Origin of the sequence: Paenibacillus sp. p3-SID867 (assembly GCF_025142895.1) — a bacterium.
In the GTDB taxonomy this organism is placed as follows: Bacteria; Bacillota; Bacilli; order Paenibacillales; family Paenibacillaceae; genus Paenibacillus_AQ.
The window spans coordinates 288,357-346,027 of the sequence record NZ_JAMBDM010000007.1 but is presented as its reverse complement, the minus strand read 5'-3'; the positions used below and the strand labels follow the sequence as shown (position 1 = coordinate 346,027).

Annotated in this window: 44 protein-coding genes, 1 pseudogene and 1 other annotated feature; of the genes and pseudogenes, 36 read left to right on the top strand and 9 right to left on the bottom strand. The window is 47.9% G+C overall.

Annotated features, from left to right (window positions below):
* Window positions 1–191: 191 nt before the first annotated feature.
* The gene (locus M4D81_RS16695; protein ID WP_260067373.1) at window positions 192–857 is read left to right on the top strand and encodes a DUF2642 domain-containing protein; all 666 of its coding nucleotides are present in this window, start codon (window positions 192–194) and stop codon (window positions 855–857) included.
* Window positions 858–1,004: 147 nt separating this feature from the next.
* Here M4D81_RS16695 and M4D81_RS16690 read toward each other — a convergent pair whose 3' ends face one another.
* From M4D81_RS16690 to M4D81_RS16675, 4 genes are all read right to left on the bottom strand, one after another.
* A complete protein-coding gene (locus M4D81_RS16690) occupies window positions 1,005–2,276 on the bottom strand; it encodes a saccharopine dehydrogenase NADP-binding domain-containing protein (RefSeq protein WP_260067372.1) in 1,272 nt (423 codons plus the stop codon).
* 234 nt (window positions 2,277–2,510) lie between these two features.
* Entirely contained in the window at window positions 2,511–3,845 is a 1,335-nt protein-coding gene (locus M4D81_RS16685) for an ArsB/NhaD family transporter (RefSeq protein WP_260067371.1), read from the bottom strand.
* Between the two features lie 41 nt (window positions 3,846–3,886).
* Window positions 3,887–4,042, bottom strand: a complete 156-nt coding sequence (locus tag M4D81_RS16680; RefSeq protein WP_260067370.1) for a hypothetical protein — start codon at window positions 4,040–4,042, stop codon at window positions 3,887–3,889.
* A 391-nt stretch (window positions 4,043–4,433) separates the two neighbouring features.
* A complete protein-coding gene (locus M4D81_RS16675) occupies window positions 4,434–6,224 on the bottom strand; it encodes a hypothetical protein (protein WP_260067369.1) in 1,791 nt (596 codons plus the stop codon).
* Between the two features lie 367 nt (window positions 6,225–6,591).
* On the opposite strand from M4D81_RS16675, the gene M4D81_RS16670 reads away from it, so the two are divergent.
* The 13 genes from M4D81_RS16670 (at window position 6,592) to aac(2')-IIb (ending at window position 26,282) form a co-directional block, all read left to right on the top strand.
* Window positions 6,592–7,005, top strand: a complete 414-nt coding sequence (locus M4D81_RS16670) for a YugN-like family protein (RefSeq protein WP_260067368.1) — start codon at window positions 6,592–6,594, stop codon at window positions 7,003–7,005.
* Between the two features lie 272 nt (window positions 7,006–7,277).
* Window positions 7,278–10,730, top strand: coding sequence for a glycoside hydrolase family 2 TIM barrel-domain containing protein (locus tag M4D81_RS16665; protein WP_260067367.1), 3,453 nt, complete (start codon window positions 7,278–7,280; stop codon window positions 10,728–10,730).
* Between the two features lie 151 nt (window positions 10,731–10,881).
* Window positions 10,882–11,661, top strand: coding sequence for an alpha/beta hydrolase (locus tag M4D81_RS16660; RefSeq protein ID WP_071224059.1), 780 nt, complete (start codon window positions 10,882–10,884; stop codon window positions 11,659–11,661).
* A 93-nt stretch (window positions 11,662–11,754) separates the two neighbouring features.
* On the top strand, window positions 11,755–14,139 hold the full coding sequence (locus tag M4D81_RS16655) for a polyprenyl synthetase family protein (RefSeq protein WP_260067366.1): 2,385 nt from the start codon (window positions 11,755–11,757) through the stop codon (window positions 14,137–14,139).
* 541 nt (window positions 14,140–14,680) lie between these two features.
* Entirely contained in the window at window positions 14,681–16,018 is a 1,338-nt protein-coding gene (locus tag M4D81_RS16650) for an AraC family transcriptional regulator (protein ID WP_260067365.1), read from the top strand.
* Window positions 16,019–16,132: 114 nt separating this feature from the next.
* On the top strand, window positions 16,133–16,543 hold the full coding sequence (locus M4D81_RS16645) for a VOC family protein (RefSeq protein ID WP_071224053.1): 411 nt from the start codon (window positions 16,133–16,135) through the stop codon (window positions 16,541–16,543).
* A 435-nt stretch (window positions 16,544–16,978) separates the two neighbouring features.
* The gene (locus M4D81_RS16640) at window positions 16,979–18,214 is read left to right on the top strand and encodes an RICIN domain-containing protein (RefSeq protein ID WP_397376700.1); all 1,236 of its coding nucleotides are present in this window, start codon (window positions 16,979–16,981) and stop codon (window positions 18,212–18,214) included.
* 130 nt (window positions 18,215–18,344) lie between these two features.
* Complete coding sequence (locus M4D81_RS16635; RefSeq protein WP_260067364.1) at window positions 18,345–19,943, top strand: amidohydrolase; 1,599 nt, start codon at window positions 18,345–18,347, stop codon at window positions 19,941–19,943.
* Window positions 19,944–20,271: 328 nt separating this feature from the next.
* Window positions 20,272–20,922, top strand: a complete 651-nt coding sequence (locus tag M4D81_RS16630) for a phosphatase PAP2 family protein (protein ID WP_260067363.1) — start codon at window positions 20,272–20,274, stop codon at window positions 20,920–20,922.
* Between the two features lie 126 nt (window positions 20,923–21,048).
* The gene (locus M4D81_RS16625; RefSeq protein ID WP_260067362.1) at window positions 21,049–22,116 is read left to right on the top strand and encodes a hypothetical protein; all 1,068 of its coding nucleotides are present in this window, start codon (window positions 21,049–21,051) and stop codon (window positions 22,114–22,116) included.
* Between the two features lie 112 nt (window positions 22,117–22,228).
* Window positions 22,229–22,493: a binding site (T-box leader), on the top strand.
* Window positions 22,494–22,691: 198 nt separating this feature from the next.
* On the top strand, window positions 22,692–23,777 hold the full coding sequence (gene asd / locus M4D81_RS16620; RefSeq protein ID WP_260067361.1) for an aspartate-semialdehyde dehydrogenase: 1,086 nt from the start codon (window positions 22,692–22,694) through the stop codon (window positions 23,775–23,777).
* Window positions 23,778–24,005: 228 nt separating this feature from the next.
* Window positions 24,006–25,382 carry a Na+/H+ antiporter NhaC gene (nhaC, locus tag M4D81_RS16615; RefSeq protein ID WP_397376699.1) on the top strand — a complete coding sequence of 459 codons (1,377 nt, stop codon included), beginning with the start codon at window positions 24,006–24,008 and terminating at the stop codon, window positions 25,380–25,382.
* 177 nt (window positions 25,383–25,559) lie between these two features.
* Complete coding sequence (gene aac(2')-IIb, locus M4D81_RS16610; protein ID WP_260067360.1) at window positions 25,560–26,282, top strand: kasugamycin N-acetyltransferase AAC(2')-IIb; 723 nt, start codon at window positions 25,560–25,562, stop codon at window positions 26,280–26,282.
* 100 nt (window positions 26,283–26,382) lie between these two features.
* On the opposite strand, the gene M4D81_RS16605 is transcribed toward aac(2')-IIb, so the two are convergent.
* From M4D81_RS16605 to M4D81_RS16595, 3 genes are all read right to left on the bottom strand, one after another.
* Window positions 26,383–26,592: a hypothetical protein gene (locus M4D81_RS16605; RefSeq protein ID WP_071224377.1), complete on the bottom strand. Its 210-nt coding sequence runs from the start codon at window positions 26,590–26,592 to the stop codon at window positions 26,383–26,385.
* 82 nt (window positions 26,593–26,674) lie between these two features.
* The gene (locus M4D81_RS16600) at window positions 26,675–27,544 is read right to left on the bottom strand and encodes a serine/threonine protein kinase (RefSeq protein ID WP_260067359.1); all 870 of its coding nucleotides are present in this window, start codon (window positions 27,542–27,544) and stop codon (window positions 26,675–26,677) included.
* A 110-nt stretch (window positions 27,545–27,654) separates the two neighbouring features.
* Window positions 27,655–28,527 carry an AraC family transcriptional regulator gene (locus M4D81_RS16595; RefSeq protein ID WP_071224041.1) on the bottom strand — a complete coding sequence of 291 codons (873 nt, stop codon included), beginning with the start codon at window positions 28,525–28,527 and terminating at the stop codon, window positions 27,655–27,657.
* Between the two features lie 140 nt (window positions 28,528–28,667).
* Between M4D81_RS16595 and M4D81_RS16590 the strand changes: the two genes are divergently transcribed.
* Window positions 28,668–30,233, top strand: coding sequence for a HEAT repeat domain-containing protein (locus M4D81_RS16590; RefSeq protein WP_260067358.1), 1,566 nt, complete (start codon window positions 28,668–28,670; stop codon window positions 30,231–30,233).
* A gap of 202 nt (window positions 30,234–30,435) precedes the next feature.
* The gene (locus M4D81_RS16585) at window positions 30,436–32,520 is read left to right on the top strand and encodes a DUF5054 domain-containing protein (RefSeq protein WP_260067357.1); all 2,085 of its coding nucleotides are present in this window, start codon (window positions 30,436–30,438) and stop codon (window positions 32,518–32,520) included.
* An 81-nt stretch (window positions 32,521–32,601) separates the two neighbouring features.
* Here M4D81_RS16585 and M4D81_RS16580 read toward each other — a convergent pair whose 3' ends face one another.
* Together M4D81_RS16580 and M4D81_RS16575 are read right to left on the bottom strand one after the other, a co-directional pair.
* A complete protein-coding gene (locus tag M4D81_RS16580; protein WP_260067356.1) occupies window positions 32,602–34,065 on the bottom strand; it encodes a 4-hydroxyphenylacetate 3-hydroxylase family protein in 1,464 nt (487 codons plus the stop codon).
* 197 nt (window positions 34,066–34,262) lie between these two features.
* Complete coding sequence (locus M4D81_RS16575) at window positions 34,263–35,045, bottom strand: M15 family metallopeptidase (RefSeq protein WP_260067355.1); 783 nt, start codon at window positions 35,043–35,045, stop codon at window positions 34,263–34,265.
* Between the two features lie 175 nt (window positions 35,046–35,220).
* Here M4D81_RS16575 and M4D81_RS16570 point away from each other — a divergent pair, with 175 nt between their 5' ends.
* The 20 genes and pseudogenes from M4D81_RS16570 (at window position 35,221) to M4D81_RS16475 (ending at window position 57,669) form a co-directional block, all read left to right on the top strand.
* Window positions 35,221–35,781: an SMI1/KNR4 family protein gene (locus M4D81_RS16570; RefSeq protein WP_260067354.1), complete on the top strand. Its 561-nt coding sequence runs from the start codon at window positions 35,221–35,223 to the stop codon at window positions 35,779–35,781.
* 34 nt (window positions 35,782–35,815) lie between these two features.
* Entirely contained in the window at window positions 35,816–36,790 is a 975-nt protein-coding gene (locus M4D81_RS16565; RefSeq protein ID WP_260067353.1) for a phosphotransferase enzyme family protein, read from the top strand.
* Window positions 36,791–36,917: 127 nt separating this feature from the next.
* Entirely contained in the window at window positions 36,918–37,514 is a 597-nt protein-coding gene (locus tag M4D81_RS16560) for a hypothetical protein (RefSeq protein WP_260067352.1), read from the top strand.
* A gap of 18 nt (window positions 37,515–37,532) precedes the next feature.
* Window positions 37,533–37,658: pseudogene (locus M4D81_RS16555) on the top strand (SAM-dependent methyltransferase); the annotation flags it as partial.
* Between the two features lie 172 nt (window positions 37,659–37,830).
* Window positions 37,831–39,051: an amidohydrolase gene (locus M4D81_RS16550; RefSeq protein WP_260067351.1), complete on the top strand. Its 1,221-nt coding sequence runs from the start codon at window positions 37,831–37,833 to the stop codon at window positions 39,049–39,051.
* Window positions 39,052–39,060: 9 nt separating this feature from the next.
* Window positions 39,061–40,533 (top strand): sensor histidine kinase, encoded by a 1,473-nt coding sequence (locus M4D81_RS16545; RefSeq protein ID WP_260067350.1) that lies wholly within the window; start codon window positions 39,061–39,063, stop codon window positions 40,531–40,533.
* A gap of 3 nt (window positions 40,534–40,536) precedes the next feature.
* On the top strand, window positions 40,537–41,232 hold the full coding sequence (locus M4D81_RS16540) for a response regulator transcription factor (RefSeq protein WP_260067349.1): 696 nt from the start codon (window positions 40,537–40,539) through the stop codon (window positions 41,230–41,232).
* A gap of 132 nt (window positions 41,233–41,364) precedes the next feature.
* The gene (locus M4D81_RS16535) at window positions 41,365–42,846 is read left to right on the top strand and encodes an S-layer homology domain-containing protein (protein WP_260067348.1); all 1,482 of its coding nucleotides are present in this window, start codon (window positions 41,365–41,367) and stop codon (window positions 42,844–42,846) included.
* Window positions 42,847–43,137: 291 nt separating this feature from the next.
* Window positions 43,138–44,853, top strand: coding sequence for an alpha,alpha-phosphotrehalase (gene treC, locus M4D81_RS16530; protein WP_260067347.1), 1,716 nt, complete (start codon window positions 43,138–43,140; stop codon window positions 44,851–44,853).
* A gap of 26 nt (window positions 44,854–44,879) precedes the next feature.
* Entirely contained in the window at window positions 44,880–46,910 is a 2,031-nt protein-coding gene (gene treP / locus M4D81_RS16525; RefSeq protein ID WP_260067346.1) for a PTS system trehalose-specific EIIBC component, read from the top strand.
* A gap of 62 nt (window positions 46,911–46,972) precedes the next feature.
* Window positions 46,973–47,710, top strand: a complete 738-nt coding sequence (gene treR, locus M4D81_RS16520; protein ID WP_260067345.1) for a trehalose operon repressor — start codon at window positions 46,973–46,975, stop codon at window positions 47,708–47,710.
* 184 nt (window positions 47,711–47,894) lie between these two features.
* A complete protein-coding gene (locus M4D81_RS16515) occupies window positions 47,895–48,677 on the top strand; it encodes an SDR family NAD(P)-dependent oxidoreductase (RefSeq protein WP_260067344.1) in 783 nt (260 codons plus the stop codon).
* Window positions 48,678–49,169: 492 nt separating this feature from the next.
* Window positions 49,170–50,252, top strand: coding sequence for a Gfo/Idh/MocA family protein (locus M4D81_RS16510; RefSeq protein WP_260067343.1), 1,083 nt, complete (start codon window positions 49,170–49,172; stop codon window positions 50,250–50,252).
* A gap of 176 nt (window positions 50,253–50,428) precedes the next feature.
* Window positions 50,429–50,944: a DUF3189 family protein gene (locus M4D81_RS16505; protein ID WP_260067418.1), complete on the top strand. Its 516-nt coding sequence runs from the start codon at window positions 50,429–50,431 to the stop codon at window positions 50,942–50,944.
* A 379-nt stretch (window positions 50,945–51,323) separates the two neighbouring features.
* Entirely contained in the window at window positions 51,324–51,785 is a 462-nt protein-coding gene (locus M4D81_RS16500) for a sigma-70 family RNA polymerase sigma factor (RefSeq protein WP_260067417.1), read from the top strand.
* A 21-nt stretch (window positions 51,786–51,806) separates the two neighbouring features.
* Window positions 51,807–53,246: a DUF4179 domain-containing protein gene (locus M4D81_RS16495; RefSeq protein ID WP_260067342.1), complete on the top strand. Its 1,440-nt coding sequence runs from the start codon at window positions 51,807–51,809 to the stop codon at window positions 53,244–53,246.
* Between the two features lie 189 nt (window positions 53,247–53,435).
* On the top strand, window positions 53,436–55,031 hold the full coding sequence (locus M4D81_RS16490) for a spore germination protein (RefSeq protein ID WP_260067341.1): 1,596 nt from the start codon (window positions 53,436–53,438) through the stop codon (window positions 55,029–55,031).
* 35 nt (window positions 55,032–55,066) lie between these two features.
* Window positions 55,067–56,275, top strand: a complete 1,209-nt coding sequence (locus tag M4D81_RS16485; RefSeq protein ID WP_260067416.1) for a Ger(x)C family spore germination protein — start codon at window positions 55,067–55,069, stop codon at window positions 56,273–56,275.
* Window positions 56,276–56,287: 12 nt separating this feature from the next.
* Window positions 56,288–56,527, top strand: coding sequence for a hypothetical protein (locus M4D81_RS16480; RefSeq protein ID WP_071224003.1), 240 nt, complete (start codon window positions 56,288–56,290; stop codon window positions 56,525–56,527).
* 17 nt (window positions 56,528–56,544) lie between these two features.
* Window positions 56,545–57,669: a GerAB/ArcD/ProY family transporter gene (locus tag M4D81_RS16475; protein ID WP_260067340.1), complete on the top strand. Its 1,125-nt coding sequence runs from the start codon at window positions 56,545–56,547 to the stop codon at window positions 57,667–57,669.
* Window positions 57,670–57,671: the final 2 nt, after the last annotated feature.

Genomic DNA, 57,671 nt, shown 5'->3' with positions numbered 1-57,671 from the left:
TCCAATGCTTCCTTCAGGGGAGTGTTTATCCAGTACGACGCTTGCGGTTGTAAGCCTGCACGTTGTAGTTCGATATCAACAATATATGCAAGCGCAGGCGTTAGGTGATGGTGATTCTTGATGATTAAGTGAAGTTATTTGATTTGCAAGCCATCATGACGCAGCTAAGTTTTTTTGCGAGGAGGGAAGAGATGGAACCATTACGCTCAATGATAGGCAAACGTGTTGAGTTGGAGCTTTCGGGCTGCAAGACGATGCTTCATGGAGAATTCATTGATATGGGAAGCGACGTTCTGGTGTTATATTCCAATTCAAAATATATATATACGCCAATCCATCATTTGCAGCATTTACGTTTATATGAAGAATGGGAAAACCCTTCGATGGATAGCGGTCCTGATTCTAAGATCGATCTCACCAATATTTCATATCGCAAAATGCTGATGAATTCCAGGGGCGTTTTTACTGAAATTTACTTGGGAGGCTCACACTCATTGCATGGTTATGTGACGGGCATTATGAACGATTTCTTCGTGTATCACTCACCGATGCATCAGGCGGTTTATATTCCGGTTAACCACGTTAAATATCTGATACCGTATCCGCCGAACTTGACCCCTTACAGTCTCAGTCAAGAACATTTTCCAGTACAGCCTTCCGGTGTTGCGCTGTCCCGCACCTTGGACCAACAATTAAAAAAGCTTGAGGGGCAGCTCGTCATATTCGATCTCGGCGAACATCCCCACAAAAAAGGATTGCTGAAATCCGTCAATGATAAAATCATTCAATTGGTTCTCGCAGGCGGAGACGACATTTATCTGCATATGGATCACGTTAAATCCATCCATCTGCCGTAAAGCTGAAAATCTAAATTTTTAGAAAGTTGCAGACTTCCCACTGACAGTTCATCTGGCGGTGGGGTTGCTGTTTAGCAAGCTCTCAGAAATGTCATATGAGACTGTACTCCTATAAATGAAGTCGTTATTTAATCAATAAAGCTCTCCTTAAGAGGGGGAAGCGTATCTTCTAATGCGATCGAGCAGTTGTCCATCCGTGCACGGGTTCTCGCCGCTCACAAAATCTTTCATATAGTAGGACAGATAGTCACCGTATCGGCTTTCGGTCTGAAGGAGTAATTCATCCACGAAATAAACTCCATTTGCAATTTCGTCTTTAAGGAGTGTGCATAGTGCGCCGTATAGGCCGCAGGCAACCTGAAAATAGGTGGCGTTGATATGATATTGAGGGAAAATGTCGTCGCTGCTCAAAACATTATACATATACCGCTCTTTGTCCGGATATACAAGCAGGACCCCCACTAAATCTTCTCCTCCGATCTCACCATTCACTGGATCAAGCACTTGCTGATCCCATTCCCATATTTCGTCGATATCCTCAAGCTGGGAACGTATTAAACGAATGGTATGGTCGCTTACGCGGTAGATAAAACCTGTCTCCATATCGAAGAGTTTGCCGAGGGTCAATACTTCCTCATGAGGCATTAATGATCCATAGAATTGTTTATTTCCCAATGTGACCTTGAATTCAAGCTCGTATACCGGAAGATGCATCGTGAACGGAAACCGATGCTTCATGAACATTGGATAGTTGAGAATGGCTTCATCGAGAAAACACTCTGGCGACCAAGTGGAGTAAATCGTGCGCTCTTTAACAAGAGCAGGGTCTTTGTATAGTGAAGTGTCATGTTCAACGATATAACAGGCTAGCGGTTTCTCGCCAGGTGTTTCGTTCATTAACTTGATGGCCATCCACTGGACGACGCCCGGATTCATGCCGGTGCCGATGATGGCGGCAGACTGTGTGGCTTGATTTCGGCCTTCCTGGAAAATTCGGTATCTTTCCAAGAGCGTATATCCTGCAAGACTCTCATTCTCATCCACCTTCGGATTCTCAAGCGCGGTATTCATATAGTGTACGCCGGTGTCTTGGCAGCATGTAAGCATATCGACCGTATCCGCCCAAGATACATCGATCACATGCGTGGTGCCGGTCGAGCGCAAATGCTGACGAAACTGTTCCAAATGGTTCAAGTCGAATTGGTGCAGTGTAGCATGCTTGAGCAAATTCGGCATGAATGTTCGATAATGTACCGCTTCTTCCTGCTTCAGGTCTATCAGATGAATCTTGCTGTGCTTCATAAAGATATGAATGGGGTCATGGATATCGCCAAGACTTTTCTCTAAAAGTGAGAGGATTGCTTTAGCTACTCCGCCCGAACTGCCAAGTATGCTGATAACGATGGGGGGCTGTTTCATATTCTACCAACTCCTTTCTAGTAACACATTATTCATAGGGTTGTGGAAAGGTCTGTACGAACACACACGGAATGCAGATATTCGTTCGAATCATGATATGTACATAGTCAGCGGAACGAATTGGACAGAAAAGAGAGAGCAATGAATGATGTGCGTATCATTCTTCTTTCATAAAGAACGATGAACGGCGCGCCACATCATTTTCAATGCTCTCCTCGAGTTGTCGCAACAGCATCAGTATAGCCATTGAACCCAAAAGGCCAAAACCACCAGCGTAAATAAAAGGGTGGGAGGGATGGTCAATATCGTGACCTTGATATAATCCTTCCATTTGATTTTGACATGGTGCTGTTTCAGAATATGAATCCATATTAAGGAAGCGAGAGTACCCATCGGGAGAAGCAGCGCTCCAATATCACTGCCGATTACACTAGCCAGGTAAGCAATCTTGAGAGTTAGCGGATCAAGGTTCATATTGGTTAACGTGATAGTGCCTACCATCAGAGCGGGGTGATTGTTAAATAGGATCGATAATAAAGAGAGAAGGCCACCCATCAACAAGCTGGCGTTTAATAGGTCTGTTGCAACGATTGGCTCGAAGAATTGGATTAACAGTTCCGTCAAACCGATGTTATGAAGTCCATAGATGAGCACATACATTGCAAAGGCAAAAACAAGAATATGCCATGGAGTTTTTTTTAATAAATCTGTTGGGGGGATTTTCAGAACAGCCCATCTCCAGGACAATAGAATGGTTGAGCCTAGGATAGCTACAATTTCGATAGGTATTCCTAAATAGGAGGCGACGAATAAAGCGATTCGAACAGTAAAAACAAACAGGAGAACATTACGCATCAACGTATTGCGTTTGTGAACATCTGCTGGAGAATTCAGAGGACTGCTTAGAGGATGTTTACCTTCGGCTAAGTGCTTTTTCACATGAAGCCTACGCGGCAGCTGACGTTTAAAGCAGAGGAATAGCAGAAATACCAGCAACAGAAGTCCAAGGGTCGCCGGAACGAACATCATCATGGTATGCATGTATAGGTCCATGTCCACAATTTCTAGAGCAATTAAATTTACGATATTGCTGACGCCTATAGGTGCACTCGATGCAGTGGCTATGAGTGCGCCTGAGAGTAGATAAGGGATTTTTTCATGGTTTTTGAGTCCGAGTTGCTTGAGCAAAATTAGGAGGATCGGCGTCGTAATGAGTATGCTTCCGTCGTTGTTAAAGAATAGCGTCATTAGAAAACATAATAAATTGACATACCAGAACAACCGAATTCCCGACCCTCTTGCTCTGGCCGCCAAGCCCTCGGCAGCCCAATTGAAAAATCCGAAACTCTCAAGTATAACGGCCATGACAATGGTGGCAATGATCGTAATGGCAGCACTGCTTATGGTTGACCCAAGGTCCGTCAACGATACGCTCCCGCTTAATACAACGATTGCGGCACCAATGGAAGCCGGTATGGCTTCATTTAATCCATTCGGACGCCATATGATTAGAACCATGGCGATTATAAAGGCTGCAATTGTTAGTGTGATCACTGCTGGACTGAGCATGGAGTGTCTCACTCCCTTCTATCATTGATCGACTGCAATGGTTACTTATCCTTATTGTCGGGGATCACGACACTAATAAAAGCAACTTGCTCTCTTGCTGCCTCATCCTTAATAGATTCAACCGGAATCTGTTTAGGAGGCGTTAGAAGAGAGTAAAGGCCCCATCCTGCCAACAAAATAACAATGAGCACGATCACGAATATCACTCCTCGCCGTCACTTATTTATTTTGTAAAGATACCTACCATTCATAATTAGTAGATAGATATACTCTATTTATATGTATCGAGGACTGGCATTGCTCTAATGGATTTGCCTTGATCATACGATATTCCGCGATTGTAGGATCGTATATGCGACCAGTTTGCCTGAACGGCATTGTGACATTCTTTATTTCTTAAATGAAGAAGAGAACTAGATTCGATAATAGGTAGTTCCTGGTATCATTTAATTCAGCATTAGCGAAGTATAGGGTATAACAGCACGTAAAGTTATACCGCGCGCATAGGACGGGAGTCTGCGGATCATATAGAATAGCCCCGTTGCTCGAATAGGGCAACGGGGCTATTTTCACCTCAACTTAGGATATTCACGGCTTGGCATTTTTCCAGTAAGCATACGCATGCACCACGCTACCGGTAAAGGAAGGTGAATCCTTCAATAAATCAGGCAGCTTGGCCAGCTCTTCCTCCATGTAAGCTGCTCCTTCTTCATAGAAGGTAATATGATCGCCTTCATGGCTGGCTTTGATCTCTACGGAAATCTTGATCGGTTTGCCCAGCTCATCGGCAAATGCGATCTCTTCCTTAGCTACGGCGACAATCCCGTTCGATCCTTCCGCTGCATCACGGAAGGCCATGAGAGAAACATGGTCCATTCGGTTGATCATCCACTTGCTGAGGGACATATCTTGCCCGGTAACTTTGTATTTATCCAGCCACACGGCCATATCCATGCTTGCTTCCAGATTGGAATCTTTTTTCAATTCCGTAACAAAAGCATCCAGATTCGCGGTCCATTCGGAAATAACCTGCTGCGAATTTTCCCTCCATGCAGGCAGCACATAAGGCTCAATGTCCAAATGAATGCCATGAAAACGCTCATTGCCTTCCACAGCACGATTGTAGTTCTTTACATAATTGACCAATCGCATCATTCTGGGCCGGTTCTCCTCAAGTGCCCATATCGGATGACCACCCATGGCATGGACCTCGATTCCGGCTGCAGCCGCTTGTTTAACAAACGACGAGTACGAACTGTACGGTTGCTCCAGGTCCAGCCTTACATACAGCCAGTTCAAGTTTTTCTCTTTCGCAAAATCAAGAATTTCCTGACTGTTTTGAATTACTTCATGGGCTTCCCAAATATATGTGCCTCTTACGATAGAGTCCCGTGTAACGGGATCCGCATCGGGCACGCGATCGCCCTCTCCCGGTTCAGGATTGGGATCGGGGGCCGGTGATGGGGAAGTAGGGTCCTTATCGTCTGGCGGCACGCTCCCATCATTAGACATGTTTTGCCAGTTGCGAATATCGTGGATAGCGATCCCGGCAAAGGAAGCATATGAACCGAGCGCACTGGACAGATGTTCCAGTTTGGCGTTCATTCTTTCCTTACCATGTCCATAAAAGCTGGTGTGAGGCTCACCCGGCATTTCCTTCGTGTTAACCCCAATAAGAATCTGCTTACCAAGCCTGTTGGCAAGCTCAAGCTCATCTCGCGTCAGCTCCAGAATGCCATGCTCGGATTCTACTTCGTTCCGATAGGCCATCACGGTAACATGGTCAAATGTACCGATCAGCCATTCATTCAGACCGGCTCCATTACCCAAAGTGTATTGATCAAACCAGAAGGGGATGTCAATTCCGAGCTCCAGGTCGCTCCCGGATACTTGATTCAGGAACACCATAAGATTTTGTTCCCAAGTGCTGATGATGTTGTCCTGCTCATCCTCCCACTGGGCAAGTACATACGGCTCTATATCAAGATGAATGCCGTCAAATCGGGCGCCGGCCGAAACCTTGCCGTTATAGTTGATCACCCAATCGGCGAGTCCGAGCATATCCTCCCGATGTTCGGTGAGGGCCCATCTTGGATCTCCTCCTAAAGCATGCACAGCAATTTGACTCTCATGCGCACGCTGTATAAATGCCTCGTAAACTTCGAACGGCATTTGACGATCAATCTGTAGGAAGATTAGATTAATTCCTTCTTCGCGGGAAAAATCAAGCAGTTCTTCGCCGCCATCCTGAATCAGATCCGTCTGCCAGATCCAAGTTGCTTTTGTTGTAGCATTTTCTCCATAAGCCGGGGTTTGAAGCCCCACCAGAAGCATGACAGCCAACAGGCCGGCAAGCATCGGGTAACCTTTTACTTTCATGCTTTCCCTCCGTTTCTCTGCGAGAACTCCACGTATTCTCTATTTAGTAAACGGGGTTATTATAGCATTGATGCCTCAAAAAAAGATGAGACCTTGTTCTTACGGGACAGGTGGCAAGCAATACATCGAACAAATGATCGGTTTAAAAGGAACTATGATATATTTGGAAAAATATAACTAAATTATATAAATTATATGAATTTGAACAAGATTAAGGCTAACTACTCAGGAAGAAAGTTGTGTTTTTGGCTTTTATATGGCCTAGTGTCACTGTTTATAATGATGAACATCATGATTTCGAAAAGCATTCCCGTATACCGTTTGGAATTCAAGTCCATCCTAGGACTAAAAACATAAGGTGGGCGACATGATTAATTTGGAATCGAGATTGGAGAATATCGAAGACCGTTTTGTGAATATAGATACCTATCTATGTAAACATGAGTTTACGTTAGCCGGCAATTGGGATTATAAGCATGGTTATCTGGACAGGCGCTTGGATCAGGAGCGAATGGTGTGGCTTCGGATCCCTTTTCTGGTAACCAAAGGCAGCCTGGATGGCGAATGCGGCGGTTGTCATGCTACGATAAAGTTCGGCCGTCCATTCGTATTTAGACATATATACAATACGGGAACCGACAAGCATGCAGCACCTCGTTTATTAGGAGCTCTCTTTGATCAATTCCAGGCTCCGATCGACCCGGACGCATCAGTGGACGAGATGTGGATTGAACAAGCACGAAAAGTCTTGGATGAAGTGGAGACAGGGTACTTGCACTGATACTCGGCGCTGACGAGGAGATCAAGTTATCTTGATCCCTTTTTTTATAGTTACATCATAATAATCAAGGAGCTCTGACGTTTGCTGCGGACAAGGGGCTCCTTTTTGTATGGGTGAACAGAATAGGGGGATTAAAGAATATCCTTAGAAAACTTTAGAACTTTCGTAAAAGCGGGCTCAAATGTTAAAACATCCTGATATAGTTGGATAGACTGGCTTCAGTATGTGCCAACTTGGATCAATTAAATAAATGAAGAAGGTGATACCCACCCATGAACAAAAAAACATTATTTAATGATGGATGGACATTTGCAAAAAGCAGCCTTGACCATACGGATTCGGCGAATCTTAAACTCCAACCCGTGGACATTCCCCATGATTGGCTTATTTTTAACACGGAAAATTTATATGAAAACAGCATGGGCTGGTACCGGAAGCAATGGTCGTGGAATGGCGAAGGAGCTCAGGTTCTGCTGTGTTTTGACGGGGTGTATATGGATTCTTCCGTCTATGTCAATGGTCATTGCGTGGGTGAATGGAAGTATGGCTATTCCTCCTTTGAACACGAAATCACAGATTTCCTGGTAGAAGGGGAGAATGACCTTATTGTGAAGGTAGTGTTTCAAAGTCCGAACAGCCGGTGGTATTCGGGCGCGGGCATCTATCGTAATGTGTGGTTAAAGATAAGGGAAGCGAACCATATCGCAACAGACGGCATTTATATATCAACAACATGTCAGGAAAATGGATGGTTGGTCGAAGTCGACACAGAAATGAATATCGTAGATGATGTGGTCATTAACCACACGCTCCTGAAGGGTGGTCAGAGGATCGCAGAGGTGTCCAATCACGTCAACGCTAGCAGCGCTGGGAATATAACGAATACGCAAACTCTAACTGTTGAGCGTCCATGGCTCTGGAGCCCAGATGAACCTCATCTGTATCAGTTGGTTACCGAGATGCGGGTGATTGGAACTGATCATCCGACAGACCGGCACGTTGAAATGGTAGAATCGGTGTCGCACAACGTGGGATTCCGCCATATCCAGCTTGATCCGAATCAGGGATTCCTCCTGAATGGCAGCAAACTGAAACTGAACGGTGTATGCGAGCATCATGATCTCGGAGCACTGGGTGCAGCGTTTAACAAAACGGCCTTAGCCAGAAGGTTTGCTATTCTGAAAGACATGGGGGTTAATGCGATTCGCACCGCTCACAATATGCCTGCCAAGGAATGGATGGATCTTGCGGATGAAATGGGGCTGCTGATCGTATCGGAAGCCTTTGATATGTGGGAACGGCCGAAAACCCCTTATGATTATGCAAGGTTTTTCCCGGATTGGGTTCAGCGCGACGTGAAGAGCTGGGTCAAACGGGATCGAAACCATCCGTCCCTTATCATGTGGAGCATCGGGAATGAAATATATGATACCCACGCGGATGTGAGGGGTCAGGAAATAACAAGAATGCTGATGGCAGAGGTACAGCGATACGATCCCAAGCAAAATGCAAGCGTTACCATCGGATCGAATTATATGCCTTGGGAGAACGCTCAGCTATGTGCCGATATCGTAAAGGTGGCAGGCTATAACTATGCCGAGAAGTATTACGAGAAGCATCATCAGGCACATCCGGATTGGATCATCTATGGCAGCGAGACCGCATCGGTCGTACAAAGCCGAGGCATCTATCATTTCCCTTTTGAAAAGTCTATTCTGGCCGATGACGACGAGCAGTGTTCCTCCCTTGGAAACAGCTCGACCAGTTGGGGGGCGAAATCGGCGGAGGCCTGCATTCTGGCAGAGCGAGATATGCCCTTCTCGCTGGGACAGTTTATATGGACCGGATTCGATTATATTGGAGAGCCTACACCGTATCATACCAAAAACTCTTATTTCGGACAGATCGATACGGCAACCTTCAAGAAGGATTCTTATTATATCTATCAAGCAGCCTGGACGAATTACAAAACGAAACCCATGGTGCATCTGCTGCCATACTGGGATTTCAACGACGGCCAAATGATCGATGTTCGCATCTGTTCCAATGCGCCAAGCGTCGAGCTGCAGCTGAATGGGGAAACCATCGGTACGCATGATATTGACCATGCACACGGAAGACAGCTGGTGGGTTGGTGGAAGATTCCTTATGCAAAAGGCGAATTGAAAGCGATCGCTTATGACGAAGCTGGCCGTATCGTGGCTGAGGATACAAGAAACTCTTTTGGCGATGCCAAGCGTATTGTTTTGTGCCCGGATAAAGAAGAATTAACAGCCGATGGAACAGACCTCATCTTCCTGGAAATTGCGATGGAGGATGAGGACGGCCATACCGCCCTGAACGCGAATAACCGGGTGGAGGTGCATGTGACGGGTGCCGGGCGGTTGCTTGGACTCGATAACGGAGACAGCACGGATTACGATCCGTACAAAGGCCGGAGCCGAAGATTGTTCAGCGGCAAGCTGATGGCAATCATCGGAGCCACATTGGAGCCTGGGCCTATTCGAATCGAAGTGTCTTCCCGTGGTTTGGAGAGCCGATGCCTACATCTGACATCCATCCCGGCGCAGGATGAATTGACAATGGGCATATCGGCAAGCATGAATAACGAAGAGGGGCCGTGCCTCACGGGGAACATGCTCGAGCTTCCGCTTCGCAAGATTGAACTGATCAGCGAAGGAGGTCCATCATTTCATCCGTCCAATCGGCAAATGGTGGTGCGTGCCATGTTACATCCGCCGGAAACCACTTATCAAGAGGTCGAATGGGCTGTCGTGAATGATGCCGGCATCGAATCCATAATCGCCAGTGTGGAAGCCAATGGTCATGAAGCCATCGTAACTGCTCTTGGCGACGGTGAGTTTCGTTTGAGATGTACGAGTCGGAACGGGACGGATAAAACCAAGCTCATCTCCCAGCTTGAATTTCAAGTTGACGGTTTGGGGGCGGCCTACAAAGACCCATACTCTTTCATTTCCGCAGGACTGTATGATTACAGTCAAGGTGATGTGGGAAACGGGAACGAAAGAGGCGTAGCTACGAGCAGAGACGGCGAGACGCAAGTCGGATTTCGGGACATCGATTTCGGTCCCCATGGCTCCGATACGATCACCATTCCGATATTTGCACTCTCAAGCGAAGCGTACTCGCTGCAAATCTGGGAAGGCATGCCTGGTGAGGAGGGCAGCTCCTTGCTGGCCGACTGCATTTATCAGAAAGAGTCCAAGTGGAACGTGTATCAGGAAGAAACCTACCGGTTGTCCAAGAGGCTGCGCGGCATAACGTCAATATGCTTTGTCCTGCGCCAGAAGGTGCACATCAAAGGGTTTTATTTTCATGCGGGGAATCGGGCCTTCGAGCAGAATTATGCCGCAGATGGTGATCGAATCTACGGAGATACCTTTACGATTATGGATGACAAGGCTGTTGAAGGTATAGGAAATAATGTTTCCCTCGAGTTTGACCTAATGGATTTCTCAGAAGCAGGCACTTCAAAACTGATTGTGTACGGGCGTTCGGCCATAGACAAAAACACGATTCATATCCGGTTTGCCAATTCGGCGGGAGAAAGCAATCAGCTTGTTGAATTTACGCAAACAGATGGATACGAAGAGCAAGTGTTTGATCTGGAGCATGTGAACGGTAAACAGAAGGTGACGTTCATCTTCCTGCCGGGAAGCCAGTTTGATTTTGGCTGGTTCCGATTTGTACGGTCAGGTTCATAATACCAATGGTGATCGAGGCTGCTGATCCAATCGGCAGCCTTCTTTGTTTTGAATGGAGGTATGGACCATTTACACGGATCGATAGGAATTTAATTAACCCTGCGGTATAATTAAATAATAGACATACCGAGATGGAAGGGACCGTGAGGAAATGAAGCAAACCAATAAACCGAGGAATAAAAGAGTGGTCAAGATTGTTATATGGACCCTGTCTATACTAACCATTATTACCATAGCAGCTAGTGTCCTACTGGATTCTCTTACTTACAAACCGCTCGATGAAGCGAAAGCGGTGTTTCAAAGTAATACGAAAGTAGTTGTCGAACACCTCAAGGACGGCTATCGTTTCGAGCCGGTGGGCGGGGAGGTGATCCAGCCCGACATTATTTTTTATCCGGGTGGATTGGTGGAGCCCGAAAGTTATGCGCCTTTTGCCAAGAGAATGGCAGAGAAGGGGCACCGCGTATACATTGCATCCATGCCTTTGAATCTCGCCATCTTCGGACAGAATAAGGCGGATTCCTTCATATCGGAGCATCAAGACAGACGTTATGTCATTGGCGGGCATTCCTTAGGCGGTGTTTTTGCTGCGAGATATGCTTCTGAACATGCGGATGTCATTGACGGGGTTTACTTCATGGCATCCTACGCGGATGATGGAGGAAAGCTAAACGGGTTGAATATGTCCGCGCTTCAAATCACCGGTACGCAGGATGGCGTTCTTGATCGAACCGAGTGGGAGGCTGCAAGAAAGAATCTGCCGGACGATACGACATACGTGGATATTGCGGGCGGCAATCACGGACAATTCGGTTCTTACGGTTTCCAAAAGGGAGACAACGAAGCTTCCTTAACCCCGGCAGAGCAGTTGATCGAAGTGACGGAAGCCATAGACCTCTGGATCCAGGGCCTTGATTCGTTTCAACGTTGAAACTGAAATGTAACCCGATTGAAACTTCTACGTATATAGGTTATAAACATGGGTACATGTTAAACACTTAAAGAAGTTGAGGGATTCCATCATATGAATGTGGCGTATACAGACTATGCCGATACGGGATATCGGCGGGCTGAGCAGAAGGCAGCTCAGTATTTTGCATCACTTTATGTACAGGTTAAGGAAAAGAGTTATGTGCCGATCCTGACAGAGGACATTCTAGTATGGAAAAGGAAGCATATTCATCGTCCTTCATGGCTGTCTTTTTTATCGCGGGGAAAGAAGAAACCGGATAGCCGGGATTATCATAAATATATCGGCTGGCTTCATTATACAGGTGAATTGGATAATTACTTGGATCGAAGCATTTCCTATATTTATATGAGAGACCTGGGTATGGACCTGGATTCGCCTGACACGAAGGCCCGAATTCGGCGCGTTGCCCAAGATACTAAGAAACTTCTGCTTCGCTCGACCAATAGGAACGGTGGAGGTACGCCGGATTACATGAGTTTGGCCGGGCTGTACCGATGGGCCCAGAAGGAAGGCATCGAGAATGCCGTGATTTGGGTCATTAACAAACTGAAGCTCGTGGCGACCCATATCCCGGAGGAGATGGATGCGGACCAAGCTCAACGCAAATTGATTAAAATTATCGTAGGCGTTGTTATGCACGTCATCGAGGATATGAATGCCGAGACATCGCCTGCGGAGCGCTCAGCCCGCCTTGATGATGCTATCCGGCTGGGATATTCCTATGGGTTGACCTATCCTTTTATAGACGATCTGCTCGATTCAAGGGTACTTAACGCTCAAGAGAAGGAACAGTACTCCCAGATGATACGTCAGGCGCTCCTTACTGGAACGGTACCGGAGCTTGGGCAGTGGACCGGGAAGAACATGGATCTCGTTCAATTCGTTCATAAGGAGCTTCGGGATGCATTTGAGTATATTCAGGGACACCAACGCCCGGAAACGCAGCATGCTTTTTTCGAGCAGTCTAATGTATTTTTTCATTCACAGCATATTGACCGAATTAAGGATCTTGACAATCCCAATTACAGTAACGAGGAAATATATCTGCCAATCATCTTGAAATCATCGTCCTCCCGCTTGATCGTCCGTTCCGTTATCAGCGCTTCGGCGGATGAAGGCTTTGAGGACCGGACCTTCTTCTACGGTATCTACAACCAGCTGGCCGATGATTTTGCCGATATGTTTCAGGATATGGAAGACGGAGCGGTAACCCCGTATACGTACTATTTAAAATATCGCGGTCAGCGTACGGATCTTATCAATCCTTTTGAAATGTACTGGGCGGTTATTTCCCATCTCATTCATGAGGTGTATCATTCAGACGCCAAGACGCGAGAGGTGATGCTGGACCGGGCCATTAATGGCCTGAAGCGTTGTAAAGAACGGGTCGGTGCTGAGAAATATAACGATATCATGGATATTTTTGCATCCGGTAACCCGGAATTCAATCGGCTTGTCCAGCAAATGGTTCGAACAGCCGATCAGGTGGATTTCTTTGATAAGTTGCTGCGGGACCAGATGGTTACGGTGTTCCGAAACGAGCGGAAGGAAAAGGATTATTTTATCGATACCATTAAAACCGTTCGAAACGAGATAAACAACAGCTTGCAAATCGCGAAGCCCCTTGGCATTCCACCCATGAAAGAGTCGCTGATTGACGCAGCCAATTATACGCTCGAAGGGGACGGCAAACGTCTAAGACCTATCTTGACTTGGGTCATGGCGGTCAACGAATACGGTCTGCAAGCTTCCGCCATCGTGCCGCTGCTAAGGTCGCTTGAATACATGCACACCGCTTCCTTGATATTCGATGATTTGCCGTCTCAGGATAACGCCTCTACCCGTAGAGGACGACCGACCCTGCATCGGGTTCATGATAGCGCCACGGCGGAAATCACCGGCTTGTTCCTGATTCAGAAGGCTATCGAAGAACAATCATCCCTTGAAGGGTTTGATCCCCAGACGGTATTAAAACTGATTCAATATTCGTCTCAGCGAGCGGGAGATATGTGTTCGGGCCAGGCGATGGATTTGAATTCAAAAGGGAAGGCATTGTCTTTGGAGGAGCTGAATACGGTATGTTATTACAAGACGGGCATTGCCTTCGAGGCATCTCTCGTTATGCCTGCCATCCTCGCTCAGGTGAAGGAGACCGAAATTGCGACACTGAAGAAATTCGCCTACCATGCGGGCATTGCCTTTCAGATTCAGGATGATTTGCTTGATGTGCAGGGTGATATGGAGCAGCTCGGGAAACCAGGAGGACAGGATGCGGAGAATAATACATCGACCTTTGTGAGCATTTTGGGTCAGGAAGGCGCCAGTCGGGAAATGTGGGAGCATTATTGCCTGGCTATGGAGGCGCTGCAGGAGATGCCGCGCAATACGGCGTTTCTCAAGCATTTATTAAATTACATGGTAAATCGAGATCGTTAAATTGCTTCATTGTTAATGTACAATCATGAGAAAATATCCCGAGAGGAAGTGTTGGCGTGAATGCCAGCACTTTTTTTGGTTATGGCATTGGTTTAAGCCATGCTTGCTGCATGCTTGTTACAAGGATGGATTGTGCAAAGGCAGCAATTTCAGAAGAAATACAGCGTATTCCCTAAAGATATAATAAGCCCTATGATACGCTTCTTGCCAGCGACCTGCCGCCGATTGAAAGAGCGTCCCGTCTGAGCACGCCGATTCATATCATGGTTGGCGAACAAAGTCCTGAATCCATGCTGGAGATTGGAAGGCAGCTAAGCCGAGCTATTCCAACGCCATAAACACGATCCTAGAGGGCCAAGATCATATGCCGGATCCGGAATTGTTGCTGCCATTACTCTCAAGCTTTCTTCACAAGTAGTTGAAGCGGAGAAGAATAAAAGCGAGATTGTTTTTTTGATAAAAAAGTACAGTTCATGCTGCATGGAATTTGGTATGATGACCTCATAGCCAATCCACATAGAGAGGGGGCAACAGGCTTGAAATGCAGAGCGGTGAAATCGTTCAACGCGCCATTGATTATATCGAGGATCATCTGACGGAATCACTAACACTTGAGGAGATTGCCGGCGTGGCGGCCATGTCGCTGCCTAATTTATACCGTTTGTTTCATAGCCTGACGGGACACCCGATTAAGGAATACATACGTAAACGCAGAATCAACGAAGCCGCCTTATGCTTGCGGGATAGCGACTTGCCGACCATCGATATCGGGTACCGCTGCGGATTTGAGTCGTATCCGACATTCATTAAAACCTTCAAGAGACTCACGGGACAGACTCCAGGACAATATCGAAGATCTGAGGTAGTTTACAGCTTCGAACGGATGAATCTGAAAGAGCATGTAAGCTATTTGGAAGAGCGGGCCTTATCTGAACGATTTCCTGAAGTAAGGGTTATCCGTCTGAATCCTCAGCAAGGGATCGGCCATCTATTCGTTTCCGAGTATGAGGAGGGTATAGAGACCGCTGCGATCGATCATTTTCGCGAACGGTTGTCATCACACCGTATCGATCTCAATGGGCTGAGGCTCTTCGGTTGGAACGTGGACATGGAAGGTGAAACCAAGCCCTTCGGTTATCAACTGCTGGCTGTAGGCTCGATGGACCAAGCCGAGATGATGAAGCATTCGGAACTTAATTCCCTGACGCTTGAGGGCGGATTGTATGCAGTGGCCAGAACGCCATCGGTAGCGGAAGACAGTATTCAAAACACCTGGAACCGTTTGTTCTCCGAGTGGCTGCCCCGCAGTGTGTTTGAGCAAGGAAAGCATGAGTTCATTGAAGAATATGCGCTGAACCGAGATCAAATCGTTCGGATGAAGCTTTATCTTCCGGTGGAACGAAGTAAGCTGGTGAAACCTATCGAAATCGTGCAGCTGTCTTCGCATAAGGTGATGCGTTTTCGAAGGACGGGTGTAGACTGCGTCAAACAAGCGGATGAAGCATCCATTGCCTGGTTATGCCGTCATGGATTGATGGAAGTTTCGCGAATCCGCGTATTCATGCACTGTGACGGTGGACTGCTGGACGAATGCTCTGCTTATGAGGTTTATATAGCTCCTCCTGAGGATTTTCTTCCTTCCTGTGAAGAAGCAGATCTACAAGTTGAGCTGGAAGGTGGAATGTATGCCTGTCTGGAGTCAGGTGCCGCTGGCACGATGACAGGTGTACTTGAAAGAGTGGATCGATGGCTCGATATGTCAACCGAGTATAGGCCGGATCCGGGACGCTTTTGGTATGTGAGCTATTTGCCTAAAGAAGAGGCGGATCACGGGATTATCAGAGTGAAGTGTTATGTTCCTGTTCAAATCATGTCATGAGCATAAGAATGGAGGGAGTTCATGGGCCGATTACCTGTAGAAAGAGTGCGGCCTGAAGGGTATCGTCCGTTTACGACGCCACGCGTGTTAAAAATGATACATGGAGGCAAAAATATGAGCGAACAAGTGCGTGATAATCACAACCATGCAGAGGTTAGTCCGATTAAGAACAAAGTGGGCAGCATATTCATCCCGGTGCGGGATATCGAAAGGTCGCGCAGTTGGTACTGCCGTGTACTCGGAATAGCGGAAGATGATTGCCAGGTGATGAATGGTCATTTATGCCCTTTGCCCATGGAAGGAACGGGCGTGATTCTGGATACCATGCCGAAGTGGGGAGGGGATCAGCCGGGGGGAGCCCCATCCATCGATACTCCAGCGTTCATGCTGTTGACAGAGGACCTGGAAGGATCGTTAGCTTACATGAAAAAGCTCGGAGTGGAACTCGTGACGGAAATTGAACATCATCATTGGTTCGTCATAAAGGATCCCGATGGAAACAAACTTATGATATGTCGTGAATAAGTAATCCGTTTTTGAAACCATACATGAGATTACGATTTACGTAAAAAAGGGTACATCGAGCTTGGGAATGTTCCATTTACTGAAAAAACATTGGTGGGAATAACAGAATGAGATCGAGGGAGACTCTAGGCCGGGGCTTGCACCGGCTTTTTTTGATAGGATAGGATTTATGGAATATAGATATAAATGTAAAAAAATATAAATTGAGGTTGATAGTGGTATATAATGAACCTATAATGGAAATGTAAGCGCATTATTTTATGTAATATCCTCGAACAACAAGTGAAATTACCATCATAGATTGGTTGCATGGCAAATCATAGAGAACGAGAAAGAGAGGTGACACGAAGCTTAGTAGACGGTTCGCTAGAAGAACAGCTATGAGGTGCACTAGTATCCATGAAGCCTTTAATTCGATCATAATTAGGAGGGAACATGATGCTAAGAAAAGGAATAAGTGTCGTTATACTGTTTAGTCTTCTGGTCGTTCTAATGCCTGTCAACAAGGCCAATGCCGCACCGAACTGGAATTTGGTATGGAGTGACGAGTTCAATGGGACCTCGCTCAACAGAGCCAATTGGACACCGGAAATCGGTACCGGCAGCGGCGGATGGGGAAACAATGAGCTGCAGTATTATACCGAACGGGCACAGAATGTTCAGGTAACTGGCGGTAACCTTGTCATTACAGCGCAGAAGGAATCCTACGGCGGGATGAATTACACTTCTGCCCGGATCAAAACCCAGGATTTGAAGAACTTTACTTACGGGAAAGTAGAGGCGCGGATCAAGCTGCCATCGGGTCAAGGTCTTTGGCCGGCGTTCTGGATGCTGGGAAGCAATATCAGTTCGGTTGGCTGGCCGAAAATCGGAGAAATTGACATTATGGAACGGGTAAACCATAACCCTTACGTGAATGGTACCGTACACTGGGATGCAGGAGGGCATGCCGAATATGGACGAGTATCCGGCAATTTGGATTTCTCCCAGTTCCATGTCTACAGCATCGAGTGGGATTCCAAATATATTCGTTGGTTTGTAGACGGTCAGCAGTTCAATGAATTCTATATTGAGAATGGAACCGGCAATACCGAGGAATTCCAGCGCCCGTTCTTTCTATTATTGAATCTGGCAGTCGGCGGAAATTGGCCTGGAAGTCCAAACAATTCCACGCCGTTCCCATCGCAGATGCTGGTGGATTATGTACGCGTGTATCAAGACAGTGGTACATCGAACGTGATCAGTGATGGGATTTACACGATCGCTTCCAAGGCGAGCGGCAAAGTGATGGATGTTGTGGACGTCTCCATGGCAAGCGGAGCCAAGATTCAGCAGTGGACCAACTACGTCGCCAATAATCAAAGATTCAGGGTAGAAAGCATCGGAGACGGGTACTACAAGCTCACAGCCGTGCACAGCGGAAAGGTTCTTGATGTGCCGAATTCGTCCACAGCCACCGGCGTTCAGCTGCAGCAATGGGACGATAATGGATCGAATGCGCAGCGATGGAGGATCGTTGATGTTGGCGGAGGGTATTACAAACTTGTGTCCAAAGTAAGCGGACTGGCAGTCGATGTAGCCAGTGCCTCCACAGCAGATGGGGCGGTTGTCCAGCAGTGGACGGATAATGGTACGGATGCGCAGAAATGGATGTTCACCAAAATTAACTAAACTTGGACAAGCAGCTCCGTGAGGGGCTGCTTGTTTGGTTATGAAGAAGATTGGCTTAGTACTGTTCCAACTGACGAGCTGCATGCCCGTTTGGTATAATGGATGGAAAAATCCGGAGGAATCAGGAAACATGCAACCAGTTCTTTTTACGAACGGAAATCTCTTTTTACCCCATAGCGCTTCAACAGCGGATTCGATATATGTGGAAGACGGAATCATTCGTGCTATTGGAAGCGCAGCAGACCTGCGACTTCAGCTGGCGGATCGGAGGTATCGAACAGTGGATTGGGATGGCGCCTTCGTTTTACCTGGCCTGGTCGATGCGCATATGCATCTCGGTATGCATGGACTGAAGCTTGGCATGCTTGACTTCACAGAGGCGACCTCTAAGGAAGAGATGCTGGATATGCTTAGGGAAAGGGTCGCGGTTACGCAGCCTGGCGAGTGGATCATGGGGTTGAACTGGAATGAACATAACTTTCCAGACCATCAGATTCCGAGCATGCAGGAACTCGACGACGTGACTACGGAACATCCAGTCTATCTAACCAGGACCTGTTTCCATGCTTACCTGGGTAATTCGGAAGCGTTCCGAAGAGCGGGTGTTACATCAGACACGCCAGATCCGGAGTCCGGCGCTTTCGGCCGGGATGCCGATGGCCGGTTAAACGGCCGCATTTACGAGAATGCATCGATACCTTTTGCCATGGTGCAGCCGGAGCCTGATCCCGCCAGCCTGAAATTAGCGATGCTGGAGGCATGCCGTGATGCGCTGCGTTTAGGCCTTACGGCAGCTCATACGGAGGATCTCCGTTTGCTTGGAAGTGTGGAAGCAATGCAGCGGATTCATAGAGAGCTAAGAGAGGAGGGACTGCACTTTCGTACCCATCAGCTGATGTTTCATGGTTATCTTGATGAAATGAAAGAGTTGGGCCTTAAGCCGGGCAGCGGCAACGATTGGAACCGGATTGGGGCCGTCAAATTATTCGCGGACGGGGCGGTTGGCGGAAGAACGGCACTGCTGAAGGAACCTTACCATGATGCGCCTCATACAAGAGGGCTGGCTATGCATACTTTTGAGGAGCTAAGGGAGATTGTTGGCAGAGCGCATCATCTGGGCTTTCCCGTTGCTTTTCATGCGATTGGGGACGGAGCGGCAGCGTTGATGACGGATGTGCTTGAATTCTATCCATTAAGCCGGGATGCGAAACTTCCGGACCGATTTATCCATGCCCAAATTGTACACCCGGATACGGTGAAACGAATGAGTAAGCTGAATCTGGCCGTTGACCTGCAGCCCCGGTTTGTAGCCAGCGATTTCCCTTGGGTGCTGGAGCGTGTGGGCCCTGATCGGACAAGCTATCTGTATGCGTGGAAGAAGTGGCTGCGCTCCGGCCTGCCTTGTTCCGGAGGAAGCGATGCTCCCATAGAGCCGCTGAGTCCGCTGCTTGGGATTCATGCTGCAATGACGAGACGGAAGCCGGAAGAGAGACATGATGGATATCTGCCGGAGGAGAAGCTGAGCTTAACGGAAGCGATTGAATTGTTTACGCTCGGCGGCGCAAAGGCCGCGGGAGAATCAGGGCAGCGGGGAACGATAGCAATAGGGAAATATGCCGATTTTACCGTTGTGGATCGTTGCTTGCATGATGCTATGGATCCGGATGAAATGCTGAAGACGAAGATCAGAATGACGATTGTGAACGGGGAAATCGGTTATACGCAGTAACTTATCCAATCGAGCAGTCCAGCAAAGGACTTGCTCGATTTGTATTTATGGATGTTTTTTAATGACACAAAGATGGGTTATCGACTTGAGCCTTACCTGACGACATGGTATATTGTGAAGTTGCCGGCAAAATCGTCGCACAGCATGAGGGGATGATCTTAAGCAAAACGTTAGTGGAGATTAGAGAACATGTGAGTTATCCGGATTAATATTCAAACCATAGGATATAACGGCTACATCGTTGGTTCATGTGAAAAACAGGAGGCGCAATTGCGTCGTTGTTTCATATATTTAAAGAGACTGAGGAGTCGAAGAAGGGAGGAAGCCAATGAACTTAAAATGGAAGACATATCTCCCGCTGTTATGGATCCTGGCCATTCCTGTGCTTAACATTTTTTATGGGATATTGAACCATGCACATACGCCGGTAAAAAGCTTAATGACGGATCTTGACTCTGCAATTCCGTTTGTACCGATATTCATTATACCGTATCTGGTATGGTACCCTTTCATCATTATTATGCTGTTTCTGTTCTGTGCCAGAGACCGAAATGTATATTATCGAACACTGTTGACCCAGTGTATTGGACTCATCGCGTGTTACATTATCTTTTTCTTGTTCCAGACGACGGTAGAGCGGCCGCCGCTTGTAGGCACAGGGGTTCTTGACCGGTTGGTAAATCTGGTGTACAGCACCGACAATCCGTACAACTGTTTCCCAAGCATCCATGTTCTAACCAGTTACTTGATGATAAAAGGGGCAGCAGCTAGTGCAGGCTTTACGAATAAAGGTCGGGTGGCGGTGCATATCTTTGCTTGGTCGATCATTGTTTCCACGCTACTCGTGAAACAGCATGTCCTGCTGGACGTGGCGGGTGCCATCGCACTAGTTGAGATTCTGTGGTTTGGGGTAGGAAAATTATCTATAGGACACCGTGCTAAAAACCGGGGAGTTATCGTCCGCGGGGAGAATATGTAGGAGCAATGAAAGTCCGGATAGTACGATAGCCGTTTAACTTGCAAGCATTTGTACGAAATCGAACGATAAAAGCTGCGTTTATTAGGGAAAAATTCATATCATCATGTTACAGGAGAAGCCATACGAATGATGCGGAACACCGAAAAGCTCATCAGAGATTTCAAGAACAATCCCAGGATGGATGGAACGATTCTGGCTTCATACTGCCGGATCACCTCCCTGTATGGTGACCGGAATGACGCAGCCGCCTTATTCCGACTGTTTGCGGAGGAGCCTTCCGATTACAAGCGTTCCCTGCTGCTTGATCCGATTATGAGATGCGGAGATCAGGAGCTGGCAGAGGATATAGCGCGTGTTTGTTTTGATGGGAAGAAACTTAAGGAGAACATGCCTGGCGATATTTTGCATGTGCTCGGGTACCTGGACAATGACCGCATGATGGATTATATGGTGGCGTGCATAACCGCAAATGATTGGTATTTATCGAAAGCTGCCTGTATCGGCTTGATGCATCTCCCTTGCGAGCGTTATGGCGAGATATTCGCTGATGAGCTGGAGCGGGTTTACGGACAACCGCTTTTTCCCGAATTTCTCCCGGCTCTATGTTTCAAATTCACCGATGCCCGGATGGTTTCCCGTCTTATGGAGTGGGGGGAGCAGGCCTCTACGGATTGTAATGCGGGATTGATCCTGGGCATCGCTGCATTTGGCCGATCGCAACAGGCGAAGGTCCGACGTATTTTGGTGGAACCGAAATGGGAGATGGATGCAACCGGAACCGGAAGCCACTGGTGGGGTTACATGTCCATGCAAATGTCCGAAGTGACGTTCAGTCAGCTTATTTCGGATATGTTGGATATCATGCCGCTGGATTTACATAAGGGTGAGACGTTAGAGGTAGAGACGTTGATCGTTCACGGCCTGCAGGTGCTGCATGATTTGATGGAAGTGAAGCTGAGTGATGATCTTCATCCCCTCCGTTTTGCTGCGACGAATAATGAGCGGTTCTCCGATCTTTACGCGCAGTTGTTCCAATGGAGCAACGAGTATGAAGATGATTCCATGATAGGCCGGATCCAACAAGTTTTGGGATACGATCACCCGGTGGTGAATCAATACATATTATTAAGAACGAGGATGGAAATGGCGATCGGCCGGGAAATGGAACTGGAGGCACTGCGGCTTCAGCCATAAAATGGTTCCGACAGGTATGGATCGATGGAACAGCTCATGAAATCAGCCGGGTTTTCCGAAAATTTAATAAATAAGGTTTACCGCCGAAATGGTTTTATATATAATAATCATAACAAATGCGATGAAGAGACGAGTAAATAAACGAATTCTTGTACAGAGAGCTCCGGCAGCTGAAAAGGGGCAAAGCGTTCTTTATTGAAAAAAGACTCAGAGCAGCACATGGAACCCTCATTGAGAGGCGGATGGTGTGCCAGGAGCTCCTGTTATAGAGCTAGAGTATCTGCATTACCGGGTAATGCCGTACTCGATGAGGCGAATATGGTGACATATTGGCAAATTTGGGGTGGTACCGCGAGTATAACAATCTCGTCCCTAAGACTTATGGTCTTGGGGGTGGGATTTTTTTGTTACATCAAAAGAAATATGATGGTTCAATGTAGGATACCTACACGAATCTCGCCGGTTTGAATAGTTATCTAGAAGAAGCTCATTTACTGCATGCTTTTGTCCGTACGGTAGATCCAAGTCGATGTATGGGGAACATGACGCCACTATTGAAAGGATATGAGTAACGAATGTCTGAAAATCTTAAAGTCGGTATTGTCGGTGGAACGGGTATGGTCGGTCAACGTTTTATGCAACTGCTGGATGGGCATCCATGGTTCGAAGTCACTTCCATTTCTGCCAGCAAAAACTCAGCCGGCAAAACGTATGAAGAGTCGGTTCAAGGCCGCTGGAAGCTTGCCACGCCAATTCCCGAGAAGGTGAAGGGCATTATTGTGCAGGATGCTTCACAAGTGGAACAGGTAGCGGCAGAGGTTGATTTTGTATTTTGCGCGGTTGATATGAAGAAGAATGAGATACAGGCATTGGAAGAAGCCTATGCCAAAACGGGGACGCCCGTCATTTCCAACAATTCCGCCCATCGCTGGACGCCTGACGTTCCGATGGTCATTCCGGAAATTAATCCGGGTCATATTGACGTGATTGCCGCGCAGCGCAAACGTCTGGGAACGACAACCGGTTTCATTGCCGTGAAGCCAAATTGCTCCATTCAGAGTTATGTACCGGCGCTTCACGCTTTGCTTGATTACAAACCTACCCAGGTTGTTGCCTCCACCTATCAGGCAATTTCCGGTGCCGGTAAGAACTTCACCGATTGGCCGGATATGCTGGACAATGTGATACCGTACATCGGCGGGGAGGAAGAGAAGAGCGAGCAGGAGCCGCTGCGCATTTGGGGCAGCGTTGTGAACGGTGAGATCGTGAAAGCCCAATCGCCATTGATTACGACGCAATGCATTCGCGTACCCGTAACCGATGGTCACTTAGCTACCGTATTTGCATCGTTCGAGAACAAGCCTTCAAAGGATGAAATTCTGGACCGCTGGCAGCAGTTTAAGGGAAGACCGCAAGAGCTGAATCTTCCAAGTGCGCCGAAGCAGTTCATTACGTATTTCGAGGAAGAGAATCGCCCGCAGACGAAGCTGGACCGTGACATCGAACGCGGCATGGGCGTATCGGTGGGCAGATTGCGCGAGGATTCCCTCTACGATTACAAATTCGTAGGACTCTCGCATAATACGCTGCGCGGCGCGGCTGGCGGAGCTGTTCTGATCGCCGAACTGCTGAAAGCCGAAGGTTACATTCAAGCGAAATAATATCGATACTCATTAAGAAAAAGGCGACTGCTTGATGCAGTCGCCTTTTTGTGGTCATTGTTCAAGGTTCGTACATTGACGAAGTTCGTGTTTATCGTATATAGTGTAATTCGCGCTTCAATGCAAAAAAGCAAAGAAGCCGAAAAGCATAAAAGCGAAAAAGTTCATCTATATAGACAAGGACGGGAAGAAGCCCTGTCACGACCAAGTATAAGGAGTCTTAGCACCATGGAACGACATCTCAGTTTCTCAAAAAGCATCATTCTTATTGTGTTTATACTGGCAGTACTGTTTGTCTCTATCTTTCTTCTTAAGGCAGAGCCGCATATACCGCTTTTGGCAACAACCGTGGGTATCGCCTCCTTGCTGCGGTTGTTCGGGTTTTCCTGGAAGCATCTGGAATCCGCTATCATTCAAGGCATTCAAACGGCGATTATGCCGATTCTCATCCTTTCGCTCATCGGCATTCTGATTGCGGTATGGATGATGAGCGGCACCGTCCCGACCATTTTATACTATGGAATGGATTATATTGAACCGCATTATTTTGCCGTGAGTGCGTTATACGTGACCATCGTGGTGTCGATGTTTACCGGAAGCTCCTTCACGACGGTCAGTACGGTTGGCGTTGCCTTCATGGGAATTGCTGTAACAACCGGGATTTCGCCGGCACTGGCAGCAGGAGCGGTGATCTGCGGAGCTTGCTTTGGGGATAAAATGTCGCCGCTGTCCGACACAACGAACTTTGCTCCGGCGGTCGCCGGCATATCCTTGTTCACCCACATTGGCAACTTGATGTACACTACGGTGCCGGCCCTGATCGTGACAACGATCTTTTTCCTGCTGGCACCAACGGCGAATAGCCTGGATTTAACATCGATTATTCAAATCAAGGCTGCACTGAGCGACGGATTCCAAATTCATTGGCTAACACTGCTATCGCCGCTTGCGGTCATTGCCTGTTCCATCAAGCGGATTCCGATCCTCCCTACACTCATTGTCGGCATTGTTACCGGACTCATCGTAACGGCCTTCGTTCAGGAGCAGACGGCAGTCGATGTCTGGTTCAGCGTCATGCAGAGCGGTTACAAGAGTACAATCGCCAACGAAACCGTTGCTTCCATTGTCAACCGCGGCGGATTGCAATCGATGATGGGGTCCGTATCACTGATATTGATTGCGTTATCCTTGGGAGGGCTGCTTCAGCATTGCGGCGTCATTGAAGCCTTCTTCCGCAAAGTCATGCAGCCGCTGAAGCGGAAGAGCAGTATCGTTCTGATGACCGGGGCGTCCGCGATTGCAGTCAACGGCATGACGGGTGAGCAGTATTTATCGATCCTTTTGCCTGGTCAAATGTTCAAGGAGGAATATGTCCGCCGAGAACTTCCGGCGAAGACGTTGTCCCGTACATTGGAGGATTGCGGTACGCTTGTTAACCCACTGATTCCATGGGGGGTAAGCGGTGCTTTCTTCGCTGCTACGCTTGGAATTCCGGTCATTGAATATGCGCCGTATGCAACTTTCTTGTGGTTAAGCCCGCTCTTTACATTTGCCTATGCCTTGATACCGCGATTACAGCGGAACACGCTGGGCAGGAAGATCTAAGGATAACCGAATAAACATGGATCCTCAGTTTGACCTTGCTTCCCGGATAGGGGAGACAGGGTCTTTTTGATTAAAGCGATTTATACCCAGCCTGTTCTTCGATACAACTGATATGATGGAAAGTGGTGATGTGCAGCCTACATCGCGGATTCATTCTTACCGGGAGGGGATATTAGCATGAACCATAGGAAAGGTAACGAGCCAACCGCTGCGGCACTGATGGAATTGCATGTTCGGGCGATGTTTACGCATGACGGGAATATGCAAATTCGCACCATCAACGAGCCTTGGCCGGGAGAGGAGCTTGCCCCGAGGTTTTTCATGGGTCGAACGATAGACGGCTCTTCGATCTGCAGGTTTCGTCATGATGTTCCCGAAGGAATTGCCGGGCAATTGAGGGCTTTGGTTGAAGATGAGCCTATCGTTACTGAAGAGGTTCTGACGAGGCCTAAACATTTTGCAGCTTATATGAACCTCCTTCGCGCTGAGCACTATACGAGTGGACCTTGTTATCGGATACCTGATCAAACAACGCAGGCCAAACAGACGGTAAGGATCACATCGGGAAATATTCGCGAATATTCGCTCACCGGTTTTGAATGGCTGACCACGGAAATTGATTATGACCAGCCTTGTGTTGCGCTCATTCATGAGAATAGGGTGGTGTCGGTTTGCCGCAGCGTCCGGATTACTGAACGAGCTCACGAAGCTGGGCTTGAAACGTCAGAGGAATTTCGTGGAAGAGGTTATGCGGCTGCTGTTGTTGCCGGATGGGCCATAGAGGTGCAAAAAATGGGCGCGCTGGCGTTGTACAGTACTTTATGGGGAAATAGCTCTTCCCGGAGAGTAGCAAATAAATTAGGGTTGTCCTATTACGGAGTTAACTTCACGATCAGTTGACATGCTGGGCAGCGTAAACACCTTACTGTATGAAGCCATAAAGAAATCCCTCAATAAAGTTGAGGGATGAAGTGAAGTACTCCATGATGATGTTAAATGATTAGCTCGAGCTGCCTCTTCTGTTCTTATAATAGCCATGACCTTGGTTGCCATGCCTGTGTTTGTAATCGGATGAGGAGCCTTTACGACGCGAATAGCCATGACTGCTGCTGTATTTTCTTACATAATTCTTCGCGGAACTGCTGTAACGCTTACGGCCATGACTATGGGATGTAGAGTGGAGAAGCTTATTCATGATCTTTCTTAACATGCGAAAACATCCTCCTTTCTTGTTCGTCATCATTCCATATAATTTAATCGGATCGTAACATAAATGAAACCCCATAATCAAATTAAAGGCTGCCCTTCTTATCAGAGGGGCAGTCTCTTGCATTAGCGAGCGACTGCAGCTCGTGCATGAACTGCAAAGGACTTGAGTAAGGTTCACTCAATTGCATCAAGCGTTTAATCATGTTCTGCAGTCCAATCGAGAGATGAAGTTCTTCCTGCCAGCTTCGCTCCACGGCTGCGCCCCGGTTGTGATCCGGTTCGTAGGTAGAATAGAGCATGAACAGCATAAAGTGACCGATGTCCCGGAGATCCTCGTTTTCCTTCGATTCCTTATATTGAACAGAGGACGCCGAGCTGTCTGCTCTGAACTTTTTCCGTACAGGTACTGGGAGCGGAGGGGGCTCACCAATCCTTCTCGCGAGTCCAAAATCAATAAGTTGGATCCTGCCATCCTTAAACAGTACGTTCGGAATCCGCAGATCAAGATGAACATAGCCTTGGTCGTGTATGTATCGGACCAGCTTCAGAAGCTGCAGCGTGATCTCGATGCATTCGTCTTCTCCGTATTTCATGTCTTGTTCAAATATTAAATCTTCAAGCGTATCACCGTTCATATAAGACATGACCAGATAAGTATGGCGGTTGTCCGTGAAAAAATCCCGATATACCGGAATTTGCGGATGTTGGAGAGAACTTAGTATCGCTGCCTCACGGTTCAGCAATTCTTTGGCGTAATTGCCTTTGCTGGGTCTCGACTGTTTAACAGCGACCACGTTCCCGCTCTGTTGATCCTTGCATTTATAGATGATGCCGTAACTTCCTTCTCCAATCCTCTGTTGAACAGTGTAACGATTTCCCAGAACCGTATTTTCTTCAGCCGGGTAATCCCGCCAAGCGTTTATAAAGGAGCTAAAGTATGAGAATAAGCGCATATCGATTCCAATCTCTCCCTTGGGTCCGTTTGATCTTCCGGAGCAAGTGCTATTCCTATTTATCGTACATGATAAGTTTAACTAAAGATAGTTCAGCTAACTGCCGGGTCTCAATCGAGATTCATCCGATCTTTCCGATACTCCAGCGGCGACAGGCCGTTTAGCTGACGGAACAGCTTCGAAAAATAATGGATGGAAGAGAAGCCGTGCTTCTCGGCAATGTCCGTAATGCTGATGTCCGTATTCCGCAGATCCTCCTTGGCCCGATTGATTCGGAACTGGTTAATGTATTGGATCGGCGGCAAGCCTGTCGATCTTTTGAACAATTCGAAAAAATAACCTCGGCTGATTCGAAGCTCATCGTAATACGATTCCAATGGCCGCAGCTTGCCGTGCAGGATATCCTGATCCATTCGCTCCAGAAGCTTGTTCATTCTGTGATCGGGAATCACCTCATCCTGCAATGCGAATTCAAGAAAATACTCGATGAATTGCAGGAACTGACTTTGTGTTTTTACGCTTCGCATATAGGTATGCTCATTCTCAAACTGGTTCCCGGTATAGAACTTTTCAAACAGATCGCTCCATACTTTGATCTTCTCAACCCTCATATATTCTGGAATGGCGTAAGGAAAGGCAGGTCCTACATAGGAAGGAATCAGTTGGGCAATGTCATAGCAGATCACGCTGGGGTGATCGGCCAAAGCCCGGCGGTCCACATAAGACCAATCAAAATAACAGCAGACATGTACCATGGGATCTTGGTTGTCCGCTATCCAATCATGCGGCTGTCCTGCCGGTATATACACCAGTGAACCCGGGTCGGTACGGTACGTGCGTCCACAGGTACGAACGATGCCCTTACCTTCGGTAATTAGATAAAGCGATGACGAATAGCAGTGCCGGTTGCTATTGCTTTGTCCCTTGGAAAAGGGGTACCTAGTGGCATACAGCACGTAGGGATGGAAGGCGGCAAAATCCACGTGTTTATTTCCACATCCTTTAGGTAATTTCGATATTTGCATGACGATTGTACAAAAGCCTGACGTTTATGTAAATACAGTCATTTAGCCTCTTGCTATACTAATTCTGAAATTAAAACATGCAGAGGAGGGGAAATAAGATGTCGGACAGTCAATATCTGTTGACGGATGAACAAATGGTGCATTTTATTACTAAGGGCTATGTGGTACTGCGCAACGAGTTGCCGGATCAGCTTCACGCTTCCGTCAGGGATAAATTGAATGTGGTATTGCATGAAGAAGGTAATCCCGGCAATAACATTCTGCCCCGTGTGCCCGAGATCCAGCAGTTCTTCGAAACGCCAGTCGTTAAGGGGGCTTTGACCAGTATACTCGGCCCGGATTACTATATGCACCCGCATCGGCACTGCCACTACAATCAGCCTGGAAATCCATTGCCGGGAGGGGGGCAGTGGCATAAAGACGGTTATTGGTCCAGCATGCGCAGCCACCGACCCTGGTGGGCGATGATTTTTTATTATATGCAGGATATCACCGAGGAAATGGGACCAACGGCCATCATGCCAGGTACTCCATATTACGAAAAGTTTATAGGCGATCAAGGCGAGACGCTGCTGCCGACCGGGAAAGCGGGAACGATGGTACTGGTGCATTTTGATTTATGGCACAAAGCTTCGCTGAACGTATCCGACATGGATCGATACATGTTAAAGTTTCAATTCGTCCGATTGCGCGCGCCCGAATCGCCAAGCTGGAATCATCAAGAGAAAGAAATGAATCTCAATAGCGGCGGAACACCTTACGTGCATATGAATCTATGGAGGGACATATGGAAGTGGTTGCGCGGCGAACCGGGTCAGGAGAACCTCTCGGCAGCAGGAGACGAAGCCCAGATCGAGCAATTGGTTAAAGAATTAAAATCCGAGGACGAGGTCATTCGCGCCAGGGCGGCGGATCAAGTTGGAATGTTAGGAGAGAAAGCCGCTTCCTTGGCTCCAGAACTGGGCCGAATGTTGAATGATAAGGAACCGGTAGCCTTGAATGCCGCTTATGCGCTTGGCAGATTGGGGTTTGCAGGGATTGATGAATTGATTCACCGCATTTCCGAAGGAACAACGCAAATCGCGCAGAGAGCGGCTTACGGGCTCCAAGGTGCCGGGGCGAAAGCCATTCCGGGACTGCTATCGTTGCTGGAACACGCCAATGAAAAGTGCAGAGCGCTCGCCGTATTCATACTCGGCATGATCGTACCGCCGTCGCATGAGGCGGTGTCTGAACTGAAAGCTTGCTTACGCGATCCGAGCGAATGGGTTCGGCGAAATGCAGTCGAAGCGATGGGCATGATCGGGAGTGATGCCGACGATGTGTGCCTGGCCTTGGCAAACGTATTGGAAGAGTCGCTTCTGCAAGAGGAAGACAGAGGAACTATTGGAATCGATGATACGGACATCAGCCAGCAGAGTTATATCATGAATAAACTCGGATATACTGCGGCTTTGTCACTGCTCCGTACCGCCAAGGCATCTGATGTTCCCATCGTGATCCATTCGCTTGAGCAAGCGCTGCACAGCAAGGATCGTTATGTAAGGGCGTATGCCTTCGAAACGCTTACCCATCTGCGGACCCCTGAAGCGGTTGATGTTTTGATTCGATATTATCGACCGGCCAGATGGTGTCCGGATACTACGAAGGCGAGCACTTTTTAATATCCGCTAAGGTCCGAAGCCTCTTGTTCCTAATGGGAATGGGAGGTTTTTTAGTATGTCTGGTCTTCAATCTGATTTACGATCAGGTGTCCTTATTTTGCAAAAGCAAGACCCTTTCATGCAAAGACTTGTTCGTTGCACTCTTGTAAAATGGGCTCAAAGTTCGTGGTTAGCCATTTATGGTGGAAAGGGGCAGTCAAGCATGACAGCATCAATCAAAAGAGTTCATGTCGTATTTAAGACCCATCTGGACATCGGGTTTACCGATTTGGGAAAGAACGTAATCGAGCGATATATGGAGCATTTCATCCCCCAGGCCTTGGAGCTGTCTGAACAGTTGGCTAACGAAGAGGGGAATGCAAAATTCGTATGGACAACCGGCTCGTGGTTAATCCATGAATTTCTGCAAACGTCTTCTTCTGAGATGCGGGTGCGTATGGAAAAAGCCATTGAGGAGGGACGAATCGTTTGGCACGGACTGCCGTTTACGACGCATACGGAAATCATGGATGCCCGGCTATTCGAATTCGGAATGTCCCTTTCGGGCGACTTGGACCGAAAGTATGGAAAATCCACGATCGCCGCTAAAATGACGGATGTTCCGGGCCATACTCTTGAAATGGTCCCTCTGCTGGCAGAACACGGCATACAATATTTGCATTTGGGCGTTAATATGGTATCCAAGAATCCCAAGGTGCCGGAGATATTCGTATGGCGCGCTTCCGATGGCTCGGAGATCATCGTCCATTATGCGGATAGTTACGGTAAACCGTTTCACATGGAAGGGCTGGAAGATGCGTTGTATTTTGCCCATACCCATGATAACCATGGTCCATCCACGCTAGAGGAGATCCGTGCATTGTTTGAACAGTTGGAGCGGGATTATCCCGGGGCGGAAATCATGGCCTCGACACTTGATGCATTTGCCCAGCGACTGCGTACCGTCAAAGATCGATTGCCAGTCGTGAGTGAAGAAATTGGGGATTCATGGATACACGGGATTGCCTCGGATCCTTGGAAAATCGCTCACTACCGTGAATTGCTAAGGCTTCGGGATCGCTGGCTCGAATCCGGTCAACTGGATAAGGACAGCGAGGCGTACGCTCGATTCTGCAACCGTCTGATGTTGATTCCCGAGCATACCTGGGGGCTGAACAATTCCGTCTATCTCGCCGATTTTGTTCATTATTCCGCCACGGATTTAGCCGCTGCAAGAGCACGGGATATCGTAGAAGACAATACATTGAGAAAATATGACTACCTATGCCAGCAGGCGAGTGATACCAGGTCGTACAGCCATTACGAGAGCTCTTGGCAGGAGCAGCGGGATTATCTTGAAGAAGCCGTTCAGTCGCTGCCGAAAGCGCTGGCAGCTGAAGCGAGAATGGAGCTGGATCGGATGAGTCAGCATGATACCGTCCAAGACTCGGAGCCGATGCAGTGCAAGCAGACGATTGAAACGAACGAGCATTACGAATTAGGGCAGTTTCAGGTAAGCTTCGCTGAAGACGGCTCGATCAACCGATTGATGGATCGATCCGGGAAGGAATGGGCGAACGAGCATCAGAGGCTTGGCACTTATAGGTATGAAACCTTCAGCAAAGAAAACTACGACCGTTTCTTTAAGGAATACATGACCAATCTGGATATCCATCATGGCTGGGCGGACAACGATTTCGGCAAGCCGGGAATCGAGTATGTCAAACCGCGGCCGGAGCATCGGCAGTATACCGCCTCCTTGCGGACCCTGCATCTGGAGAGGTACGCCGATTATGATATCGTAACTGCCGAACTGAAGCTGCCTGAGAATCTCGGCAATCAGTATGGAGCTCCACGCATACTGAACGCGATCTATACGTTCCATGCGAATGAGCCCGTCATTGAGGTAAGTCTAAGCTGGAGGGGCAAACCAGCCTGCCGTCTTCCGGAAGCAAGCTGGTTTTCGTTTGCGCCTCTTGTGGATAATCCTAACGCCTGGAAGATGGATAAGCTCGGACAACGCATATCTCCGTTATTCGTCGTAAAGGACGGCAACCGGAACATGCATGGAATCAACGCGGGCTTATATTATGAGGGGGCGGACGGAACGGCGGCCATTGAAACCTTGGACGCGCCGCTTGTTTGTCCGGGGGAGCCGCGGCTGCTGCAATTTGACAATACGTATGCTTCATTGACCGGAGGATTTCATTTCAATCTGCACAACAACGTATGGGGTACGAACTTCATGATGTGGTTCGAGGATGATATGAACTATCGGTTCAGATTGAGCCTGCACTCTCATTCGTGAGTCATCTGATCATGAAACAAACCGAAAGATGTGAGTTTATAACTCGCATCTTTTTTATTGTTGGATCATCCCCCGGTCAAGCTATGAAGAAGGTTTCTCTCGGGAAAGAAAATCGCTTATCCTGCTCCGAAGCTGCTCATGCTGTTCAAAATGGTTATACATCCGATAGGCAGCCGTCTGCGCATTTCCGAAGAAGAATCGTTCAAACTGGGTTTGGCGACCACCGAACGAGCTTGCGCCAAGCTCCCATGCAAGCCTGAACAATGCGATGCGATTCCGAGCATCCGTCGTTGCCCCTTTTAAATATTGATTAAGGTAGGGGCCTGACTCCGATCGAAAATCCAATTCGGAAGGGATCATAATCAGGCCGCTGGAGCCTAGCAGTTGAATCATCTCTACCATCTCGGGATAGAATTTGGGGAAGAGGATGCTGGATGCGATAAGAGGACTGGCAGCTGGTACGAGATATCCAAATTTATCATGGCTGGCGCCCTGTTCGGAGGCCAGTCTTAATGCCTTGAAGGTTTCCAGAAATGTAATCACTTTCGAAACATTCGAGACCATATGGGGCTCGAGTCCAATGTTCTGTTCATCCGCCAAGGATTCCAGCAAGCCGAGCATGAATTCGGTTTTTACGATAAAACGGACGGCCATTTGATGGGCGATATGCGTATGAAAGTGACTCTCGCCGAATAAACGTCCGGCGTAAGTCTCGTCCCCGTAGTAAAATATTCGATCATGAGGGACCAGCACGCGGTCGAAGATAACGAGCGTATCCATCTCTTCGTATCTGGCGCTCAGGGGATAATCATAGGAAGAAGTGGCACCGTAGCTTTCACGGCATACAAAAGTCATCCCCGGTAAATCGTTGGGAACCGCAAATGCAAACGCAGAAGGATTTACATCCTGGGACATCGTTGGCGAAGGGGTCGGGAATACCAGCATTTCTTCGCAAGTAGCCCCTTGTGTGGCCATCAAGAAGGCTCCGCTTATAATCATTCCTTCATGATTCATCTCGACGACTTTAGCCGCGATAGCGTCTTCAGCAGCATCCTGCTGACCGGACATTTTACATGCATAGGGCTGGATGAAGGCGTGAGATAATGTAATATCGTGATCACGACAGTACTTATAATAGTTCCTGAGATTTTCCGCATATTTCGGATGATGTTCCTCCAGTATATCGGCAGCGGAATATAGGGACATGATTGCAGTGTTCATATAATCGGGAGAGCGGCCTAAAAAGCCGTGATGCCGCCTCGCCCATAACTCCATCATGATTCGGCGTTTCTGCAAATCCTCAGCATTCTTTGGCGGGAGAAAAGACAAGCCTACCCGTTCCCCCGAATCGGGTGAGGGGTAAGTCAATTGTTCGATATATCTTGCGTCACATTGCATATCGTATAGATCGGCCTGGGTTTGAATAAGACCTTGAAATGCAGGATGTTCGGATAAAGGTCCCTTGATAGGCTCACCTTTATACCAAATATTGATATTTTGCCGGTCAATCCGTTCGATATACTGCTTTCCCGATTTAATAGGCACGTTGTTCACCCCATTTGCAAAAATCATAAGCTAACGAACCTGTCTACTGCTGTTAATGTACGTGCTTAGTCCACACGGAGTACATTGTCCGTCGGAACCAACGGAAAATATGCGGTTGTACCTCAGAATTTCAAGTCAGGAAGTGCACAAGAGACAAAAAAAACGGACCCGTTACGGCCCGTTTCTTGATTTTTCGATTAATGGGATTGACCCAGATACTGCTCAAGCGTCAGGTTTTGTCTCGTGATTTCTCCTGCAATATAGACGCCCACGTAACGGACATGCCAGGGCTCATAAGAATAGCCGGTTAATTTCTCCTTGCCTTTTCCGTAACGAATGATAAATCCGTACTTCGGTGCATTAGCTTTCAGCCATTTGCCTTCTTTGGTATTTCCGAAGCTTTGCTCCAATGCATACCCTACGGAAGCACTGGATATATCCATGCTCAGCCCGGTCTGATGCTCGCTTTGTCCAGGACGAGCGCTTGTTTTATTAGCGGCTTCGCCCTTATTACGGGCGTTGCGTTCGAATATGGCCTTCTGGGTGGCATAGGATCGGTAGCCTGATACAGCTTTGAGATCGATTCCGTCTTTTTTGGCTGCCGCAAACAATTTTTCGAGCGCAGTTGCCGCTACTCGTTTCATCTGTTTCTTAGGACTGGGTCCCGAGAAGCTGAATGGAATGCGGGGTACAACCAAGTCTTGCGGAACATAACTCGATGGTAGATTTCTTTGCTTGTTGACGAGTACGACGGTGCTTGATAGATTGGTGACCATATTTAAACCATGAACCGTTTTTATAGTCCGGTTAGGAGCGTTGTTTTCCAAAAACGCAGTAAATGATAAGCTGGAAGAAGCTGCAGCGGCTGCTTCCGCCTTGCCGATGCCGGTGCTGCTTAGAAAACTGGATAAGGCTAGGCTTGTGACAACGGTACCGATGATGACTGTGGGTATGATGGATTTTCCGATTTTTTTGTGCATGTGAAGTCCCTCCTCGTTAGCTGTCTCTGAGTATATAAGAGAGTTATATCGGTAGAATCTCTGACTTGTTTCTGAATTGTAAACAAAATAGAATAGATCGAATCTAATAATAACCCATAAATAGATTATAGTAATATGAAATCGTAACAAATTTCTACATAAGGAGACTTTTTAGATGGAAATACGCGATTATATTAAACAAGGGTTTGAGACCTATTACGCCAAATATAGTCAAGTTACGGAGGAGGGATTCTGCAGGTGGATGCGTCCCGACGTTCCTGCAGAGATGAAAGTCGTTGATACCGATGAGGAGTGGTCCATATGGAAATTGGTCCCTTCCGTTGTGGGTGAGGATCATATTGGGGCAATGGAAGAAGAGTATGGATTGACTTTTCCGGAGTGGTATAAAGCATTCATCTCCACGTATCATCATTACTTTGACGTCATACCTGAACAAGCAGTGGACGAGCCGCTGGATAATGTCAGGAACATGTACAATCCCTTGTTGTGCCGGTTGGGATACCTTCCTTTTACATGGGACGAAGAGTACGGAAAGATATGGTGTATCGATCTAAGAGAGGCAGGCGAGGGTTACGGAGCGATCTATGAGATCGAACATGAAATCTTGTTTGATCTGGATGAGGAACGAACGGATCATGCCAAGCTTAAAGAGTCGCTGATATTTTTATATCCGGATTTCAAGGCGTATTTCGACCATACGTTCCTGGAAGGTTGAAACGTTTATCTTTGTCTATAAGGAGAATCGTCACATGCGAAATGAACAGCTGCAGGAAATTTTGAAGCAATACGATATCCGTGAAGCGGAGATTGCGTTTATTCGGCATAATGAAAATCGAACCTATAAGGTAAAAAGCCATGACGGAAGTACATATCTGCTGCGCATTCATCAACCGGTCAAAGACGGCATGGCAGGTCAGCAGCATACATACGAAGGTCTGATGGGTGAGCTGCAAATGCTGGAGCACTTGTCAGACCGAAATCATCTGCTTGTCCAAAGGCCTGTGCGTAATCGGGAAGGTGAGCTGATCACGATCATCGAACACGAGGGGAAGCGTTGGAACAGCTCTGTGCTTACCTGGCTGGAAGGAAGAGACTTGCATAAGGATGACGTAAGCGACCCGGGATTGGTCGAGAAGCTGGGGGCTCGCATTGCAGAGCTGCACAAATTCTATAGCCTATACAAGCAGGAGGGCCTGGACAAGCGTCCGAGTCAGGGGATTGCGTACAATCAATATATGATCGAGGTTATACAGCAAGGATTAGCGAAAGATTTGTTTACTTCCTCCGATGTTTCCATTATTGAAGAAACGATATCGTTGGTTAATGCGCGCCTTGCGGACAGTGGTAACGTTGAAGCTTGGGGGCTTATCCATGGTGATTTAAGCTTGGGGAATATCATCATGACCTCGGATGGAGAACTGAGTTTTATCGATTTTGGTTTTTTCGGACCAGGGTACCATCACACGGATGTTGCAATGGGTGCCATGATGGTTCCTTCGGAGCTTCGGGATATTTTCCTGAAAGGGTATTATGGCCACGATCACACGGGAGAAGATAAGCTTGTTCTGTTAGAAGGTTTCATGCTGCTGGCCATTATCGGATACTATGTCTTTCAGATGGAGAATGAATCCGTGCATGTGTGGATGCGTGAACGAATGCCGAAGCTGTGCGCCGATTACTGTACGCCTTATTTGTCGGGTGAACGCATATTTTATTCCGTATAACTCGATGTCGGCTCAGACGTTATCCGTGAAAGATCATTATAAGCATTCAATCCCTTGGTCAGCACGTTAATCGGGTGATACCATATGAGATGAGATATACAACTTAAGGATTAGAGGTGAACACCGTATGGCGGAAAGCAAACTTCTGCAGCAACAAAAAGCTCTCCAGAATGAGGCTTCTGAAGTAGCAGATGAACTTCGACTTCATGAGTTATTAAGTCAAGCAGGCGAACCGGTGCGTGTCGGCAGCTCAGCCCTCGGGTTGATGGTATGGAGAGACCTGGACATGACGGTAAAATGTACTCGGCTGAATCAACAATTAATAGCACAAATCGCATCGGAACTTATGCTGCGTGCTGGTGTGCGGGAGCTGAAGTTCATCAATGATACCGGAGTTTACAATATGGATCCCGCTTATCCCGATGGGTTGTACATTGGCCTAAAGTATAAGTCTCAACAAGGGAAGGAGTGGAAGATGGACATATGGTTCGTGGATGAACCGGAGAGACAACCCGACTTAAAACATATCATAACGATGCCTGAGCTGCTGACTCAGGAACGCCGGGAAGCGATTTTGAATATCAAAAATAACTGGGCAAGCCATGCTGAATATGGCAAAACCGTGCGAAGCTTTGATATTTATACAGCGGTCCTGGAAGAAAACGTAAGCACGCCGGAGCAGTTTCAGGCCTGGTTGGACCAAAGATCCATGAATATAGAATAAAGTCTATGATTCTAACAGCAAATTGGAGGTCAGATCCAATCCGGATTTATGATTGCCGGGTTATACGAGGATTCCTTCGGAGGCGAGAAATTGTTGGACCGTTATGCGAACAGTTTTATTGCGACAAGGGCCATAAAAGCTTAACAGCTTGCCCATTCCCAAGGCTTCATCAGAAGAGTCATCCAAGCGGGTGGCTTTTCTTTTTTATGTATATGTAAAACTTAAGTAAATCCTACTTTTTAAATATTATCCATATCATTTTTCCTGTGATAGCATGATCGTATATCTGGTAAGCGGAGAGAGGAATGATAGATATATGAGTTCAGCATTTTGGTTAACCAATGCCCGGTTAGAAAGCGGATATGAAGTTCAAGATGGCGTTATTACGGGAACAAAGACGGAGATTCGCCATATATTCATAGAAGATGGGAAAATCGCGAAAATTATAGCTTCGGACATAACGATAACAGACGAGTGGCCGCAGCACGATGTGAAGGGTTTATTGCTTCTGCCATCCTTTATCGAAAAGCACTGCCATTTGGATAAAACGCTGCTTGGTGACCGATGGCGTTCCGTTACGCCGGTTTCCAGTATTTTTGAACGTTTGGCAATCGAGAAAGCGACGCTTCCTGCGCTTGATACCTTGACGCAGGACCGTGCGGAACGGCTGCTTGATATTTACCTGGAGTCCGGGGTGACGCATGTTCGAACGCATGTCGATATTTATCCGGAAGCCGGATTAGACAATTTAGAGGCGGTTCAACAGGCATTACGCGCGTTTGAAGGAAAGTTATCTTATGAGATCGTAGCTTTTCCGCAGCATGGTTTGCTGCGCTCGAAATCAACGGAGTTAGTGAGACAAGCACTTCGCAGAGGAGCAAGCCTGGTCGGCGGAGTTGATCCAGCGACGGTGGATGGCGATATCGAAGCGTCCTTGCAGGAAATGGTGGGGCTCGCCGTGGAAGCCAATGCGGGCATTGATCTGCATCTGCATGATGCCCATCATCTGGGAACCTTCACCATGAAGCGGTTAGCACAGCTGACCATCGAGGCGGGTCTGCAGGGCAAGGTGGCGATCAGCCATGCCTTCGGACTGGGTGATATTCCACTATCCCAAGCACAGGAAATGGGGGACTTGCTCGCTGATGCGGGGGTCGCCATTATTACGAGTGTGCCCATTGGCCGGAAATTTCCGCCGGTTGGTTTGCTGCACGAGCGCGGTGTAGATGTGGCCGTCGGATGCGACAACATTTTTGATGTGTGGTCGCCCTTCGGAAATGGGGATGTGCTGGAGCGCGCCGGCCGACTGGCCGAAATATCCAGATGGGTGGATGAACGCGCTTTAGCGCAAACGCTCCAATATATTACCGGTGGCATTACACCGCTGAATCATGATGGGGAGCAGGTGTGGCCGCAGGTCGGAGACGTCGCCAGTATCGTATTGGTCGAAGCTTCTTGTTCAGCTGAAGCCGTTGCGAGAAGATCCAAACGCGTGGCGACGATGTTTCAGGGAAACATCGTTTCCGGTTCGCTTTAGGCGAATTTTATGTCCATTCGGATTAAGCTGCTGCTGTCCTATACCGGTATGCTGGTCATTAGCCTGCTGGTTTTCGTCTTGACTGCCAGTTTGTTTACGATTGCGGCTACCGGCGATGTTCACGGTATTCGGGATTTTTATAAAGTGCACTACCAGATTAACCCGCTCACGGAACAAGAGGAGTCTATTTTCCTCGAATTAAAATATCTTGCCAAGAACGAGCCGGATGAACTGCAGAACAAAGAGCTTCTGACGGAATACGATTTTAAGCTGAGAACCGTACGAGCGGGACTGTACGTCCGCAGAGAAAACGACCAGGTCTTTGAGTCCAACACGATGAACCAGCCTGAACTGGAAGCAAATCTGCCTCCATATGACCTGAACAACAATCAGATCCGCAATACCCTTAACATCGGTGAACGGTTCTATGCATATGCCAAATATGATTTCCGGTATTCGGACGGGGCCAAAGGGAGCGTGTACGTCATTCGCGAGCGAAGTCCTTTCGGCGAAGTCACACGCAAGCTGCTGCCCATACTTGTCTTGAGTCTCGTTGGTATCGTTGTCGTTGCGAACGTATTGTTATATCGTTGGATCACGCGCAGCGTGGTCAAACCGCTTGATATGCTCCGAAATTCGGCGGAACACATTAAGGAGGGAAATCTCCAGTTTTCTCTGGATTTACAATCCAAGGACGAAATCGGTCAGTTAAACGAGACGTTTGAGAATATGCGGAAGCGTCTGCATGAATCGATTCAACTGCGGCTTCAGGATGAAGAGAATCGGAAAGAGCTGATCTCCAATATCTCTCATGACTTGCGCACTCCCATAACGAATATTAAAGGGTATATCGAGGGCATACGAGACGGTGTTGCGGATACACCGGAGAAAATGGATAAATACGTGAACATCATTTACACCAAAACCATTGATCTGGATAAACTTGTGGATGAGTTGTTTCTCTATTCCAAGCTTGATTTAAAGCAGGTTCCGTTCATGTATGAGCATGTCGATATCATCGGTTTTATAGACGATTGCATTGATGAGCAGCGCTACGTGTTGGAGGAGAAGGACATTTTGCTGGAGTGGAAGGAACGCCCCGGTGATCCTGTCGAGGTCATTGCCGACCTGGAAAAGTTGAAGAGAACGGTGCTCAATATCATTGGGAATGCCCAAAATTTCATGGACAAGCAGCACAAAACCATATGCGTCTCCACGTACCTTTCTCCGGAATGGGTAACGGTTGAAATCCGGGATAACGGCACGGGCATCGCACCAGAAGCGATTCCTCATATATTCGAAAGATTTTATCGGGCGGAGCCATCCCGCAATTCTGCAACGGGCGGCAGCGGACTAGGGCTTGCCATTGCCAGCCAGATCATCGAGGGACACGGGGGTACCATCTGGGCGGAGAGCGAGCTGGGCGTCGGCACCAGCCTGTACTTTACCCTCAAACGAGCGAATATGAAGGAGGCACTTTAATCCATGACGGCACGTATTCTCATCATTGAAGACGAGACAACCATCGCTCAGTTGGAGCGGGATTATTTTGAGTTGAATGGATTTATGGTTGATCTATGCCATACAGGCAATGAGGGATTGAAGCTTGCCCTTCATGAGGACTACAGCCTTATCATTGTGGACCTTCAGCTGCCCGGTATGAATGGCTTTGAATTATGCAGCCACATCAGGAAGAACAAGGAGGTACCGATTCTGATCGTATCCGCCAAGAATGAAGAGATCGATAAAATCCGTGCTTTCAATCTCGGTGCCGACGATTACATTACCAAGCCGTTCAGCCCGAGCGAATTAGTCGCAAGAGCCAAAGCCCATTTGATGAGATATGTGAGGCTTATGGGCAAGCAAAGCCCAAGTCCAAGCTCAGAAATTCACATTCGCGGTTTGGTTATCGATAAATCGGCGCGAAGGGTGTTCGTACGCAATCAGGAGGTCGAGTTCACAACCCGGGAGTTTAACTTGCTGGAATTTCTGGCTAGTCATCCGAACCGGGTGTTTAGCAAAACGGAACTGTTTGAACGGATATGGGGCATGGATTCCAGCGGGGATATTGCAACCGTAACCGTCCATGTCCGTAAGCTGCGCGAAAAGATGGAGCTGGATCCATCCAATCCGCAGTACATTGAAACGGTCTGGGGGGCTGGCTACCGCTTTTCGGTTTAAATAATTTAGAAATTGTTAATAAAAGTTTTCGAAACGCTTAATCCCAGCTTTCTTGGGAGTTTAGGACTCTCCTCTATCATGGAGATATGACAATCAAGGCTCATATTTCAACGATTCAGGGAGGGTTTACCAATGAAAACATATTCTAATAAACTGGCGGCCATGATGGTGGCAGCTGCTCTGGGAACGGCTTCGCTGCCGTTACATGTTCTGCAAGTCGAGGCTGCGGGAGCTCCGCTGGCTGTCCAAGATATAGAGCAAGCCACTCAAGTATTGTCCCAGCTTCGCGTGATGCAGGGTTACCAGGATGGCTCGATGGGGATCACCAGTCCGATCACGCGGGCAGAGCTGGCGAAAATGCTAGTGCTTGCGTTTGGTCTTGAAGGCAAAGGGGAGACAGAGCCAAGCTTCACGGATGTGAATCCAAACGCGTGGTATGAGCGGTACGCATCTGAGCTGGTAGCGCAAGATATTATGCAGGCACCGGACGGACGTTTTGACCCGCGGGGAACCGTTACCCACGCCGAGCTGGTACAAATGGTGTCGAAAGCACTGAAACGAGATGCCAAGTCCGTGGATTACTGGGCAAAGCGTTTCTATTTCGAGGAAGGCCAAACCACTCGTGGTCAAGCTGCCTACTTGATCAGCATTGCCCATGAGGCGATTCCGTCAGAAAAAGCCAAAATCACCAGTGTCCGCGCACTGAATGCGATAACCCTGATCGTCACTTTTGATGCTCGATTGACCACAGACAATGAGGCGTTTGCCAAAGCCAAAGAAGATTTTAAATTGAACAATGGACTAGAACTCACCAACATGCCGCGTTTGAAGACGGGCTCCATTTCCACTTACATCGTCCCAACCTCCGTTCAAAAACCGGGTACATCGTATACGCTTACCTATAAAGGGAAAACAGCAGGTACATTTACGGGTAATAGCACGAAGTTGGACATGACAGAGGTTAGACAAGTGGCTCAGGATACGTTTGAGCTGGAGGCACTTAAAGAGAACGGCGTCGTTGACTACGGTTATGTTATTTCCGCTTATAGCGGAGGCCGCGGAGCCAATGCATTCGTATTGGATGAGAACAACAGCGCCGATGGAAAAGTCTATCAGATCATCTCGTCTGGGCAGGGCAGAGAAGTCATGATTACGCCTGCAGGCGGACAACCTATCGTGGCCAAATACGTACCATTCACCCAGTCCACGGATGGCAAACAAGAACCGAAATTCCGTTTGCCTGAAGGCCAGGCACTGACGCCGGGTGTTACCTATACCGTTACCTCGGATTGGGCACAGATTGCGAACCCGACTTTCGTTGCGAAGAGTTTCGAACCGCTGGATATCATCGGAGCCGGGGCGATCAGTGAAAGCTCTGTTTCCATTACATTATCCGATGACCCTGGAGATGAGCTGTTCTCCGGTCGGAGCATCGAATTGATTGACACAGAGGGCGGCAAGCTTATGGCAACCTATAAATATTCAAGCCGCAAAGGTGCAGTAGGCGTGTTCGATCTTAATCAGGAGGGCAAACTGAAGCCAGGAACGACTTATACGATTAAACCGGTCGGCAAATGGGCAGGCGAAACAACGGCGGTTCTGACCGTGAATTAATAAACTGTGGGAAAATGAATACCCCATATGATAAGGATGAGCTCAAGAGCTCGTTCTTTTCATATGGGGTTTATTGCATTTGATAGAAACCATTTTATCATTTGGGACATTCGGGGTTAGCAATTCATTCCACGAAATCAGAAAAAAATTCCAACTAAATTGTTATTTCTGTAGTCGAAACGTCCGGGAAGTGGGTATTAAATGTTAAACGATTGACAACCTGTATATACATGTATATGATTTCCCTATATGCAACCTGTATATACAAGATGACGAGGAGGACGAAGTTTCATGTTGAACCCAGAAACCCAGTCTCAAGATTGGTGGAGAACTTCGACGGTTTATCAAGTATATCCGAAGAGCTTCAACGATACGACCGGCCTAGGTACCGGCGATATACGCGGGCTCATGGAGAAGCTGGATTATATAAAAGGACTTGGCATCGACATTGTGTGGCTCCAGCCGGTGTATGTTTCTCCGCAAAATGATAACGGTTACGACGTAGCGGATTATTGCAGCATAGATCCTGCATACGGGACGATGGACGATTTCGATAAGCTTGTTGCCGAATTAAAAAAGCGAGACATGCATCTGATGATCGACATCGTCGTGAATCATTCATCGACCGAGCATCGATGGTTTAAAGAAGCGGTTTCCTCACGCGATAACCCGTATCGCGACTATTACATCTGGCGGGATCCGGCAGAAGACGGCGGCCCGCCGAATAACTGGCAATCCAAGTTCGGAGGGCCAGCTTGGCAGTATGACGAGGGATCAGGGCAATATTATTTGACATTGTTTGACAAAACGCAGGCAGACTTGAACTGGGAGAACGAGAAGGTACGTGCAGAGGTTGTGGATATCCTCACCTATTGGGCGGAAAAGGGAGTCAGCGGATTCCGGATGGATGTCATCAATCTCATATCGAAGGATCCCAGTTTTCCCGATGACGACGGTTCCGTGGCGCCGGGCGACGGACGCAGGTTTTATACGGACGGCCCCCGAGTGCACGAATACATTAAGGAATTGAACGAAAAAGTGTTCAAGCCTTACAATCTCGTCACGGTGGGAGAGATGTCCTCCACAACCTTGGAGCATTGCATTCGATACTCGAACCCGGAGGAGAATGAATTCTCCATGACGTTCAACTTCCACCACTTGAAGGTAGACTATCCCAACGGGCAAAAATGGGAACTCAAGCCATATGATTTTGAGGAGCTGAAAAGAGTGCTCTCCGATTGGCAAATCGGCATGCAGAAGGGCGGCGGCTGGAATGCCCTCTTCTGGAACAACCATGATCAGCCGCGAGCGCTGACCCGGTTCACCAATGATGGCGAATACCGCACGGAAAGTGCAAAGATGCTGGCCACGACGCTTCACGGGTTACAAGGCACGCCATATGTGTATCAAGGCGAAGAAATCGGCATGCCCGATCCGAAATGGAATGATATCTCCGAGTTTCGGGATATTGAATCTTTAAACATGTACACCATTCTCCAGGAGCAGGGTAAAACGCCGGAGGAGGCTGCCCACATCGTCAAAGTACGCTCGCGCGACAACTCCAGATTGCCTATGCTGTGGAATGACGGCGACCAAGCCGGATTTACGACGGGGACGCCCTGGATCAAGATCGATGAGCGGTATCCGCTGATCAATGCGCAATCCGAAGTGGAGAATCCGCAATCGATCTATCATCATTACCGGAAGCTGATTGAATTGCGAAAGAACATTCCGGTTATTACGGACGGTGAATATGTTCGCCTGGATGAAGGTCATTCCGAAATTTATGCGTATGCCAGAACGAACGAGGAGCAGACGCTTGTTGTCATTTCCAATTTTAGCGACCGCGACGTTTCGTTCGAGCTTCCGAAGACGTTGTTAGACAATCTAACCGAAAGTCAATCGGTTCAACTGTTAGTCGGCAACACAACGGAAGAACCGGACCTTACTCCAACCGTTGCACTTCGACCGTATGCATCCTATATGTGGCTTATTCATAACAACTAAATCCATAATGTCAGGAGCGTAGAGCTATGGCCATTGATCGTAAAAACGTGGAGCGCATTGTCGAGGCAGTCGGCGGAAAAGACAATATCGAAGCCGCTACGCATTGCGTAACCCGATTAAGATTTGCCCTTGTGGACGACAGCAAGGTGGACTCCCAAGCTCTTGAAGCGAACGATCTGGTGAAGGGGCAGTTCTCGTCCCAGGGACAGTTTCAGGTCGTGATCGGACCGGGTCTTGTCGACCAGGTTTATGATGAAATGATGGACATCACCGGCGGAGCCAGAGTTTCGAAGGATGAAGTGAAGAACATTGCGAGCAAGAAGCAAAATCCGCTGCAGCGGGCGATCAAAACGCTTGCGGATATATTCATTCCGATTCTGCCGGCCATCGTCATGGCAGGTTTGCTGCTTGGTATCAACAATCTGCTTACGGGACCGGGTATCTTCTATGAAGGACAATCGTTGATTCAGGTCCATCCCGAGTGGGCGGACGTAGCCTCGATTATTAATCTGATTGCAAGCACCGCCTTTACTTTCCTTCCTGTTCTGATCGGATGGTCTGCGGTAAGACAGTTCGGAGGCAACCCGCTGCTCGGGATTGTACTGGGCCTGATCCTGGTAAATCCGGATCTGCTCAGCGCTTACCAGTATGCCGATGCCAAGCTGGAGGGTACGGTTCCTGTCTGGAACCTGTTCGGTTTTGAAGTGGAGAAAATCGGTTATCAAGGCCAAGTGCTGCCGGTTCTAGTCTCGGCTTATATTTTGGCCAAAATCGAGAAGTTCCTGAACAAACGCGTCCACGACTCCATTAAGCTGCTTGTTGTGGCCCCCGTGGCCCTGTTGGTGACCGGGTTCCTCGCGTTTGTTCTGGTGGGTCCGATCACGTTTGCCATCGGCAACGTCCTCACTTCAGGACTTGTCAGCATTTTTGATTCCTTTGCCGCTCTGGGCGGCCTGATCTACGGCGGACTGTACGCGCTCCTTGTCATTACAGGGATGCATCATACCTTCCTTGCAGTGGACATTCAGCTCATCGGCAGTGAAGGCGGAACGTTCTTGTGGCCGATGCTGGCATTGTCTAATATTGCGCAAGGTGCCGCAGCGCTGGCCATGATGTTTATCATGAAGGAACAGAAGGCGAAAGGACTTGCCGTTACCTCTTCCATCTCCGCCTTCTTGGGGGTCACAGAGCCGGCCATCTTCGGGGTTAACGTTCGTCATAAATATCCGTTTATTTTCGGCATGATCGGATCCGGAATTGCCGGTGTGCTGCTGGCTGTGAACAACGTTCTGGCTTCATCGATCGGCGTGGGCGGGATTCCGGGATTCCTATCGATATTCCCTAACCAGTGGGGCGTCTTCTTCATTGGCATGGTCATTGTATTGGTTATTCCGTTCACAGGGACATTGCTGTTCGGGCGTTACCAGTTGTCCAAGCAGTCTCGACGTACAACGGAAGGGAATCCTGCTGGCTCGGATGCAGCAGAACAAGCTGTTCCAGCAGCATTGAACGGCAGTTTTCAGTCCGAGTCATTCGACTCGTCAGAATCGGCGAATAGTCCAACTACGAAAGCGGCTCAAGAAGCCGTGGTCGATATCATGGCACCGATCAAAGGGAAAGTGGTTCCCCTGTCTGAGGTGCCGGATCCTGCCTTCGCGGATAAACAGATGGGACAGGGCATTGCCATCCTCCCGTCCGAAGGAAAAGTGTATGCTCCTTTTGACGGACAAGTCGCGCATCTGATTAAGAAGAGCAAACATGCCATTATTTTGACGGATACGAACGGAGTTCAGATCCTGATTCACGTCGGTATCAACACGGTCTCCTTGAAGGGAGAGGGATTCACGGCTCACGTGGAAACAGGTGCGGAGATAAGCAAAGGGCAGCTGCTGCTTGAATTCGATATGGATCGGATTCAGGAAGCCGGTTTACCCGTCATTACGCCGGTCATTATTCCAGATGGGCAGGAACATATTCAGGAGGTTACGGAGTTTGAAGGCGAAGCGTTTTCAGGCGAAACGCGAGTGCTTCAGGTGACTCTCGGTCATGGAAGCTGACAGTTCCGATGCAGCATGTAATAGCCGCTGGAAAATGGTACAATAACTGATGGTGATAAAGGATGACGAACAACATTTATTGGACGCTATACAAAGATTATGCCGACAAAATCGAAACCGGCGCTCTGCAGCCCGGCAGCAAGCTGCCCTCGGAAAACGAGCTTGCGGCTACCTATCAAATCACTAGGGAAACGGTACGCAAGGGACTCAATTTGCTGGCTCAAAACGGTTATATTCACAAGGTAAAAGGTAAAGGTTCTTTTGTGCTGGATACAGGCAGAATGAACTTCCCGGTAACGGGGCTCATCAGTTATAAAGAGCTAGCGGAACGGTTAGGCCGGAAGAGCCGAACGATTGTATATGAGACGGAATGTGTTCCGGCCGGGGAGGGAATTGCAAGGGAGCTTCAAATTCATCCGGATCGGCTTGTATGGAGGGTCATCCGTGCAAGGGAAATCGAAGATGAGCGCATCATTCTCGATATCGATTATTTGCTTGCCGACATCGTAACGGGTCTAACGAGAGATATTACCGGCGATTCTATCTATCAATACCTGGAGCAGGAGCTCCATCTGAAAATCAGCTATTCGAAAAAAATGATCTCCGTTGAACGAGCTACTACGATGGACCAGTCCTATATGGATCTTGGAAACGATACTCATGTCGTCGTAGTCCGGGGCTACGTTCACCTGGAAGATACCACGCTTTTCCAGTATACGGAATCGAGGCATCGATTGGATAAATTTCAATTCGTTGATTTTGCAAGAAGAGAAACCAATCATGATTTTGGAGAGCAATAGAAGTGATTATGCAGCCGCGAATTCATCGCGGCTTTTTTATGTTGTCTTGACAAGCTTACCGGGGATTTGGTTAACGGGGCGATGTGCCGGAGAATAGATGGAAAGAAAGAGGAAATTTCCTTCTTGATGTTGAAGCTATCTAGTAGGGATTGTCCGATAATCAAGGTAAAGGAGTCGATAGAACATGGACTTGGGACTGACAGGAAAAGTCGTGTTAATCACCGGAGGAAGCAGAGGGATAGGCCTTGAAACCGCGGTTGCTTTTGCTTTGGAAGGTGCCAATGTTGCTATTTGTGCACGGGATGAGGCTCAGTTAAAAGCTGCGGCAGACCATATCCGACAAACAGCGGATATCGAAACGCTAACCATCGCAGCGGATGTTACGAAACCTGAGGATTGCATACGAGCGGTGAACGATACCGTGCAGCATTATGGACAGCTTGATATTCTGGTGAACAACGCCGGAGCCGCCGCAGCCAGGCCATTTGAACTGATTGACGACGAACAATGGGCATCGGATCTGGATCTCAAGCTGTTTGGCGCGATACGATTCGCGCGTGCAGCTGTCCCTCATATGGGAGAGTCCGGCGGGGGTGCGATTATTAATGTCACGACATCCTGGGCCAAAACGCCGCCGGCCTCATCCATGCCAAGCAGCGTCAGCCGCGCGGCAGGGCAAGCCATGACCAAGGCCATGAGTCACGATTTGGCGAAAGACCAGATCCGGGTAAACACCGTATGCATCGGAACGATACGCAGTGCACAGCTTGAAGCACGTTGGAAACGTGAATCACCTGAACTCACTTGGGAACAGTATGCCCGGGACCCACGCCATAACATTCCGCTCGGACGTATTGGAAACACGGAAGAAGCGGCAAAAGTTATCGTATTTATGGCATCCGATGCTGCTTCCTATGTTACAGGCACTTCCATCAATATTGACGGGGGTTCAGCTCCGTCTTTGTAAGCCGTTAGCAATTAAGAACGCGGGAGGTCTTGGATGTGAAGCATGAGGTCGTGATATCCCTCAATTATCGGCCGCCGCCGGCGCCGTGCTTATGGCATTTCGCAGTTTGGGTCTGCAGGTGGATTCCCATAGGATTGAATCCATGCGCAGGCACCCTCATGCTACATGATAGAATTCAATTTTTTCATAATTTATATTATGTAAACTATGGATCGTGTGCAGTAAGAGCCCCATTTGCCTAATGATGTTCTTCTCATAAGGATGTCGTAATTTTATATATGATTTGTCGCATAGTTGGACTAAAAAAATGAGTGAGATGTGATACCTTATATGTGGATGTCATGGCAGCTAAGTTCATATCCGGAGACCGAAGAGATGTTGTGGCAGAATTACATACATAAAAGCCCGCCTGCTCTTTAAGGCGTTATGGATAGGCAGGACTTTATATTTGAAGTGTGATTAAAAATTAATGAAAAGTGATGGTGATGATTCATGTCTAAAGTGTATCGTATCGGAATTATCGGCTGTGGCGGTATCGCAAATGGGAAGCATTTGCCGAGCTTAAGCAGATTGAACAACGTGGAGCTCGTGGCATTCTGTGATATCGTCCTTGATCGGGCAGAAGCTGCTGCTAGCAAGTACGGGATTGAGGAAACTAAAGTGTATAGCGACTATAAAGAGCTGCTGCAGGATCAAAGCATCGATATCATTCATGTTCTGACGCCTAATGACTCGCATGCCGAAATTTCCATTGCTTCCCTTGAAGCAGGTAAGCATGTCATGTGCGAGAAGCCGATGGCAAAAACGGCTGCGGATGCCAAGCGAATGATGGAGACCGCGAAGCGCACAGGCAAGAAATTGACGATCGGATACAATAACCGATTCCGTGAAGACAGTCTTTACCTGAAACAAGTATGCGAAGCCGGTGAACTCGGAAATATTTATTTTGCCAAGGCTCATGCCGTACGGAGAAGAGCGGTTCCAACTTGGGGCGTGTTTTTGGATGAGGAAAAACAAGGCGGCGGGCCGCTTATCGATATCGGTACGCATGCTCTCGATTTGACCCTCTGGATGATGGATAATTACAAACCGAAGATCGTCCTCGGTACCACTTACCATGAATTGTCTCGCAAAGAGAACGCGGCAAATGCTTGGGGACCATGGGATCCGGAAAAATTCACGGTCGAGGACTCCGCGTTTGGTATGATTGTAATGGAGAATGGCGCGACCATTATGCTGGAATCCAGCTGGGCGCTCAATACGCTGGATATCGATGAAGCCAAATGTACGCTGAGCGGTTCGGAAGGCGGAGCCGACATGAAGAACGGTCTTCGCATCAACGGCGAGAAATTCAGTCGTCTGTACACCAACGAGATCGAATTGAATTCCGGCGGAGTGGCGTTCTATGACGGGAAGAAAGAGCAGGCTCCGGATGTTGAGATGAGAAGATGGATCGAGGCGATCGATCAGGATAAGGATCCTGTCGTAACCCCGGAACAAGCTTATGTCGTATCTCGAATTTTGGAAGCTCTCTACGAATCCGCAAAACTCGGCAAAGCCGTTTACCTGGACTAAGTTTAGATTTATATGATGAATTAATCATGCAAAAAAGCCCTGAGATTCAGGGCTTTTTTTATTTCGATCATATTGAATCTAGCAAAACTGGATAGGTGATTGGGGAGGAATAGGATATAGTATAGATTAATGGGGCATAATGAGCTCATTACATCATGAAGGCAGGGTTATATGAAATGATATTTATTTATAATGATTACGGTGGAACCCACACAACCTCACTGGCATCCGCGTATCATCTAAATAAATTACCCACGCATCGGCAGCTTACTACAGAAGAGATTCTGGCGGTTGACTGTTTTAATAAACTCAATACTTCCGACATGGGCAAACTCGTTTTTCACGGGCTGGATGAGAACGGGAATCCGGTATACACACTTGGAAGAGGCTCATCCAAGGTAGTCATACCAGCTCTAAAAAATTTGAGCCTGATCCTTCAAGACAAATATCAGAACGCAGAACCGATTGTATATTCCAATACTTCGCCTACCGTTCCATTGGTCATGACGATTGGAGGATTTTTAACTAAAAGATTAAAATTGAGTTTTGTAGGCGATCCATTATTAATCGCAGGCGCGAAGCAGTGCTGCAGCAACATCCGTGAACTGGTTCTACATACCAAACAAACTGCAGCCGCGAGGTCTGGAACAGAATCCGTAATCGTTATGGAGAACAAAAATTTCTCTTCTTAGCTATGCGAATCGCTACATTCATATGAGAAGTTAGACCAATTTGCATAAGAAACTCCAAACGAATGATGACATAGGGCGTTCTTAAAGAACATGCTTACGGCGTTTGCTTAAAGCGTCGAGGGGCCTGCAATTCCCTGCATCTGAGTTTGAATGACAATTAAAAGAATGACGTCCGGGTCAATCGATTTTCTGGATGTCGTTTTTTTTGTTTGTCCGCGAAACAATTTTCCTGAAAATCAATCGATTTTCAGGTGAGCCGCGTCTTACTTTATGAGTGGACGATATGGCGGCTAATTTCCCATTACCCAAAGACAGAAGAAAGGGGGACGGTGGGGTGGAGAATACGGTAAACGAAGTCAAGTTGTCGGATTCGAAGGAGATGGAAGAAGAAGCTTTTTTCAACCATTTATCAAGCGAACAACGGAAATTATACTCCATAGCATTCAGTTATATGAGAAACGAAGCCGATGCGCTGGAAATCGTGCAGGAAGCGTCCTGCAAAGCTTGGATGAAGCGCAAAAAGTTGAAGGATGAGCAGGCGTTTGCCCCTTGGCTGATCCGGATCACGATCAACTGCTGCATGGACGAGCTCCGGCGCAAAAAACGCATATTTCCGGTGGAGGCATTGAGGGAAGAGGCTGCGCAGGAAATGCAAAGCAATGATCGGATCGATCTTGAGCAGGCAATGGATCGGATGAAGACAAAATATCGGCACGTCGTGATGCTGAAGTATTACCAGGATATGACTACGGCAGAAATTGCAAAAGTGCTCAGAAAACCGGAAGGCACGATTAAAACCTGGCTGCGTGAAGGGCTGAAGCAGCTTCGGAACTACGTCTAAGGATAGGGAGGCGAAAATACCATGCTGGACAAAGAACAGCGCGTACTTATGAAAGATTCAACCGTGTTGAATGAGAAAGCCAATTCCCTCCCGGAGTCTAAGCTTTCAACTGCGGTGCGGGGGGGAATGGAACGGGGGAGGAAACGCGAAGTGAAGCGTATGTATTCTTACGGATTGGGAGCCATGGCAGCAATGACTGCCGCAGCTCTCCTCATGTTCACGATGGACGGATCTCCATTTACGGGGAAGCAAGACCATCTTGTCCAGACCTCCAGTATCGGCAGCGTCTATAATCTGGAATCGTTCCCGACTGAAAGGATTAAGGATGGCTCGCTGAGGAGCGCGCTTGAACGAGGTCTCATACAGCCAATCAACCAGGCCATGGAGAAAAAGGGATATCGCGTGGAGATTCTGGGATCTGTATCCGACGGCCGGAAGTCCTTTGTTCTCTTTAATGTGCTTAATCATAGTGACAAAGATATCATCGTACGGGATTTCACGCTAGATTACGGAGGTTACGAAACGCCGTCAGTTGGAGCCATGATAGCCAATATGAGCGGGAGCGGACAGATTCCCCCAGGGCAGAACTCATATTATGCCTATTCCACGAATCTTTTGCCAACGGATCCTTATACGAATAAAGCAAGCATTCATATTACCTTATCCGATACGTCAGATCGAGCCTTGAACTCTAACAGTAAGAAGTACTTAACCAGCATGGATTTCTCTCTGAAACTCGAACCCAATATGTTTGAAGACAATGAACGAGCTTATTACCCGGATCGTACATTGAAGGTAGATGGACAACGGATTAACGTTCGCCAGTTGCTGTTTACGCCTCTGAACACCTATGTGGACTTGGAATATGACCACGCCAATGAGAAACAGATTTTCAAATTGCTGAATCCGGTTCTGATCGGAAAAAGCGGGGAGCATACCGAGAAGTTATATTATCCTCAAGCGATCTTAAAGGATGACGCCAAAGTTACGCTGGTTTACAAGAACAGCCAGCTGGATCAGTTGGATACGACCACATTCAAGGCGTTTGGCATCGCGGCCGTGAATAAAGACGAGATGAACATCGTTGTTGATCTGAAGAAGAAACAAATCATCGATGCACCGGACGAGCTTCTGCAAATACTCCCGTCCGATCAGGAAGCTGGCGCAGGAGAAGTATATTTTCAGCGCATTCTCGAAGGAGCTCATGCAGCTGAAAGCTTCGGGATGTGGCTGGAGGACAGCTTCACCGATGCCTCGGGGGTGAAACATAGCAGGTTATCGCCAGATAGCAGCAGTCACAGTGGACTCCTGACGTCGGTTAAAGATGATACCATAGAAGACACTACGGCCTATAATTTTGGGGAGGACGCGCTTGAGTATCCGCAACCGCTTACGATAGGAGTCAAACAATACTGGATTCCGATTAAGGATAGTCAGGCTATAGACCTGCTCAAGAAATGAAATAATTAAATGTTAAGGATACACGATTGTCCCCTCATGGCAGAAAAGAGATCATGATCTCAGTGAACTCTACATTGTGTCTATGGGGGGATATTTGTATTTGTTATGAAAGCAATCCAATGAAAGTTTACAGCTGGTTTTCTTCGGTAATAATGGGGGAATAACATCTGAGAGAGGGAGGATGTTCCCATGCGGTATCGAAGAAGAACCGGCTATTCCGTCAAAAACCGCATCAAAGATACCCTACCGGCTAACACATCGATTACAGATCCCGATGCCTTAAGCCCGGATATACAAAGCAATCTAAACCATATCAGAGCAGCCCTCGGCAACAGCACCGATATCGTGATCAGGGAAATTCCGCTGGATGAAGAGGAGATACACTATATCGCTATCGTTTATACGGACGGCTTGGCGGATCAAAAGATCATCTCGGAATCCATCATGATGGCCGTAGCAGATATTGCGAAATCCCGGGTTAGGGATGATTCGGAACATTCGAAACCATTCGACGGGCAAAAGATATTAGAACAAATTTCCCTCGTCAATCAAGAGATTCAGTCTATTACCGATTATAAAAAGTTGTTCCATTCCTTATTGTCGGGAGACACCATTTTTCTGGTAGATGGATTGAATCGAGGCATCGCGGCAGGTACACGCGGATGGAAGGACCGTGGGGTCATGGAAACATCGGCGGAGAATGTCGTCCGTGGCCCGCGCGAGTCCTTTTCGGAGTCGCTGCGAACGAATACGGCCTTGATTCGCCGGAAAATCAAGGATCCTCAACTGTGGATGGAAACGCAACAGATCGGTCGAGTGACGCAGACGGATGTCGCAATGATGTACATTAACGGCATTGCAAACGATAAAATTGTCGGGGAAGTCCGCACCCGGCTTGGACGAATCGATGTGGACAGCATCTTGGAGAGCGGCTATATCGAGGAGTTGATTCAGGATAAGACGTTAACTCCTTTTCCTACCGTTTATAATACCGAACGTCCGGATGTGGTTGCGGCCGAGCTGCTGGAAGGGAAAATTGCGATTATCGTGGACGGGACTCCGTTTGTACTGGTTGTTCCGGCTCTCTTTGTCTCCTTCTTGCATGCTGCGGAGGATTACTACCAGCGCGCGGATATCAGCTCTTTCCTGCGCTTGCTTCGCTACCTGAGCATATTTATTTCTTTGCTTGGACCTTCCCTCTATGTTGCCATAACCACCTTTCATCACGAAATGCTGCCGACAAGGCTCCTGTTCGGACTGGCTGGGCAGCGTGAGCAGATCCCGTTTCCTGCCTTTGTCGAGGCGGTCCTTATGGAGGTTACTTTCGAGATTCTGCGGGAGGCAGGCGTGCGGCTGCCCAAAAATATCGGATCGGCGATTTCCATCGTAGGCACATTGGTGATTGGGCAAGCCGCCGTTGAAGCGGGGATCTTCTCGCCCGCCATGGTCATCGTGGTTGCGATCACGGCAATTTCCAGCTTCGTCGTTCCATCCTTTAATATGTCCATTGCTTTTCGGATGCTTCGGTTTCCGTTAATGGCCCTTGCCGGATCCTTTGGCCTGTTCGGCATCTTAGTGGGGATCATCGCTCTAATTCTCCATTTGTGCAGCCTACGCTCGTTCGGAGTCCCGTACATGTCGCCTTTCGCGCCGTTAATTCCGGAAGGGCAAAAAGATACGATATTGCGACTGCCGCATTGGATGCTGTTAAGTCGCCCCCGACTGATGAATCAGAACAACCAAAAGCGCAGAAAAAGCACGCCGCCCCAAAAATCGCGGGAATAGATTATTGCAGACCAGCGGGAAAGTGAGTGAAATGGATGAAACGGATCTTGGCGTTGATTCTCCTGCATATCGTCATCACGCTTTTTCTGAGCGGTTGCTGGAACCGCAGGGAATTGAACGATTTGGCCATAGCTGTGGCCGCTGGAGTGGACTGGGTGGACGGCCGCTACCGTTTAACTGTCCAGGTTGCCAACCCCGGGCAGCTCACCGCCAAAAGAAGTGGAGGTCCCCAAGCGCCGGCTACATTGTTTACGGCAGAAGGGGACACTATTTTTGAAGCCGCACGGAGGATGACGCAGAACAGTCCGCGAAAAATTTATTTTTCCCATTTACGGATGTTTCTGATGGATGAGGCGATGGCAAAAGAAGGGATTGCCAAAGTTCTGGACTTGCTATCCAGGGATCATGAATTTAGACCCGATTTCTACCTGGTGGTGACCAAAGGAGCAACGGCGGAGGAAACGTTAAAAATCATGACGCCCATGGAAACCATCCCCGCAAATAAACTTTACGAATCGCTGCAAATCTCCGAGAAGGTATGGTCACCCAGCATGGCCGTAACGCTGGATGAATTGATAAGTGATTTGACCAGCAGCGGCAAACATCCTGTGCTTACAGGATTGATAATAGCAGGGAATCGGGACATCGGAAAAACGAAGAAGAATGTAGAAAATATTAATACGCCAAGCCAATTGAAATATTCGGGGCTTGCCGTTTTCAAAAGGGACAAGCAGATTGGATGGTTAAACGAGAAGGATAGCAGAGGGTATCGACTTATTACGGGGCACGTGAAAAGCTCTGTCGATTTCATACCTTGCCGCCGGAACGATGGAAAGGTTATTGTGGAGACGCTTAGGTCCGAAACGAAGCTGAAGGGAAGGATGGTCCAATCCCGTCCTGAAATGGATATCCGAATTAATATGGAGGGAAATATCGGCTCAGTAGAGTGCGGCGGCTTGGATCTGTCTCAACCTGATACCGTAAGAGACCTCGAAGTCCAAATGGAAGAAAGACTAACCCAAAGCTTAGAGGCGGTTATCGCTAAAGTACAAACGGAGCATAAAGTGGACATCTTCGGCTTCGGGGAAGCTTTTCGCCGTGCGCACCCGAAGGCGTGGAAAGGGATGAAGGACGAGTGGGAAGACCGATATTTTCCGAGTCTCGAGACCCATATCCAGGTGAATTATAAAATCCGGCGTACAGGAACTACCAACGATTCATTTCTAAATGATATCAAGGAATGAGGCGATGATTTCATGCTCAACATCGCGATTATAGCGGCTTCAGCTGTGATCTTAACCTGGCTGGAGCTGCCGAGGATGCTACGGGAAAAAGAACACAGGGAAATCTGGGGGTTCGCGGTACTCATGATCATTGGCATGGGAATTAGCGTGACTCAAACGGTCATGAACGATATTCCAACTCCCTTGGCTATGATCACGGTCGTATTCAAGCCGCTCAGTGATTGGCTCACTGCCATCGGTTTGATCCAATAAGAAAAGGAGCGGGAAAGATGCCCGTAGTCAAAATTTCACTGCGTCAGGTCAGCATATTAACTGCCATGTATACGATCGGAAGCGCTATTCTTATCGTTCCTTCGGGTATGGCTTCCATTGCTAAGCAAGATGCTTGGATTGCCTGCTTGGTCGGGACCGGCCTCGGATTCATCATTTTGGTGCTGCAGCTGCAAATGTTCAAAAAATATCCGGATACGAATCTGATGCAGTTGTCCGAGAAGCTTTTTGGAAAATGGATCGGCAAGATGATAAACGTTCTCTTCCTGCTTACGTTGTTCCTAGGCGGTCCCGCTACGGTGTTACATGAAATCGGTATTTTCATGACGATTCAGATGCTGCCGGAAACCCCGATTCAGGCGATCATCTTCTTATTTGGAGCCTTGGTTGTGCTGGGGGTTCGTTTAGGCCTTGAAGTGCTGGCTCGTTCAGCGGAAATGCTCTTCCCATGGTTTCTTCTTCTGTTTGTATCCATGAGTTTATTATTATTGTCAGAGATTGAATGGGAGAATGCTATGCCGATTTTCGAATCGGGGGTTAACCCCCTATTTCCAGCCGCGGTCTCTTTCGTTAGCATTGCTTTTCTGCCGCATATCGTATTGATGATCATCTATCCGGGGGCTGTCAACCGCCCGGCCGAAGCTTACAAGGCCGTTTATATCGGCAGTCTATTTGGCGCGATGGTGCTGTTTACGATTATTGCCTTAACCATCTTGGTCCTGGGACCGGATATAACAGGAAGAAACCTATATCCAAGTTATATGCTGGCAAAAAAAATCAATATCGGCAATTTCCTTCAGCGTATTGAGGCAGTCATGGCCGTGATGTGGTTTATCACTTTGTTTTATCGGATTTCCTTGTATTTCTATGCCATAGCGATAGGCATAAGCCAAATATTTCATATTAAAAACTATCAGCCTCTGGTCGTTCCACTCGGTTGGATTCTGGCTGCGGTTTCCGTCTTCATCTATCCCAATGTTCCATACAAGTTGGTATGGGACAACAAGACTTGGATTCCGTACACGATTACGATCGGATTAATTCTCCCGCTGTTGTTGTTCGGCATGCACGGATTGCGTAAAATAGGGTCCAAAAAAACAAAAAAGTCCTCGAAACCCGCCTGAAC

Excerpts from the sequence above, each read along its gene's own strand:
- M4D81_RS16695 (WP_260067373.1), top strand. The coding sequence starts at position 192 with ATGGAACCATTACGCTCAATGATAGGCAAACGTGTTGAGTTGGAGCTT.
- M4D81_RS16690 (WP_260067372.1), bottom strand. The coding sequence starts at position 2,276 with ATGAAACAGCCCCCCATCGTTATCAGCATACTTGGCAGTTCGGGCGGA.
- M4D81_RS16685 (WP_260067371.1), bottom strand. The coding sequence starts at position 3,845 with ATGCTCAGTCCAGCAGTGATCACACTAACAATTGCAGCCTTTATAATC.
- M4D81_RS16675 (WP_260067369.1), bottom strand. The coding sequence starts at position 6,224 with ATGAAAGTAAAAGGTTACCCGATGCTTGCCGGCCTGTTGGCTGTCATG.
- M4D81_RS16670 (WP_260067368.1), top strand. The coding sequence starts at position 6,592 with ATGATTAATTTGGAATCGAGATTGGAGAATATCGAAGACCGTTTTGTG.
- M4D81_RS16665 (WP_260067367.1), top strand. The coding sequence starts at position 7,278 with ATGAACAAAAAAACATTATTTAATGATGGATGGACATTTGCAAAAAGC.
- M4D81_RS16660 (WP_071224059.1), top strand. The coding sequence starts at position 10,882 with ATGAAGCAAACCAATAAACCGAGGAATAAAAGAGTGGTCAAGATTGTT.
- M4D81_RS16655 (WP_260067366.1), top strand. The coding sequence starts at position 11,755 with ATGAATGTGGCGTATACAGACTATGCCGATACGGGATATCGGCGGGCT.
- M4D81_RS16650 (WP_260067365.1), top strand. The coding sequence starts at position 14,681 with ATGCAGAGCGGTGAAATCGTTCAACGCGCCATTGATTATATCGAGGAT.
- M4D81_RS16645 (WP_071224053.1), top strand. The coding sequence starts at position 16,133 with ATGAGCGAACAAGTGCGTGATAATCACAACCATGCAGAGGTTAGTCCG.
- M4D81_RS16640 (WP_397376700.1), top strand. The coding sequence starts at position 16,979 with ATGATGCTAAGAAAAGGAATAAGTGTCGTTATACTGTTTAGTCTTCTG.
- M4D81_RS16635 (WP_260067364.1), top strand. The coding sequence starts at position 18,345 with ATGCAACCAGTTCTTTTTACGAACGGAAATCTCTTTTTACCCCATAGC.
- M4D81_RS16630 (WP_260067363.1), top strand. The coding sequence starts at position 20,272 with ATGAACTTAAAATGGAAGACATATCTCCCGCTGTTATGGATCCTGGCC.
- M4D81_RS16625 (WP_260067362.1), top strand. The coding sequence starts at position 21,049 with ATGATGCGGAACACCGAAAAGCTCATCAGAGATTTCAAGAACAATCCC.
- asd (WP_260067361.1), top strand. The coding sequence starts at position 22,692 with ATGTCTGAAAATCTTAAAGTCGGTATTGTCGGTGGAACGGGTATGGTC.
- nhaC (WP_397376699.1), top strand. The coding sequence starts at position 24,006 with ATGGAACGACATCTCAGTTTCTCAAAAAGCATCATTCTTATTGTGTTT.
- M4D81_RS16605 (WP_071224377.1), bottom strand. The coding sequence starts at position 26,592 with ATGTTAAGAAAGATCATGAATAAGCTTCTCCACTCTACATCCCATAGT.
- M4D81_RS16600 (WP_260067359.1), bottom strand. The coding sequence starts at position 27,544 with ATGCGCTTATTCTCATACTTTAGCTCCTTTATAAACGCTTGGCGGGAT.
- M4D81_RS16590 (WP_260067358.1), top strand. The coding sequence starts at position 28,668 with ATGTCGGACAGTCAATATCTGTTGACGGATGAACAAATGGTGCATTTT.
- M4D81_RS16585 (WP_260067357.1), top strand. The coding sequence starts at position 30,436 with ATGACAGCATCAATCAAAAGAGTTCATGTCGTATTTAAGACCCATCTG.
- M4D81_RS16575 (WP_260067355.1), bottom strand. The coding sequence starts at position 35,045 with ATGCACAAAAAAATCGGAAAATCCATCATACCCACAGTCATCATCGGT.
- M4D81_RS16570 (WP_260067354.1), top strand. The coding sequence starts at position 35,221 with ATGGAAATACGCGATTATATTAAACAAGGGTTTGAGACCTATTACGCC.
- M4D81_RS16565 (WP_260067353.1), top strand. The coding sequence starts at position 35,816 with ATGCGAAATGAACAGCTGCAGGAAATTTTGAAGCAATACGATATCCGT.
- M4D81_RS16560 (WP_260067352.1), top strand. The coding sequence starts at position 36,918 with ATGGCGGAAAGCAAACTTCTGCAGCAACAAAAAGCTCTCCAGAATGAG.
- M4D81_RS16550 (WP_260067351.1), top strand. The coding sequence starts at position 37,831 with ATGAGTTCAGCATTTTGGTTAACCAATGCCCGGTTAGAAAGCGGATAT.
- M4D81_RS16545 (WP_260067350.1), top strand. The coding sequence starts at position 39,061 with ATGTCCATTCGGATTAAGCTGCTGCTGTCCTATACCGGTATGCTGGTC.
- M4D81_RS16540 (WP_260067349.1), top strand. The coding sequence starts at position 40,537 with ATGACGGCACGTATTCTCATCATTGAAGACGAGACAACCATCGCTCAG.
- M4D81_RS16535 (WP_260067348.1), top strand. The coding sequence starts at position 41,365 with ATGAAAACATATTCTAATAAACTGGCGGCCATGATGGTGGCAGCTGCT.
- treC (WP_260067347.1), top strand. The coding sequence starts at position 43,138 with ATGTTGAACCCAGAAACCCAGTCTCAAGATTGGTGGAGAACTTCGACG.
- treP (WP_260067346.1), top strand. The coding sequence starts at position 44,880 with ATGGCCATTGATCGTAAAAACGTGGAGCGCATTGTCGAGGCAGTCGGC.
- treR (WP_260067345.1), top strand. The coding sequence starts at position 46,973 with ATGACGAACAACATTTATTGGACGCTATACAAAGATTATGCCGACAAA.
- M4D81_RS16515 (WP_260067344.1), top strand. The coding sequence starts at position 47,895 with ATGGACTTGGGACTGACAGGAAAAGTCGTGTTAATCACCGGAGGAAGC.
- M4D81_RS16510 (WP_260067343.1), top strand. The coding sequence starts at position 49,170 with ATGTCTAAAGTGTATCGTATCGGAATTATCGGCTGTGGCGGTATCGCA.
- M4D81_RS16505 (WP_260067418.1), top strand. The coding sequence starts at position 50,429 with ATGATATTTATTTATAATGATTACGGTGGAACCCACACAACCTCACTG.
- M4D81_RS16500 (WP_260067417.1), top strand. The coding sequence starts at position 51,324 with ATGGAAGAAGAAGCTTTTTTCAACCATTTATCAAGCGAACAACGGAAA.
- M4D81_RS16495 (WP_260067342.1), top strand. The coding sequence starts at position 51,807 with ATGCTGGACAAAGAACAGCGCGTACTTATGAAAGATTCAACCGTGTTG.
- M4D81_RS16490 (WP_260067341.1), top strand. The coding sequence starts at position 53,436 with ATGCGGTATCGAAGAAGAACCGGCTATTCCGTCAAAAACCGCATCAAA.
- M4D81_RS16485 (WP_260067416.1), top strand. The coding sequence starts at position 55,067 with ATGAAACGGATCTTGGCGTTGATTCTCCTGCATATCGTCATCACGCTT.
- M4D81_RS16480 (WP_071224003.1), top strand. The coding sequence starts at position 56,288 with ATGCTCAACATCGCGATTATAGCGGCTTCAGCTGTGATCTTAACCTGG.
- M4D81_RS16475 (WP_260067340.1), top strand. The coding sequence starts at position 56,545 with ATGCCCGTAGTCAAAATTTCACTGCGTCAGGTCAGCATATTAACTGCC.